This is a genomic window from Sphingomonas sp. PP-CE-1G-424 (assembly GCF_004341085.1).
Lineage (GTDB): Bacteria > Pseudomonadota > Alphaproteobacteria > Sphingomonadales > Sphingomonadaceae > Sphingomonas.
Genome location: NZ_SLXW01000004.1, coordinates 508,257 through 561,215 on the forward strand (window position 1 = coordinate 508,257; position 52,959 = coordinate 561,215).

The 52,959-nt window shown below is 61.9% G+C and carries 43 protein-coding genes and 1 pseudogene (1 of these 44 cut by a window edge); 27 read left to right on the forward strand and 17 right to left on the reverse strand.

Annotation, left to right across the window (positions count from 1 at the left end; all coding sequences use genetic code 11):
* Positions 1-1,373, reverse strand: partial view of a phospholipase C, phosphocholine-specific gene (locus C8J43_RS16455; RefSeq protein ID WP_133031791.1) — the 5' portion only. 691 nt of this gene lie to the left of the window's left edge; only the first 1,373 of its 2,064 coding nucleotides appear in the window; it begins with the start codon at positions 1,371-1,373; its stop codon lies beyond the left edge, outside the window.
* Between the two features lie 471 nt (positions 1,374-1,844).
* Between C8J43_RS16455 and C8J43_RS16460 the strand changes: the two genes are divergently transcribed.
* Genes C8J43_RS16460 through C8J43_RS16470 form a run of 3 tightly spaced genes read left to right on the forward strand, consistent with a single transcriptional unit; the run spans position 1,845 to position 5,948 of the window.
* A complete protein-coding gene (locus C8J43_RS16460; RefSeq protein ID WP_133031792.1) occupies positions 1,845-3,866 on the forward strand; it encodes an HAD-IIB family hydrolase in 2,022 nt (673 codons plus the stop codon).
* Positions 3,863-5,035: a glycosyltransferase gene (locus C8J43_RS16465; RefSeq protein ID WP_133031793.1), complete on the forward strand. Its 1,173-nt coding sequence runs from the start codon at positions 3,863-3,865 to the stop codon at positions 5,033-5,035. The genes C8J43_RS16460 and C8J43_RS16465 overlap by 4 nt, the downstream gene beginning before the upstream one ends.
* A 1-nt stretch (position 5,036) precedes the next feature.
* On the forward strand, positions 5,037-5,948 hold the full coding sequence (locus C8J43_RS16470) for a galactosyltransferase-related protein (RefSeq protein WP_133031794.1): 912 nt from the start codon (positions 5,037-5,039) through the stop codon (positions 5,946-5,948).
* Here the strand turns inward: C8J43_RS16470 and C8J43_RS16475 are convergent.
* Complete coding sequence (locus C8J43_RS16475) at positions 5,882-7,048, reverse strand: glycosyltransferase (RefSeq protein ID WP_207893421.1); 1,167 nt, start codon at positions 7,046-7,048, stop codon at positions 5,882-5,884. The genes C8J43_RS16470 and C8J43_RS16475 overlap by 67 nt on opposite strands.
* Positions 7,049-7,580: 532 nt before the next feature.
* On the opposite strand from C8J43_RS16475, the gene C8J43_RS16480 reads away from it, so the two are divergent.
* Together C8J43_RS16480 and creD are read left to right on the forward strand one after the other, a co-directional pair.
* Positions 7,581-8,552 carry a hypothetical protein gene (locus C8J43_RS16480; RefSeq protein WP_133031795.1) on the forward strand — a complete coding sequence of 324 codons (972 nt, stop codon included), beginning with the start codon at positions 7,581-7,583 and terminating at the stop codon, positions 8,550-8,552.
* 383 nt (positions 8,553-8,935) lie between these two features.
* Positions 8,936-10,303: a cell envelope integrity protein CreD gene (creD, locus tag C8J43_RS16485; protein WP_133031796.1), complete on the forward strand. Its 1,368-nt coding sequence runs from the start codon at positions 8,936-8,938 to the stop codon at positions 10,301-10,303.
* Between the two features lie 10 nt (positions 10,304-10,313).
* Here the strand turns inward: creD and C8J43_RS16490 are convergent, their stop codons facing one another.
* The 3 genes from C8J43_RS16490 to C8J43_RS21935 form a co-directional block, all read right to left on the reverse strand.
* Positions 10,314-11,042, reverse strand: a complete 729-nt coding sequence (locus C8J43_RS16490; protein WP_133031797.1) for a hypothetical protein — start codon at positions 11,040-11,042, stop codon at positions 10,314-10,316.
* 408 nt (positions 11,043-11,450) lie between these two features.
* Entirely contained in the window at positions 11,451-11,981 is a 531-nt protein-coding gene (locus C8J43_RS16495; RefSeq protein ID WP_133031798.1) for a hypothetical protein, read from the reverse strand.
* The gene (locus tag C8J43_RS21935; RefSeq protein ID WP_165899648.1) at positions 11,978-12,115 is read right to left on the reverse strand and encodes a hypothetical protein; all 138 of its coding nucleotides are present in this window, start codon (positions 12,113-12,115) and stop codon (positions 11,978-11,980) included. Before C8J43_RS21935 ends, C8J43_RS16495 begins: the two co-directional genes overlap by 4 nt.
* 35 nt (positions 12,116-12,150) lie before the next feature.
* Here C8J43_RS21935 and C8J43_RS16500 point away from each other — a divergent pair, with 35 nt between their 5' ends.
* The 5 genes from C8J43_RS16500 to C8J43_RS16515 all read left to right on the forward strand — a co-directional run bounded on the left by C8J43_RS16500 (position 12,151) and on the right by C8J43_RS16515 (position 15,909).
* Positions 12,151-13,290, forward strand: a complete 1,140-nt coding sequence (locus C8J43_RS16500; protein WP_133031799.1) for a 3-oxoacyl-[acyl-carrier-protein] synthase III C-terminal domain-containing protein — start codon at positions 12,151-12,153, stop codon at positions 13,288-13,290.
* A gap of 2 nt (positions 13,291-13,292) precedes the next feature.
* Complete coding sequence (locus C8J43_RS16505; protein WP_207893422.1) at positions 13,293-13,967, forward strand: iron-containing redox enzyme family protein; 675 nt, start codon at positions 13,293-13,295, stop codon at positions 13,965-13,967.
* Complete coding sequence (locus C8J43_RS16510; RefSeq protein WP_133031801.1) at positions 13,960-14,856, forward strand: hypothetical protein; 897 nt, start codon at positions 13,960-13,962, stop codon at positions 14,854-14,856. The genes C8J43_RS16505 and C8J43_RS16510 overlap by 8 nt, the downstream gene beginning before the upstream one ends.
* 62 nt (positions 14,857-14,918) lie before the next feature.
* Positions 14,919-15,074 (forward strand): hypothetical protein, encoded by a 156-nt coding sequence (locus tag C8J43_RS21940; RefSeq protein WP_165899649.1) that lies wholly within the window; start codon positions 14,919-14,921, stop codon positions 15,072-15,074.
* 145 nt (positions 15,075-15,219) lie between these two features.
* The gene (locus C8J43_RS16515; RefSeq protein ID WP_133031802.1) at positions 15,220-15,909 is read left to right on the forward strand and encodes a hypothetical protein; all 690 of its coding nucleotides are present in this window, start codon (positions 15,220-15,222) and stop codon (positions 15,907-15,909) included.
* 74 nt (positions 15,910-15,983) lie between these two features.
* On the opposite strand, the gene C8J43_RS16520 is transcribed toward C8J43_RS16515, so the two are convergent.
* From C8J43_RS16520 to C8J43_RS16530, 3 genes are read right to left on the reverse strand one after another with little or no spacing between them, the layout of a single operon-like run.
* Positions 15,984-16,877, reverse strand: a complete 894-nt coding sequence (locus C8J43_RS16520; protein WP_133031803.1) for an NAD(+)/NADH kinase — start codon at positions 16,875-16,877, stop codon at positions 15,984-15,986.
* Positions 16,877-17,875 carry an SPFH domain-containing protein gene (locus C8J43_RS16525; protein ID WP_133031804.1) on the reverse strand — a complete coding sequence of 333 codons (999 nt, stop codon included), beginning with the start codon at positions 17,873-17,875 and terminating at the stop codon, positions 16,877-16,879. The genes C8J43_RS16520 and C8J43_RS16525 overlap by 1 nt, the downstream gene beginning before the upstream one ends.
* A gap of 5 nt (positions 17,876-17,880) precedes the next feature.
* On the reverse strand, positions 17,881-18,609 hold the full coding sequence (locus tag C8J43_RS16530) for an NUDIX domain-containing protein (protein WP_133031805.1): 729 nt from the start codon (positions 18,607-18,609) through the stop codon (positions 17,881-17,883).
* Positions 18,610-18,920: 311 nt separating this feature from the next.
* Here C8J43_RS16530 and C8J43_RS16535 point away from each other — a divergent pair, with 311 nt between their 5' ends.
* Complete coding sequence (locus tag C8J43_RS16535) at positions 18,921-21,941, forward strand: TonB-dependent receptor (RefSeq protein ID WP_243645622.1); 3,021 nt, start codon at positions 18,921-18,923, stop codon at positions 21,939-21,941.
* Positions 21,941-23,005 carry a glycoside hydrolase family 43 protein gene (locus C8J43_RS16540; protein WP_133031806.1) on the forward strand — a complete coding sequence of 355 codons (1,065 nt, stop codon included), beginning with the start codon at positions 21,941-21,943 and terminating at the stop codon, positions 23,003-23,005. Before C8J43_RS16535 ends, C8J43_RS16540 begins: the two co-directional genes overlap by 1 nt.
* Positions 23,006-23,024: 19 nt before the next feature.
* On the opposite strand, the gene C8J43_RS16545 is transcribed toward C8J43_RS16540, so the two are convergent.
* Complete coding sequence (locus C8J43_RS16545; RefSeq protein WP_133031807.1) at positions 23,025-24,074, reverse strand: LacI family DNA-binding transcriptional regulator; 1,050 nt, start codon at positions 24,072-24,074, stop codon at positions 23,025-23,027.
* A 278-nt stretch (positions 24,075-24,352) separates the two neighbouring features.
* Between C8J43_RS16545 and C8J43_RS16550 the strand changes: the two genes are divergently transcribed.
* Both C8J43_RS16550 and C8J43_RS16555 read left to right on the forward strand, forming a co-directional pair.
* Complete coding sequence (locus C8J43_RS16550) at positions 24,353-25,594, forward strand: MFS transporter (RefSeq protein ID WP_133031808.1); 1,242 nt, start codon at positions 24,353-24,355, stop codon at positions 25,592-25,594.
* Positions 25,591-27,192 carry a glycoside hydrolase family 43 protein gene (locus tag C8J43_RS16555; protein WP_243645624.1) on the forward strand — a complete coding sequence of 534 codons (1,602 nt, stop codon included), beginning with the start codon at positions 25,591-25,593 and terminating at the stop codon, positions 27,190-27,192. Before C8J43_RS16550 ends, C8J43_RS16555 begins: the two co-directional genes overlap by 4 nt.
* Positions 27,193-27,367: 175 nt before the next feature.
* Here the strand turns inward: C8J43_RS16555 and C8J43_RS16560 are convergent, their stop codons facing one another.
* Both C8J43_RS16560 and C8J43_RS16565 read right to left on the reverse strand, forming a co-directional pair.
* Positions 27,368-28,276, reverse strand: a complete 909-nt coding sequence (locus tag C8J43_RS16560; protein ID WP_207893423.1) for an aldo/keto reductase — start codon at positions 28,274-28,276, stop codon at positions 27,368-27,370.
* A 390-nt stretch (positions 28,277-28,666) separates the two neighbouring features.
* On the reverse strand, positions 28,667-29,305 hold the full coding sequence (locus tag C8J43_RS16565) for an FkbM family methyltransferase (RefSeq protein WP_279388844.1): 639 nt from the start codon (positions 29,303-29,305) through the stop codon (positions 28,667-28,669).
* Positions 29,306-30,656: 1,351 nt separating this feature from the next.
* Between C8J43_RS16565 and C8J43_RS16570 the strand changes: the two genes are divergently transcribed.
* Entirely contained in the window at positions 30,657-30,869 is a 213-nt protein-coding gene (locus C8J43_RS16570; protein ID WP_133031811.1) for a hypothetical protein, read from the forward strand.
* Between the two features lie 2,069 nt (positions 30,870-32,938).
* On the forward strand, positions 32,939-33,541 hold the full coding sequence (locus C8J43_RS16580) for a recombinase family protein (RefSeq protein ID WP_133031812.1): 603 nt from the start codon (positions 32,939-32,941) through the stop codon (positions 33,539-33,541).
* Between the two features lie 383 nt (positions 33,542-33,924).
* On the opposite strand, the gene C8J43_RS16585 is transcribed toward C8J43_RS16580, so the two are convergent.
* Positions 33,925-34,425: a MucR family transcriptional regulator gene (locus C8J43_RS16585; RefSeq protein WP_133031813.1), complete on the reverse strand. Its 501-nt coding sequence runs from the start codon at positions 34,423-34,425 to the stop codon at positions 33,925-33,927.
* 443 nt (positions 34,426-34,868) lie between these two features.
* Here C8J43_RS16585 and C8J43_RS22385 point away from each other — a divergent pair, with 443 nt between their 5' ends.
* The 3 genes from C8J43_RS22385 (at position 34,869) to C8J43_RS16595 (ending at position 39,807) form a co-directional block, all read left to right on the forward strand.
* Positions 34,869-35,666: a PAS domain-containing protein gene (locus C8J43_RS22385; RefSeq protein ID WP_243645625.1), complete on the forward strand. Its 798-nt coding sequence runs from the start codon at positions 34,869-34,871 to the stop codon at positions 35,664-35,666.
* A 60-nt stretch (positions 35,667-35,726) separates the two neighbouring features.
* On the forward strand, positions 35,727-37,184 hold the full coding sequence (locus tag C8J43_RS22390) for an EAL domain-containing protein (RefSeq protein WP_243645626.1): 1,458 nt from the start codon (positions 35,727-35,729) through the stop codon (positions 37,182-37,184).
* A 271-nt stretch (positions 37,185-37,455) separates the two neighbouring features.
* On the forward strand, positions 37,456-39,807 hold the full coding sequence (locus C8J43_RS16595) for an EAL domain-containing protein (protein WP_133031814.1): 2,352 nt from the start codon (positions 37,456-37,458) through the stop codon (positions 39,805-39,807).
* A gap of 275 nt (positions 39,808-40,082) precedes the next feature.
* Here C8J43_RS16595 and C8J43_RS21945 read toward each other — a convergent pair whose 3' ends face one another.
* From C8J43_RS21945 to C8J43_RS16605, 4 genes are all read right to left on the reverse strand, one after another.
* On the reverse strand, positions 40,083-40,250 hold the full coding sequence (locus tag C8J43_RS21945) for a hypothetical protein (protein WP_165899650.1): 168 nt from the start codon (positions 40,248-40,250) through the stop codon (positions 40,083-40,085).
* Between the two features lie 247 nt (positions 40,251-40,497).
* Positions 40,498-40,704, reverse strand: a complete 207-nt coding sequence (locus tag C8J43_RS16600) for a hypothetical protein (RefSeq protein WP_133031815.1) — start codon at positions 40,702-40,704, stop codon at positions 40,498-40,500.
* Between the two features lie 611 nt (positions 40,705-41,315).
* Complete coding sequence (locus tag C8J43_RS21950) at positions 41,316-41,456, reverse strand: hypothetical protein (protein ID WP_165899651.1); 141 nt, start codon at positions 41,454-41,456, stop codon at positions 41,316-41,318.
* Positions 41,457-41,679: 223 nt separating this feature from the next.
* Complete coding sequence (locus C8J43_RS16605; RefSeq protein ID WP_243645628.1) at positions 41,680-42,096, reverse strand: antibiotic biosynthesis monooxygenase; 417 nt, start codon at positions 42,094-42,096, stop codon at positions 41,680-41,682.
* A gap of 547 nt (positions 42,097-42,643) precedes the next feature.
* Here C8J43_RS16605 and C8J43_RS16610 point away from each other — a divergent pair.
* The 5 genes and pseudogenes from C8J43_RS16610 to C8J43_RS16630 all read left to right on the forward strand — a co-directional run bounded on the left by C8J43_RS16610 (position 42,644) and on the right by C8J43_RS16630 (position 48,876).
* A pseudogene (locus tag C8J43_RS16610) lies at positions 42,644-44,529 on the forward strand (beta-N-acetylglucosaminidase domain-containing protein).
* Between the two features lie 272 nt (positions 44,530-44,801).
* Entirely contained in the window at positions 44,802-45,014 is a 213-nt protein-coding gene (locus tag C8J43_RS16615) for a hypothetical protein (protein WP_133031816.1), read from the forward strand.
* Positions 45,014-45,544, forward strand: a complete 531-nt coding sequence (locus C8J43_RS16620) for a vgr related protein (RefSeq protein ID WP_133031817.1) — start codon at positions 45,014-45,016, stop codon at positions 45,542-45,544. Before C8J43_RS16615 ends, C8J43_RS16620 begins: the two co-directional genes overlap by 1 nt.
* A 139-nt stretch (positions 45,545-45,683) precedes the next feature.
* Complete coding sequence (locus tag C8J43_RS16625; protein WP_133031818.1) at positions 45,684-46,271, forward strand: hypothetical protein; 588 nt, start codon at positions 45,684-45,686, stop codon at positions 46,269-46,271.
* A gap of 2,416 nt (positions 46,272-48,687) precedes the next feature.
* Complete coding sequence (locus C8J43_RS16630) at positions 48,688-48,876, forward strand: hypothetical protein (protein ID WP_133031819.1); 189 nt, start codon at positions 48,688-48,690, stop codon at positions 48,874-48,876.
* Here the strand turns inward: C8J43_RS16630 and C8J43_RS16635 are convergent.
* Positions 48,863-49,618 (reverse strand): DeoR/GlpR family DNA-binding transcription regulator, encoded by a 756-nt coding sequence (locus C8J43_RS16635; protein WP_133031820.1) that lies wholly within the window; start codon positions 49,616-49,618, stop codon positions 48,863-48,865. The two genes, C8J43_RS16630 and C8J43_RS16635, sit on opposite strands and share 14 nt — an antisense overlap.
* Before the next feature lie 113 nt (positions 49,619-49,731).
* Here C8J43_RS16635 and C8J43_RS16640 point away from each other — a divergent pair, with 113 nt between their 5' ends.
* The 3 genes from C8J43_RS16640 to C8J43_RS16650 all read left to right on the forward strand — a co-directional run bounded on the left by C8J43_RS16640 (position 49,732) and on the right by C8J43_RS16650 (position 52,760).
* Positions 49,732-50,310, forward strand: coding sequence for an NUDIX domain-containing protein (locus C8J43_RS16640; RefSeq protein ID WP_133031821.1), 579 nt, complete (start codon positions 49,732-49,734; stop codon positions 50,308-50,310).
* Positions 50,311-50,416: 106 nt separating this feature from the next.
* Positions 50,417-51,298, forward strand: coding sequence for a DUF3829 domain-containing protein (locus tag C8J43_RS16645; RefSeq protein WP_133031822.1), 882 nt, complete (start codon positions 50,417-50,419; stop codon positions 51,296-51,298).
* A 274-nt stretch (positions 51,299-51,572) separates the two neighbouring features.
* Entirely contained in the window at positions 51,573-52,760 is a 1,188-nt protein-coding gene (locus tag C8J43_RS16650) for a mannuronate-specific alginate lyase (protein WP_207893424.1), read from the forward strand.
* Positions 52,761-52,959: the final 199 nt, after the last annotated feature.

Genomic DNA, 52,959 nt, shown 5'->3' on the forward strand with positions numbered 1-52,959 from the left:
GTCAGGTCGCCGCACACCGCGCGGCGCCACGCCGAGATGTTGGGTTCGGCCACGCCGAAGCGCGTTTCGAGGAAGCGGATCACCGAGGTGTGATCGAAGACCTGCGAATTGACCCAGCCGCCGCGGCTCCACGGCGAGACGACATAGCACGGCACGCGCGGTCCCAGACCATAGGGACGCCCGCGACATTCGGGCGTATCGGCCTTCGCCTCGCCGGGGCTTGCGACATGGTGATAGTCGGCGGCGGCGGCGATGCTCGACGCGCCCGCGAAACCGCCCGGCGCGCTCGCGTCGGGCGACGGCGGGGCGGGCGGCGGTACGTGATCGAAGAAACCGTCATTCTCGTCGAACATCACGAACAGGGCGGTCCGTGCCCAGATTTTCGGATCGGCGGTCAGCGCATCGAGCACTGCGGCGGTATAGGCGGCGCCCTGCGCGGGGCTCGACGGGCCGGGATGCTCGGACCCGGCGGCATTCGCGATGATCCACGACACTTGCGGCAGCGTCCCGCCGACGACATCGGCGCGCAACCGGTCGAGTCCGTGCGTGGTCATCGCGCGATCGTGCAGCGCCGAGCCGGGCGCCGCACCGCGATAGGCGGCGAACCCGGCCAGCGGGTTGTCGGTGAAATTGTCCGCCATGTCCTCGTAGATCCGCCAGTCGATGCCGGCGGCCTGCAATCGCTCAGGATAGGTGGTCCAGCGATAGCCCTCGGGCCAGCCGCCATCGGCGGGCAGGCTGTCGTGCGAATTGCCGATCGCGGGGCCACCGTGCGTACCGGCGGGGTCGTTGGTACCGGTCCACAGCATGATGCGGTTGGTGTTGGTGCCAGTCTGGATCGCGGCGTGATAGGCGTCGCAGATCGTGAATGCCTCGGCGAGCGCGAACTGGAAGGGCAGGTCGGCGCGCGCGTAATGGCCGAGCGAGCGTTCGGTCTTGGCCGCGGGCCAGCGCGCCATCCGGCCGTGATCCCACGCCGCCTGCGCATCGGGCCAGGTATGCGGCGTGCCCGCCATGCGCATCAGCGCGAAATGCTGCTCGGTCGACAGATGGAACGGCGCGACGTGGCGGCCGTCCGCCGTTTCCTGCGACCAGATGTCGCGGTTTCCCGGCCCTGAAATGGGGAGCGGAATGGGTAGCGGATCGGCAAAGCCGCGGACGCCGCGCAAGGTGCCGAAATAATGATCGAAGCCGCGATTCTCCTGCATCAGGATCACGACATGATCGACATCGGCGATCGTGCCGGTGCGGACATCGGCGGGGATCGCGAGCGCCCGCCCGATCGCGCTCGAGACAGTACCGGGCAGCACGCCCGTCGTGGCGGCAGCGAGCCCGGCGCCGATCAGCGTCCGGCGGGTGGGATGGTCGATCATCGTGGCTCCATCATCAGGTCGAGCCCGGCGAGCGCCGAGTCTCCGCGGACCTGCGCCGCATAGCGCAGCGCGCCCCTCCACGCGATCATAACGGCGGCTGACACGCTCAAATACCCGACCGCGAGCCTGCGAGAGGCGTCGGTAATACGGCGAGCCGCTTTGCCGCACGTTAAGCAGGTGTCGCGGGGAGCGATTGGAAAGCCGAAGTCGCAGGCAAAGATCATCGGCGCAGTCACTTATGACCTGACCAGCAAGCCGAGCGTTCCCGCCGATACCCGGACATTGCTGCTGTCACGATTGCAAAAAGCGATACGGCGCTCCGGCCGGAAAACGACCTAATTTCGGTTAAGATGATTTACTCGGCAAATGGCGTCGGCGTGCGCAACCTTCAAACTGAACGATGCGTTAACGGCGGACGATATCGGGCTATCTTGAAGACATTTGCATTGGGGTTGGTTTCTATTGTTTATTATGGCGATCGCCCTCGGTGGATGTTTGAAGGGTCCGCCGATCGAGTTCGGCCTTACCGAGGACACCGGCGGACATATCACCTACGCGCTGGGGGCGGCGCTGGCGCTGGCGGCGCGCGATGATGTCGATGCGGTGGAGATCGTCACGCGGCTGATCGAAGACCATGACCTTGGCGGCGCCTACGCCGTGCCGTACGAGCCGGTATCGGCGAAGCTCGGGATCCGGCGGATCGCGACCGCGAACCGTCGCTATCTCGGCAAGGGGACCGGCGCTGCCGACCGCCCGGCCTTCGCGCAGGCGCTGATCGACCATATCGAGACGCTCGAGCGGCGGCCCGATGTGATCCACGCGCACTTCGCCGACGCTGCCGACGTCGCCATGCTGGTCCGCGATCGGTTCGGCATCCCTTTCATCTATACCGCGCATTCGCTCGGCATCGAGAAGGCAGGGTGTTCGTCCGGCTCGAACGGGACGCTGGCGCCGCGGATCGCCGAAGAGGATCGCGCGATCGCCGCCGCCGACGCGATCATCGCGTCCTCGCGCGACGAGGCCGAGCGGCAGTTGATGCTGTATCCATCGGCCTGTCCTGCGAAGATCCACTGCGTGCCGCCCGGCGCGGGGCTTGCGGATAGCGCACCGGCAGACCCGACCAGAGCGAGGGCCTTGATCGCGCCGTTCCTGAGGGCAGTCGACAAGCCGATCATCCTCGCTATCGCGCGTCCCGTCGCCAAGAAGAACCTGGTCGGACTGATCGATCTGTTCGCCTCGAACACGCGGCTCCGCGATCGTGCCAATCTCGTCATCGTCGCCGGGCTGCGCGACGGGCCCGATACGGGTGAGGACGAACAGCGGGCGGTCATCGGGGGGCTGCTGGCTGGGCTCGACAGGCACGACCTCTACGGGACGCTCGCCTTGCCCAAGCGCCATACCGCGGGCGATGTCGCCTCGCTCTACGCGCTCGCGCAGCAAACCGGCGGCGTCTTCGTCAATCCCGCCTTGACCGAACCCTATGGTCTGACGCTGACCGAAGCAGCCTTGCACGGTCTGCCGGTCGTCGCGACCTGTCATGGCGGCCCCGCGGATATCGTCGCACGACTGGGGCACGGGTCGGTCGCGGACCCGCGCGATCACGCCGGGTTTGCCGCCGCGATCAACGCGCTGCTCGACGATCGGATCGCCTGGAAGCGTGCCTCCCGAGCCGGGCGCGTCAACGCCCGGATGCTCGACTGGAACGGCTATGCCGCGCGCTTCGTCGCTATCGTCGGTGGTCTTCGCGCGATCCGAACGGTGAAGCCGCGCCCATCGCGGCTGCTGCTGTGCGATATCGACAACACGCTGACCGGATGTACGGTCGGCGCGCTCAGCATGGCGGCGTATCTGAAGACGCAGCCGAACCTCGCCTTCGGGGTCGCGACCGGGCGGTCGTTGCAGGAGGCCGAGCGGCTCCTCGGCGAATGGGGGCAGCCTGCGCCCGAGGTTCTCGTCACGTCGGTCGGTGCCGAGATCTATTGGCGCGATGGTGCGCGGCTGATCGCCGATGCCGAATATGGCGCGCACATCGATTCAGGCTGGGATGCCGATGCGGTCGACCGGCGGGTCTGCGGGTTGGCGGGTGTCGAGCGCCAGCCGGCGGTCGAGCAGCGGCGTCACAAGCGCAGCTATTTCGCCGAAGAGCCCGCGGTGGTCGCCGCCATCCGTGCGGCGGTGGCCGACCTTCCGGTACGCGTCATCCACAGTCACGGCCGCCTGCTCGACATCGTTCCCGAGCGCGCGGGCAAGGGCGCGGCGATGACGTGGGTCGCAGGCAAGCTGGGGATCGCGCGCGATCATGTCTATGCCGCGGGTGACAGCGGCAACGATCTCGACATGCTCTCGATCTGCCGCAACGGCATTATCGTCGCCAATCACAGCAGCGAGCTTGCCGGGCTGGTCGGACGCCCCACCATCTATCTCGCGCGCGGTGCGCATGCCGCGGGTATCGTCGAGGGCATGCGTGCCTTCGCGATGGAACGCGCGGCATGACGCGGCCGATCGGGTATTTCGTCCATCATCAGGGGCGCGGCCATGCCGAGCGCGCGGCGGCGATCGTCAACGCGTTGCCTGCGGACCGGCCGGTGGTGCTGTTCTCGGCAAGGGCCGACATCTTCCCGCCGCTCGCGTCGAACGTGACGATCCGCACGATCCCGTCGCTGTTCGAAGTGACGGGCGACGAGCCGACCGGGCTGGCGAATGTCCGCACGCCGTCCAGCCTTCACTGCGCGCCGCTCGGGTGGAAGAGCATCACGCATGCGGTCGCGACGATCGCGTCGTGGTTCGATGCGGCCCGTCCTGCGTTGTTCGTCACCGACGTCTCGGCGGAACTCGCGCTGCTGGCACGGATCGCATCGGTCCCGTGCGTCAGCGTCCTCCAGCACGGCGACCGCAGCGATGCCGGGCATATGGCGGCGTATGAATCCGCGCTGGGCATATTGGCACCCTATTCGGCATCGCTCGAGCAGCCGGGGCGGCCGGACTGGATGCTTGCCAAGACGCATTACGCCCCCGGCGTCGGGGTGAAGATCGACCCGATCGACCGGAGCGCGGCACGGACGGCACTGGGCCTGCCGCTCGACGCCGAGATCGTCGTCGTCGTCGCCGGCGGTGGGGGTAATGGTACGCCGGCGACTCCGCTCACGCTGGGTGCGCGCGCCGAACCGGACACGCTCTGGCTGACGATCGGTGCGGTCGAGCAGGAGTGGCACGCGACCGCGCCCGGCAACCTGCGGCATCTCGGCTGGGTCGACACGCCGGCGCTGTATATCGCGGCTGCGGACCGGGTCGTATCGTCGGCGGGCAATACGACGGTGCACATGATCGCGGCGATCGGCCGGCCATGGATCGTCGTTCCCGAGTGGCGCTATTTCGACGAACAGCTGTGGAAGGCGCGAACGCTCGACCAGGCCGGGGCGGCCATCATGCTAGAGCATTGGCCGTCGCATGCCGGCGCATGGATGGACGCCTGGACCCGCGCGGCGACGCTCGAGCTGTCCCGTCAACACGCGCTCTATGCCGCCGATGCCGCTCAGAACGCGGCATCGTGGCTTGCCAAGGTCGCGGACGATGCCTGGGCGCAGCCGGTCGTCGCGCTGCCGCCCGACCCTGCACCTGCCTCGACTGAACTTGCACCCTCTACCCACCATGCGAAAGCCTGACATGACCGTTTCGATCTGCACCCTCGCGCATGGCCGTGCGGCCCACCTCGCCAATGTCGTCCGTGCGCTCGACATGCAGACGACGGTGCCCGACGAGCTCGTGATCGCGGTGATGCAGGCCGATGCGTACGACCTGCCCGAGACGCGGTTTCCGATCCGGCAGATCATGATCGGCGCCGACGGTATTCCCCTGGCCGCGGCACGCAATGCGGCAGCGCGGGCGGCGCAGGGCGAACAACTGATCTTCCTCGACGTCGACTGCATCCCCGCACCATCGCTCGTCGCGGACTATCTGGCGCAGTTGGGGGTAGTCGATGCGGTGCTGATGGGCGAGGTGCTGTACCTGCCATCGGGCGCGACCGCGGAGGGGCTCGATTTCGCGCGGTTCGCGGCGCTCGGCGTCAAGCATTCCGAGCGGGCAGGGCCCCCCGTCGAGGCCTTGGGCGACTGCACCGACTATCGCTGTTTCTGGTCGCTCAACTTCGCGATGCGGCGCGCGACGTTTCTCGCACTCGGCGGGTTCGACGAGCGATATGTCGGCTATGGCGGCGAAGACACCGATTTCGGGCGGGTCGCGATGACCGCCGGCATTCCCATCCATTGGGTGCGGGGCGCGCGCGTCTATCACCAATATCATCCGCATCACATGCCCCCGGTCCATCATGTCGACAGCGTGATCGCCAACGCCGCGCGCTTCCGCGATAAATGGGGGCATTTCACGATGGAGCATTGGCTGAAGGCCTTCACGCTCATGGGGTTGATAACGCTGCGCGAAGGCGAGCATGTGCGGCTGCGCACCGTGTCCGAGGAGGATTTAGCCCTGACCCGGCAACAGGTCGATCAGCCCTATGCGAGTACCTCCGTGGTGCTGGCGCAACTCGAGGCGCGGGCGCCAGCGATCGCGGCCGCATAGGCGCGTTCATACCCCTCGACCATCGCGGTTAGCGAGAACAGCCGCGTCACCCGGTCGCGGCATGCGGTGCGCGGGATCGCGGTAGCACGGTCGATCGCCTGCGCGAGCGAGGCGGCGTCGGTCGCGAGCGCGCCGCAATCGCCCACCACCTCGCGCATCGCACCGCGGTCCAGCGCAGCAACGGGAACGCCGCACGCCAGCGCCTCGGCGGCGATCAGCCCGAACGGCTCGTCCCACATCGGTGTCGATAGCAATACCGATGCCGTACCGATCGCCTCGACCAGCGCGTCGCCGCCCAGATGACCACGATAGACGCGGGCGTGATCGAGCAGCGGCGCCACCTGGTCGCTGAAATAATCCATGCAGTCGATCGGCCCGACCACGTCCAGTTCGACCCCGGCCAAGGTCGCCGCCTCGAGCGCGACCGCGGTGCCCTTGTTCGGGGTGATGCGGCCCGCCCAGATCGCCCGGCCATCGCCGACGGATCGAAACCGCCACCGGGCCGTATCGATGCCGTTGTGGACCACCGACACCGTGGCCGGCGGCGTCGTCCACCATGTGGCGAGATGCGCGTGCGATGTCACGGTCTGCCGCAGCCAGTCCGCGCTGGTATCCGCGATCGCGTTCGCCAGACCGGCAAACGGGGGCACGTGGAGCGACGTCACCATTGCCGTGCGGTCGCGCTTCGCCAGGACATGCAGCGTCGGGTGCATCGTGTTGTTGTGGACGATGTCGTACGCGCCCGCGCCGATCGCCTCCCATGCCCGCCCGAACGCCGCATCCTGGAACGCGGTCAGTTGCGGCGTGCCGTGCCACTGCGCCCAGGGCAGGACCGCTTCATAGTGGCGCTCGGCGATCGGGTGCAGGGGCAGCGCCGGGTCGCTGTCGCCGCTGGCGAACAGCGTGACGTCGTGCCCGCGCGCCACCAGCGCGGTGACGAGCTGATGGCAATGCGCTTCCATGCCACCCATGAACGGCATCGCGATCGGGTGCCGCAGATGGGCGATGACGGCGATCCGCAAGGGGGCGTGGCGATGGGCCGGCTCAACCGAACCGTCATCGGTGGTCGTCGTGCTGCTGTCGAAATCGTTGAGTGTCATAGCGGAGGAACCCACGACCGAAAGGATTGTGCCCGGACGTCGAGTGTGTGCTCGTACCGACTTGCCCGAAATCGTCGAACGATACGCCGGGCCGACGTCAAGCAGCCAGTGCCACGCGGGACCTATTTGCGGCCAGTTAGGAAGGCGTTGGGCTTGTGCGGTCGCCGCACTGCTCATCACCGTCGACCGCACTGCGCGTTGGACCCAAGCTTGCTGCCCGTAGCCATATTCCCGCTCGTGTGTTGTTCCGAATTCGAAGCCGATGACGGTTGGTTCTACAAGGGACCTATGAAAGGATGTTCGAAAACGTCCGCTAAGCTCACGGCGGCCTGTTTGGTAGCCTACTACAGCGTGATCATGCTGACGAGTCAGTGGCTGCCGGGAGGACCTGTCCTACCATTACCGCTGGTCTTGCTCGGGGATGGAACGGCGATAGACTTGAACGATGCGACCCCCGAACTCGAACCCGCGTCGAAACCAGCCGGCGACCAAGGCCGCATGGTCGGCCATTGCTGCGGGCGATTCCGCGTCTATGCCAAGCGACGCGCTAGACCCTGCACGGGCAAGGCTGGGTGCTTGGGCGCTCTATCTTGGTCTGCTGGCAAGCGTGGCCATGCTGATCATCGGTGCGATCTTCGAGATCGGTCCGTTCGCCTGGAGCGAGGGGCTCGTGGATCGTCTGTTCGGGTACGATAGCGTCACGGTGGCCGGGCTCCCCGTGGTCGCGCTCCCCGTGGTCGCGCTCACCTTTTGGTTGCCGCATGCGGTCCTGCGGTGGCTTCCCCGCCGTCCGGAACGCTCGTTTCTGTGCGGCATGCAGGACGCGCTCGATCCGAAACGCAATCCAAACTGGCGGTCGCGCTTGCCCAACAGCACGCAGAAAGCGCGGTCCTTACGCCGCAACCGCGCAGGTGCGCTTATCGCGGCGGGGGTTTTCGCCGTGGCCGCGGCGGCCGGCTATGTCCTCTTCGGCCGGACGCCACCAGATGCGGGCAGATCGTTGCCGAGGCTGACGATAGCGGCACTCGCCAGCAAAGGTGGGGGCGAGATGCCACGCTATGCACGGCTAGCCGACGCGCTGCCGGGTTACGATCAGGCATGGCTACGGCGCTGGAATACGCGAACGAGCAGCTACGAGGACGATTACCTGCCGCTCCGCGCGCCAGGCCAATCCCCGACCGATCCGGTCACCGTCGTGATGCTGGCAAGCTATCCTGCCAGCGGAGCCGGGCCCGAAGCCAATCCGCCGGTTCCTCCGATCGAGGGGGCACTTTTGATGGCGCGCCTGCCGACGTGGATGCGCGCCAGGATGAGGGAGCACGGCTTCGAACTGGCCGAGAATGCGGTGTTGCTGCGGCGTATGGCGCTGGAGGGGCGCATGCCCGCCGCGGACGACGTCGGGCAGGTATTGTCGATTATTTTTGGCGGTACGCTGACCCTCTTCTGCCTGATGATGGCTTGGCTGTGGACGCGTGCGCTGCGCGCGATGCTGCGTGAGCGGTGAACGCCGCTACGCCGGCGCGACAATCGGCACCTCTGTCAGAGCCGCGCGCAGCGGGGCCGTGTCGACTTCGCGGCTCACCTTGATCACGCCGAGCTACGCGGAGATGCGCAAGGTTGCAGTACGACAGCGCCGTCGACCTCGACGTTGCTTTCCTCCACGAGCCGCAAGCACGCCGTACCCTTGTCGTTGGGCGTTCGCGGCGAGCGCGGGCGGCGGAAACGATGTCAGTTCGGCAACCAAGGTACCGATCAGGATGAACTGATGGTGGTACCCAAGGATATTTCTCTCGAGGTAGCGATGGTGTCGACAGGACCACTTCCGATTGACGAACAGCGACGTTCAATTCAGGATCTTCGACAGCGGTCGAGACCGCCGGGGGTATCATGATCAAGTTTTCGTCTTCGTCGAAGCGCACGACGCCGGGGCGCAAGCTCGCCATGACCATCCTGCTGGGGCTGTTGCTGTCCATACCGCTCTTCGCCACCTACCTGCTGGTCTATGACCGCGAGAGCCAGTCGCAGGTCGCGCGCACGTCGATCGTCGAGGGTTGGGGTGGCCCGCAGCGCATCGCCGGGCCGTTCCTGGTCATTCCGTTCAGCCGCGTGGTGACGCGCGATGCGGTCGAAAGTGGGCGCACCGTCCGACGGACCGATCGTGAGGACAAACTGTTGTTCGTCGCGCCGACGCGCTCGGCGATCCGCACGAGGATCGATGCGGAACGGCGGCATCGCTCGATCTACGAAGCGGTGGTCTATCGCTCGCGCGTCCAGATCGCCGGCCAGTTTCGCCTGCCCGACTTCGCGACACTGAACATCCCGCCGGACAGCCTGCGCCTGGCGGATGCGGAGATCCGCGTCGGGATCGGCAACGCCAAGGGACTGGCGGGGTCGCGGCCGGCGATCCGCGTCGACGGCCGGACGCTACCGTTGATCCCGGGGGCCAGCCTGGCGACGACGAGCGGCAGCGGCTTCACCGGGCGGGGGCCGATCGCGGCAGGCGTCGGGGTAGCAAACGCGGCGTTGATGTTCGATGTCGCGTTCGATCTGCGTGGCAGCGACGAACTCTCGTTCCTGCCCTCTGCCGAACAGACCAGCATCGACGCGATCTCCGCCTGGCCGCACCCGTCGTTCACCGGGGCCTTCCTGCCGAACCGGACACCAGGAGCATCGGCGTTTCCGGCGAACTGGCAGATCGGCAATCTTGCGCTGAACCGGCCGGTCGTGACGATCGGCGAGCAGGAGATGGGGGCGGACGAAGCGGTGACGATCGGGCTGCTCGATCCGATCAATCTCTATTCTCAGGTCAATCGCGCGACCAAATACGGCTTCATGTTCATCGGCTTTACATTCCTCGCACTGCTGATGTTCGACATCATCGGCGGCGCGCCGGTGCCGGGCGTCGCCTATCTGTTGATCGGCGCCGGACTGGTGCTGTTCTTCATTCTGCTGCTGGCGCTCGCCGAAGTGATCGGGTTCCTCGGCGCCTATCTGGTCGCCAGCCTCGCGGTCGTCGCGCTGATCAGCAGCTATTCTGCGGCGATCCTGCACAGCTGGCGGCGCGCGGGCGTGGTCGCGGCGCTGCTCGCCGGGCTCTACGCGGTCCTTTACGTTCTGCTCAGCCTCGAAGCCTATTCGCTGCTGATCGGCTCGGGCATGCTGTTCGCTGCGCTGGCGGGCGTGATGTACGCCACCCGTCGGATCGACTGGGGCGGCGTCGCGGCATCCGACGAAGAGGATGCCGCGCTCGGCTAGGCGATAGGTCTCAACGCTGCGATTCCGCAAATTCCAGGGCATCGCCGATCGTGTCCAGCGTCGGCACCGCACGCGCGGGCAAGGTCTTCCAGCGGACCTTGCCGAGGGTTTCGTCCTCGATCGTGCCGGTCGTGACCTTGGCCCGGTGGGTCAGATAATTCGCGCTGAACAGTTCGGTCTCGCCACTGCCGCGGTGGGTGTAGTCGCGGTCGAAGCCAATGAGCCGGAAGTGCGCGCCGTCCCATCGGAACGACAGGGTGTTGGTGCTGGTCCCCCAGCCGCCCATGCTGCGCCAGACACCCAGCCGAAGACGGATGATGCCGGCGCTGACCGTCAGGCCGTCCTCGCCAAGTGGATCGTCCATATACGGATCTTCGAGCCGCGGGATGACGGCGGCGTTGACGACCCGCAGCGTGTATCCAGCCGGAGCACCAACCGCAGCGATTAGCACGCGCGGGTTGGTATCGAGCGGCCCTCCTCCGCCATCATTACCGATCACGCAACGTTTGTCCGTACCCCTCAGCACCGCGACGATATCGGGACGGCCGTCCTTGTCGACGTCGGCTCGCACGGATCGTTCCACCTTCCACCCGGGCGGGGCGAAGCCTGCGGCGGAGGCGGCGACACGTCCGGGTTTCGGTAACGCGGGCAGCGTCATCTGCGGAATTTCCAGCGCCTCGCCGGGCGAGGACGGTTGGGTTACAGCGATGCAGATCGCAGCGGCAGCAAGAGCAGGCATTGTCGCGTATCCTGTCGACGGGGGGCATACGGGCGGCGGTTTGAGCACGAGCAGACGTTCGACCCGACGTACCAACTTCCGCAGTCTACAGCCGCACCGACCGGATCAGAAGCACGCGCTGGGGAATTCGACAAAGACTTTGCAGCGGCAGCTTGGACGATACGGTGATTGCCGGCATCGTCACGCTGCATGGCATCAGCAGAGCGATGTATGCAGGGCCGGCTGCTTGAACATAAGGCTTCCAGCTGGTTTGAGACAGGCAGGACCGGGCCGCCGCGCTACGCTTTTTTCGCGGTCGAGGGCGATGGGATCACTGCAAGCGGCGGCTTTACGGTTTCGATGAAGGCGTGGTCCTATCCCTGCGCGGATAGGACTGCTCATACGGTCATGTAGAACGCCGCACCGTCATCATGGTCGGCGCGCTGTAGCGCGCACACGCCCCTTGCGGTCGATCACGGCCCAACGTCCGCCGCCCATAGTGGAATGTTCGTCGTCGAGCCTGTGCTCCTTGCATCCGGTGCAGACCTCGGCCCGACCATGATCGAACGGATAGCCCCAGTCATATCCGGTCACGATAACGGGACGCAGGGCGTGATCATAATAGACGAGCTTGCCGTGGCGAAGTCCGCGTACCAGCCCCTCCTTGAAATAGTCCGCGCCGTTGTCGAGGATGAAGACGCTCACGGCTCGCCCGTCGCGCCTGACATAGGCGATCCCGCCGCCGGTTCCGGCACCGCCTATCCGGACCTCCGCCAGACCGCCTTCGAAGGTCATCCGGGCGAGATGTGCGGGGTCGATATGCGGGACGTCATCCGCGATCCGTGCGCAGGGCCCGTGTGGTTCCAATTCGCCGCCCTGCGCCGCATAGGCGCAATCTAGCGGAAAGGCCGCGGCTGGCGGGGAGGCCGCAAGCAGCGTCACGGTGAGCACGGCGATCACGATACCCGGTCTTCCGGCGCGGCCTGCGGATCGCTCTTGAACCCGGCGATAGTCATGCGGAAACTTCCCTGCCGTTTGAAACGTGTCCGAACATCGATACCGCCGTAACAGTCGTCCGTGCCGATATGCCGCATTGACCCAAGATAAGCGACCGCGCCATGATGACGTCATGCGCGACGCCTTCATCACTCGCACGGCCCAGTTCTTGCCTGGGCCCCCGATCAGCAACGCGATGATGGGCGATCATATCGGCCACCTGTCCCCACAATCGGATCGCCTGGGACGGCTGGTGCTGCGGCAGAACCGCATTCGCACCCGCCATTATGCGATCCGGGCCGATGGCACCACCGACTGGACGCTGGCGACTCTTGCTGCGGAGGCGGTTCGCGCGCTGCTAGCGGACGCGGAGATCGACCGGCGGGAGATCGGCTATCTCGCCACCGCGACGACGCAGAACGATCTGCTGGTGCCCGGGCTGGCAAGCGGTGTCCACGCCGCGTCGGGTCTGCCGCCGCTGGAAATCGCGAGCCTGCAGAGCGTTTGCGCAAGCGCGATGATGGCACTGAAATCGACCGCGCTGCAGATCCGTGCGGGCGAGCACCGCGCCGGTATTGCCGTCGGTGCCGAGTTTGCCAGCCGCTATTTTCGCCCCGGCCAATATCGCGGCACGGCCACGCTAGGCGAAGACGGCACGCTGCCTGCCGACGCCGAATTCCTGCGCTGGACCTTGAGCGACGGCGCGGCTGCGTTGGTCGTCGAGGATCGGCCGGCACAGAGCGGCCTGTCGCTGCGCATCGACTGGATATCGGTGCGCTCCTTCGCCGATCGTTTCGGCCCGTGCATGACCGGCGGCAGCGCGCCCGGCCCAAGCGGCGCGGTCCTGCCGTGGAGCCTGCACGATGGCGCCGAGGCTGCCGCGCGCGCCGGCGCGTTTCAGTTGCGACAGGACGTCGACACACTGCACCGGATGCTGCCGGTATGGCTGGGCGAATTGATGCGGCTGGTCGACGAAGGCAAGGTCGACACGGGTAAGGTCGACTGGTTCCTGTGCCATTTCTCCGCGCATTCGTTGCGCGAGGAGATGGTCCGGCTGGCCGAGCGGGCAGGGTGCATGATTCCCGAGGACCGGTGGTTCACCAACCTCTACGACAAGGGCAATGTCGGTGCGGCGGCGCTGTTCCTGCTGCTCGACGACCTGATGCGCTCGGGGCGGCTCGTACCCGGTCAACGAATCCTGTGCGCCGTGCCGGAAAGCGGCCAGTGCGTGATGGCGTATGCGGCGTTGACCGTGGTGGAGGGGGATAGATGAGCATGACCGACCAGATCGAAGCGACCAACCGCGGCCTCGCCCGCGTTTGGATAGAATTCGAAAGCGCGCTGATCCAGGTGCCGGTGATCGCGCGTCTGACCGGTGGGCGCCTGCGCCTCGAGGAGTATCGCAGCCTGCTGCGCAACCTGCGTCAACAGGTGGTCGAGGGTGGTCGCTGGATCAGTCGCGCCGCGTCCAGCTTCGGTCCGGCGCACGAGGACCTGCGGGCGATGTTCATCACCCATGCCGCCGCCGAGCACCGCGATTATCGCCTGCTCGAACAGAATTACGTCGCCGCCGGTGGCACGCTCGAGGAGATCCGGGCGGCGCCCAAGAATATCGGGACCGAGGCACTGAGCGCGTTCATGTATCAGGCGGCATCGCAACCCGACCCGGTCGGTCTGCTCGGCGCGATGTTCATCATCGAAAGCCTGGGCAATCGCCTGGCCGGACCGTGGGCGGACAAGCTTGCCGCACAGCTCGACCTCGCGCCCGATGCGCTCACGTTCCTGCGGTATCATGGCGAGAACGACGTCGTGCACATGGCCGAGTTCGAGCACGCGCTGACGCTGGCGGTGGAGTCGGGCGGCGTGGCGGCATCCGCGGCGATCGTCCGCCATGCGCAAATCGTGGCGCGGCTGTACCGACTGCAGCTCGAGGAGCTGGACAATGGCTGAGTATGCCGTCCCCGGCCATGATCCGAACGATCCCGATCCCTGGCTGGCGCTCGCGCTGGACCGCTCGCTACCGTTCGAGCCCATAGCCAAGGCGGCGTTGATCCGGGACCAATCCTCGCGCTGTCGCCAGTTCCTGCTTCCGCTGGTGCGGCCGTTCGCGCGGCTGACGATCATCCTCGCCCAGCTGGTCCACACGATCAGCCCGCGCTGGCCCCATGCGCCCAAGTTCCTGCACCGGTCGATCGCACTGGGCATGAAGCATTTCCTGTCGCGCGACGCCAATCTGCTGATCCTGCGTCACTTCCACCTGGGTGCGCAGGTCCTGCGGTTTATCTCGGACAATGCCACGCCGGGTTTCCATCCGCCGCTGAAACCCATGACGCCGCGTCGGATCGACGATGTGCGCGAGGACCTGTTCCTCAATCACGATCTCAACATCTACAATTATCTCATCGGCCTCAATCGCGAGCTGGAACGACGCGGCACCAGCGTCGCGCGCGTCGACAGGATTGATTTCTCCGCGATCACCGACGAGATCGTGCTCGATCCGTTGCCCAACGGCCGCCTCAACATCGTCGATCTGCAGACCGCGATTGAGCTTTACACGCCGGCCTATGCGATGCTGCTGACCGATCGCGATTTCTGGCGCGCCGCCAATTCGTTACAGCTCGACGAGACGATCGGGCTCTACGTGGCGCGGCTGACGGGCGAGGAAAAGCATCTGGCGATGATCAACAATCGCCACCCGCTCGTGCCCTTCTCGACGTTGGGTGCCGGTTTCCGGCTCGTGCTGCACGGACTGTCGACCGAGGTGCTTCACGGCTTTCTGCGCGAACTCAAAGCGCGGCAGCGCGATCAGCCGATGCCGGCTGCGACCACCGCTCCATAAGGCTCCGAGCTTCCGCGTGCCGGGGAACGGTAAAATACCCACGGCGTCAGGTCCGTTCGGCAATGCTCGCGCCTGCACCCGAACAGACGATCCGTATCGTCTCGCTGTACCCTTCACGAGCGGCGCTCAACCTCGGTGACAGGGTGTACCGACGGCACCCGCCGATCCAGATGAACGGCTGGTTGGCGGTGGTCTTCGTCATTCCGGCTGCTGCCTGAGCAGGGCAGTCCGCCCTGCTCGTATAGACGCTTTAGCAATGCCGCAAATGGCCTGCGATGCGCCGGCACCGTTCGCAACGTGGCATCAGATCGCCGACTGGCGCCGCTGCAGAATATCGGCTTGGGTTCGATCGATATCCCCGGCATGATCGATCCCATGGCCCAAATCCCATCTCTCACCGTCCTGCCCGATCCGGACTGCGCTTCGACGACCAGCCTGTCGCGCGTGAGCGTTCCCGTGCGCCTTGCCGCTGCGCTCCTGCTTGCCACGGGTGCCGCGCCGGCCGCTGCGTGGGAACCGGTTGCGCTTCCCAATGCGGTCAAGGCCAAGCTGCCTGCCGGATATATCGTACGCGTGGCGTCCTGCAGTCGTACTTTGGACCCACCGCAGCCGATCTGCATCGTTGTCGTCGCGCGGCCCGACGAAGGCGGACAGCCGGGGGCGGCGGTACGAAAAGCGCCCGCTCGTCCATTGCTGGTCTATCGCCTTGCGGGCGGCGTCGCCAAGCTGATCGACCGTAACGACCGCATCGTGCTGCGTCGCGACGAAGGCGGACAATGCGACCCGATCGAAGACGCCGGGCATATCGCGATCAAGGGCCGTTACTTCACGCTCGAGAGCGGGGTCGCGTGCGGCCAACACTGGACCGACTTCACCACGTTCCGTTTCGATACGGCGCTGCGGTCGTTCGTGTGGCAGAACCGCATCTTCGAATCCTTACGCCTGAACAGCGACGCTGGACCGAATGCTCAGGCATTGGTCTCCGACGGGCGAAAGGTCACGCGTGCAGACCCGCGGCACCCGATACGACTTGACGCCTATCGTCCGCGGTGATCGCGCGATGTTGCGTACCACCCGATAGGGACCGCGCCCCCGCGGCGCGCGGCTGCTATCACCGCGGCGCGCCGTCAACCGGTGATCAGATGGAGGGTGCGGGTGGCGGGGGCGATGGTGACGCCGCGGCCCCAGTCGAAGGCGAAGAAATCCTGTTCGACGCCGTCCGCGAAGATCACACCGCCGTCGTTCATCCGCGACGTGACCGCGAGCGGCATGCCCGCGAGCTTGCCGGCCCGAAGCGAGGTCGCGGTCGCCACGCTGGGGAAGGGTTCGCGCACGAAGAAGCCGACCGCGCGCTCCTGGGGATCGAGGGGGAGCGCGGCATGCGTTGCCTCCATGATCGAGCGGGCCCAGCCCGTCGCCCCGGTTCCCGACGCGACGATCAGCCCACTCGACGAGTGATCCTCGGCCTGGTCGCCGCACGTGATCCGGTAGCGCGCGGACTGGTGGCTGCGATGACCGACGAACACCTCGTTCAGCGCCAGCAGCCGCTCACCGGTATCCAATCGCGCCTCGACCATCGTCCGCTGCTCGGCCGGCGCCGCACCCGCGACGCTCGCCGGCAGCAACGCGGACAGGCGTGCGAGCGGCACGCGTACCAGGACGCCGTCGTACAAATCGGGAGCGGGGTTGAGCCCCAGCACGGGCTGCCCGTTTAGGTACTTCGCGACGTTGGCGACTAGCCCGTCCTGCCCGACCGCGACGATCACGTCCTCCGGGCCGAACAGGAATCGATCGAGGTCGGCACGAGCGACGCTTGCCTGGCGCCAGTCGTCGGGGACGAACGAGCGGGCCTCCTGCAGCGTGGCGTGGAAGCGGTGGTGCCGATCCTCGATCGCGTCGATGTCCTGGCCCCGCGTCTCCAGAAAGAACTTCGCCTGCCCACGCGTCGCGTGCCGCGCGAGCAGGAGGTCATAGTCGGTCTCGCGGGTGACGAAGACCGCGCGCGGGGCGTTGGTTGCCATCAGCGGGGCAGCGCCGTCTGCGCCGCCGGGGCAGCCGCGGCATTGCGGAATTCGCCGAGCACGGTCGCGAGCAGGTCGGGCGTGATGTTGAGATGCTCGATCGTATCGAGCTTGCCCGCCAGCTCGCGCGCGGCGAGTCCGAGCATTACGCCGGGCGGCAGGTCGCGGTAGATCGTCATCCTGGCTTGCTCCGCTTCCGCCTTGGCGCTCTCGACCGTGCGGATGCGCTCGGCTTCCGCCCCCGCCTCGACCTGCTGCGCCTCGGCCAGACCGGTTGCGCGGTTGCGTGCGTTCTCTGCCTCCTGCGTGATGAGCAGCATCTCGCGGCGTGCAAGCTCAGTGCGGTTGGCGAGTTCGTTCTCGGCGATCGCACGCTCCTTCTCGACCGCGAGCGCACGGCGTTCGAACGTCGCCTGATCAGCCTTCTGCTGGAGTGCCTCGAACGTCGGGGTCTGGAGCGCGCGTTCGAGTTCGCTCGATGGCGCGAGGTTCGTCAGGCGAACCGCAGTGACCGCGATGCCGATTTCGTTCAGCGCCGGATCGTTGGCGAGCGCAGCTTCGAGCTGGTGACGCAGCGGCTCGGGACCGGCGTCGAGCAGCGCCCGCACCGAGCCTTGCGCGAGATATTGCAGCGCCGCCTGGTTGACGAGCCCCGCCAGCCGGGTCTCGATCCGCTGGATCGGCTCGCTCTTGTAGGCGCCAGTAAGCAGGCCGAGGCTGAAGTCAACGCGCGACGCGAGCAGTTCGGGATCGGCGACGTGCCAGGTCAGAGTTCCCTGGATCGCCACGCTCTGGAAATCCTGGCTGCGACCCTTCACGAAGATCGCCATCTCGCGGTCGTCCATCGGCAGTTCGGCAATGCTCGCGGTCTCCGGGCGGAACCAGAAGACCAGCCCGCGGCCGCTCTGCTTCACCTTGCCGCTGCAGTAGCGGATGACGTGGTTGCTCGCATCGCTGCGCAATTGGGCGAGGAAACCGAGGTTCTTGATCGAGGCCATGACGGTTACTCCTGTATCGAATGATGACGGAAAAGTTCGGCTGGACGGAACGAGGCACCGGTCTCGCGTTCGCCGGTCGCCACCAGCGTGTTCGTGGCGAGCATCCGGCGGCGAAAGGCGGGCTTGTTGAGCGATCGCCCGAGGATCGTTTCGTGGACGTCCTGCAGCGCCCGCAGCGTGAAGCGCTCGGGCAGCAGCGCGTAGGCGACATCCGAATAATCGAGCTTGCCGCGCAGCCGCAGCATCGCGAGCCCGAGCATGTCGGCATGGTCGAACGCCAATGGCAGCGCGTCGCCATCCTGCGACCGTGCCGCGACCGGGCCACCGGTCTCGCCGGACCAAGGGACGACGAGTTCGGCCAGCGTCAGGTCGGGCGCGGCCTTTAGTGCGGCGGCAAAGCGATCGGGCGGAAGCAGCGCGAAATACGCCACGCTGATCACCCGGGTGCGGGGGTCGCGGTCGACCGTGCCGAACGTGTAGAGCTGCTCGACATACGCGTCCGCCATCCGCACTTTGGTTGCGAGCACGCGGTGTGCCGCGGCATCGAGACTCTCGTCGATGCGGACGAACCCACCGGGCAGCGACCACGCGCCCAAGCAAGGATGCTCCTGGCGCTGCATGAGCAACGCGGCGGGCCTGCCGTTGACGACGCTGGCCAGTATCAGATCGACGGCGACCGACGGGCGCTCGTACCGATTTGTATCATATCCATCGAGGAACTCGGTCTCGTTCATGTGACCCCATATATCCTTCCGGCGCATTAGTAATATGCGATGTGGATATATGGCAATCGTTATTGCATCTGCAGCGCGATGGTTCGTGGGAGACCCATTTCCTGCACGATCGCAGCGATCGAGATAGCCGAGTGATCATATCCGTTTCGGGTTCGGCACTTGACGAGTCGTGCGGACTTCGAGGGGGTGCGCCCACAAGCTAAAATAGAGCACAGCGCTGGTCCTGTTTTGTTGGACTATTGACAGGGCTGCGCAAAGGAGGAAAAAGGCGTGGTAACGTTACCAGACTAAAGCTGGACGATAATGGGAGGATGACGATGGCAATCGGGTCGAGGACGTTGCGCGCACGCGGACGGCAGATTGGCGCCACCAGCCTTATGGCGATGGCCGCATGCATGCTGTCTATGCCAGCATGGGCACAAGCGCAGGGCGGGTCTGCCGCGCCGTCCCCCGTGGCGCCCGACGGCACTGTCACGACGGCGGTTCCTCAGCAAATCGCTCCTGCAGCGTCGGATCCTGCCACGGCCGAACCGGCGTCTTCGGCAGACATCGTCGTCACCGGATCGCGGATCACGACCGGCGGTTTCACCGCGCCAACGCCGACGACAGTGATCGACGCCAACGCCATTGCCGCCAACGCGCAACCAAACGTCTTCACCACGATCGCCCAATTGCCGTCGTTGCAGGGATCGACGGGCACGAGCACCGGTACGTTCAGCACGTCGAGCGGCACGCAGGGGCTCAGTTCCTTCTCGCTGCGCGGCGTCGGCGCGATACGCACGCTGACGCTGATCGATGGTCAGCGCGTCGTTGGTGCCAACGTCACCGGCGTGCCCGATGTAAGCCTGTTCCCGCAGCTTCTCATTAAGCGCGTCGACGTCGTCAATGGCGGGGCCTCGGCCTCCTACGGATCGGATGCGGTTGGCGGGGTCGTAAATTTCATCACCGATACCCGGTTCAAGGGCGTCAAGGGCAACGTCCAGGGGGGCATCACGACCTACGGCGACAACGAACAGGTCCTTCTCCAGCTCGCCGCTGGAACGAGCTTGCTCGATGATCGCCTGCACATCGTCGCCAGTACCGAATACGCGCATGAGAATGGCATCGGCGGCGGAGACTTCGGCACCGAACTGTCCGGCGGACGCGACTGGTTCCGGCAATCGACCTTGATCAACCGCAACGTCCTGAACGACGGATCGCCGCAATATCAGTTCCGGGATTTCGCTCAGTCCTACAACTATACCAAGTTCGGACTGATCACGGCGGGGCCACTGCAGGGAACCGCGTTCGATCAGGCCGGAAACCCGTTTCAGTTCCAATATGGCTCGAACGGCACCCCGGCGCGCGACGCGGCAGGGAACGTCAATGGTTGCCTGCCCGGCTTCTGTATCGGCGGCGACCTGTCCGGCAACGTCGATGCCGGGCGCTCGCTCCAGTCGCGGCTTCAGCGGGTGAACAATTACGGTCGGATCGGCTTCGACTGGGCGCCCGACAACGAGATCTATTTCACTGCCAATATCGGTCAGGTGAAGACCAACAACCAGCCGGTCGGCGGCCAGAACCGTCCGAACCTGACGATCCAGTGCGCCAATCCGTTCGTACCCGCCTCGGTCCAGGCCGCCTGCACCACGGCGGGGATCACGAACTTCCAATACGGCACGAGCAACGCCGCCTTGGGCAACACGCAGGTCTATACCGATCGTCGCCAGTATCGGTTCGTCGCCGGCGCCAAGGGGCGTCAGTCCGTCGCCGGGTCCGACTGGACCTACGACATGTATTACGAGCACGGCACGAACTATTCCAATATCGACGTCAACAATGTGCTGCTGTCGAACCGCTTCAACCAGGCGATCAATGCGACGACCATCAACGGGGCGATCGTGTGTGCCGATCCTATCGCGCGCGCGAACGGGTGTCAGCCGCTCAACATATTCGGCGGCAATCCGTCGCAGGGGGCGCTCGGCTACATCATGCCCGACAAAGGCCCGTACCAGCGGACCCGCCAGACGCAGGACGTGGTCAGCGTCAACTTCTCCGGCTCTCCATTCAGTCTTTGGGCGGGGCCCGTCTCGTTCGCTTTCGGCAGCGAGTTCCGGCATGAATTCTATACCGTGCGGGCCGATCCTTACGGCGCGGGCACCGGCGCTACGCCGAACACGCCCGACTATCCCGCCGATCCCACGCTGCTCGCCGGGGGCAACAACTGGTATGCGGGCAATTACAAGAATGGCAGCGGTGCCTACAGCGTCAAAGAAGCGTTCGTCGAAACCGACGTGCCGATCCTCAATTCAAAGGGGACCGGACGCGCGACGATAAACGGCGCGATCCGCGCGACCGACTACAGCACGTCTGGCACCGTCTGGGCGTGGAAGCTCGGTGGAACCTGGGACCTGCCGGTCGATGGCCTGCGCTTACGCGGCGTGACCTCTCGCGATGTCCGTGCGCCGAACTTGTCGGAGTTGTTCGCGGCTCCCGTGACGACCACGCTGCCGGGATTTTTCGATCCGTTCCGCAACGTCAACGTGCTCGCGATCCAGAATACGATCGGCAACACCGCGCTCACGCCGGAGATCGCGCGTAACACCACCGCGGGCATCGCATTTTCCGGATCGTCGTGGCTGCCGGGTCTCAGCCTGTCGGTCGATTACTACCATATCAAGATCAAGGACGTAATCTCCAGCCTCGGCGCGGCGGATATCGTCAACCTATGTTTCCAGAACATCCTTCCGGAAAGCTGCGGTGCATTCAATCTCAACAACCCGGCAGGGCCCAATTTCATCAACGTCCAGGCGTTCAACCTCGCATCGATCGACACCGAGGGCCTGGATATCGAGGCGAGCTATCGCTGGCGGCGTCCGCTTGGCTTGCCGGGCAGCTTCACGCTGCGCGCGCTGGCGACCAATATCCGCAAGTTCGTGACCGATACGGGGCTGCCTGGAACGATCCCCAACGATACGGCCGGCGTCAACATCGGCAGCACGCCCGAATGGAAATGGCTGGCGACGCAGACCTATGCCAATGACGACTTCTCGCTGTTGCTGCAGGAGCGCTGGTTCAGCGACGGGGTGCTTGGCCATCAATATGTTCAATGTTCGCCCGGCAATTGCCCGGCGTCGACGAACAATCACCCTACGATCGATCGGAATTTTATACCGGGCGCCTTCTACATGGACGTCGGCGGCACGTATAACCTTACCAAGCAGGTGACCGGCTATTTCAAGGTCGACAACGTGTTCGACAAGGATCCGGCCAGATCCCCGTATTTCGTCAATCCTCAACTGTACGACGTCTATGGCCGTACGTTCCGCGTCGGCGTCCGGTTCAGCATGTGATGCAGCATCGATCAGGAACATCGATCACGGGCCGAGTTCGCGTCTGTCTCGCCGTCACGCTCGCGGCCCTGACGATCGGCGGCTCGTCGATCGGGGCGGCCCCTGGCCGGGAGCCCGCCGCCGCCGTCCGCGGCGGCAACCCGATCATCCGGGATAAGTTCACGGCCGATCCGGCGCCGCTGGTCGTCGGTAATACGCTGTATCTCTATGTCGGGCATGACGAAGCGCAACGCGACGAGATGTTCAACATGCGGGAATGGCTGGTCTATTCGACCACCGACATGAAGACGTGGACGGATCACGGCGCGATCATGAACGTCGCCGACCTCAAATGGGCCAAGAAGGACGCATGGGCGTCACAGGCGATCGCCAAGAACGGCAAATACTGGTTCTACGCGGCCGTCGAACACGACAAGACGCATCCGGGCAAGGCGATCGCGGTCGCGGTATCGGACACGCCGACCGGTCCCTTCGTCGATGCCAAGGGATCGGCGCTGATCACCAATGCCATGACGCCGAAGGGGACGCATAGTTGGGAGGATATCGATCCCACCGTGCTGACCGACGACGACGGGACGACCTGGATCGCGTGGGGCAACCGGCAATGCTACATCGCCAAGCTGAAGCCTAACATGATCGAGATCGACGGTCCGATCCATGAGATCACGCCGCCGCATTTCGAAGAGGGTCCGTGGCTGCACAAACGGGGAAAGCTGTATTACCTGACCTACGCGTCGCTGGATCGTGCGACGCAGCGCGACGAGCACGTCTCCTATGCGACCGCGCCGTCGCCGGCCGGACCTTGGACCTATCGTGGGCTGCTGACGGGGTCGGGCAAGTACAGTTTCACGATCCATCCGGGCATCGCGCAGTTCAGGGGTAACTGGTATCTGTTCCTGCACAACGCGTCGCTTGCGATCGGCGAACTGAATGGCGCGATCGGGCGCCGCGCGGTTACCGTGGAGCATCTTCGCTACAATCCCGACGGCACGATGGTTCCCGTGGTCCAGACCGACGCTGGTGTTTATGGTTCGGTATCGAGATCGGCAGGCGGTGCGGGCTGACCCGCCGTACCGTGGACGCTCAAATCGTCTGGGTGATCGCGCGTGGAGGGGCGGTCGATTCCCGTTCGACGAGCACATGGTCGAGAACGTGAGACTTGGCCATAGCCCTCCCGGTGCCCCCGTCCTGGCGCATCGCCTGGATGAGCCGTTGCAGCGCCTCCGCAGCCAGCGCGCGGACCGGTTGGCGTATCGTCGTCAGCGGCGGCCAGAGCGTGATCGCGGCCGTGCTGTCGTCGAACCCGACGACGGTCAGGTCGCTCGGCACATCGAGGTGGCGGCGGTGCGCGACGGAGACTACCGCAGCGGCCATGTCGTCGTTGCTCGCGAAGACGGCCGTCGGCGGTCGCGACCCGGCCAGCAACGTCTCGCCGGCGATCAGACCGGAGGCGTAGCTGAAATCGCCTTGGACGATCTGCGTTTCGAGTGCGCCGTCCTCCTGTATCGCGGTCTGGAATCCGGCCAGACGTTCGGTCGCGGCGGACTGGTCGAGATTCCCCAGCACGAAGCCCAGATGGCGATGGCCGAGCCCGATCAGATGGCGGGTCATGTCGTAGGCCGCCCGGTGGTTGTCGATGCCGACGCAGATCGCGCCGGGTGCAACGCCGCCGACGATGGCGAGCGGCAGGTTCGCGTCCGCGACGATCGCGCGGATGATCTCGGATTCCCCGAGCGGCGGCGCCAGGATCATGCCACCGATCCGCGATGCGATGAGCCCCTCGACCGCGGATCGGGTCGGTGGCTTGCCGTTCTCGCCCTTCAACAGGATCAACTGCGCGGCGTGGATCGAGGCTTCCTCGAACACACCGGCGAGCAGGTCGCTCATGAACGCGGCGCTGGGGTTGGAATAGATCACGCCGATCCGGACCTCGCGCGAGGTGACCAGATTGCGCGCCGTCAAATTGGGCGTGTAGTGGAGTTCGGCGATCGCATCGGTAACCAGCGCGCGGGTCTCGGCACGCACGCCTGCGTCGCCGTTGATGACCCGCGACACGGTCATCGGCGATACATTGGCCCGTTTGGCGACATCGATGACGGTCGCCCCGCGAGGCCGAGAGGGAGAGCGCTGCATGCGTATCTCTACCCAGCCGCCGACTTAGGGGTGCCAATCGTCTTGGCTGTATACGGGGTTTCGGCTTCGGAACTCGTCGTCATGCCCCGACGTGCATCGTCGGCAGGTTGGGGGTCAATGCATATCCGCGCCACCCGCCGGATTGTCGTCCGGATCACCATGCGAGCGACGCACGGCAGCGTATCGGACCGCCACGAACTTTATCGTTGCGACGGGTTGCCGACCCTCATAGCAAGGCTCGATCGTATGATGCTAGCGCTACTAGGCAGGGCAGGCGGATGAAGCGATTTCCCTATATTCGCTGGACGATCGTCGCGGTGTTCGTCGGCGCGATGGTCATCAACTATCTGACCCGCAGCATCCTGGGGGTCGCAGCGCCAGCGATCATGACCGAGCAGCACATCTCGTCCGAGCAATATTCCTGGATCACCGGCGCATTCCAGTTCGGCATCATGTTCCAGCCGGTGGCAGGCTATTTCCTCGATCTGATCGGGCTGAAGATCGGCTTCACGCTGTTCGTCTCGATCTGGTCGCTCATCACGCTGGGACATGGCTTCGCGACCGGGTGGATGGGGTTCGCCGGTCTGCGCGGTGCATTGGGACTGGTCGAGGGATCCGCGCAGCCGGCCGGCATGAAGCTCGTGGCGGAGTGGTTTCCGGCACGCGAACGGGGGATCGCCGGCGGCCTATACCAGATCGGCGCCTCGTTCGGTGCGGTCTTCGCGCCACCTCTGGTGGCTTGGGCGGTCTTCAATCACAGCTGGCGGGCGGCGTTCTTCGTCGCTGGCGGACTGGGGCTGGCATGGGTCGTCCTCTGGCTATTCTGGTATGCGCCACCCGGGCGGCACCGCGCGCTGTCGGATGGCGAACGGACGCTGATCGTCGAGGGGCAGGAAGCCGAACTGGTGAAGCGTCGGCGCCGACCGCCGCTCGGAGAACTGCTTCGGCGTCGGAACCTGTGGGCGATCGCCGCCGCGCGGTTCCTGGCGGACCCGGTCTGGGGCATGCTGTCGCTGTGGATGCCGCTTTACCTGGTGCAGGCGCGCCATTTCGATCTGGGGCAGATCGCGCTGTTCGCTTGGCTGCCGTTTCTCGCTGCGGATCTAGGGTGCCTGTTCGGCCCCGCCGTGGTCGCGTTCCTGCAACGCCGCGGGGTCCAGTTGATCGATGCGCGGCGCAGCGCCTTCACGCTCGGCGCGGTGATGATGACCGGCATGATGTTCGTCGGCAGCGTCACGAGCCCGATCGCCGCGATCGCGCTGTTGTGTTTGGGCGGGTTTGCGCATCAGACGCTGTCGGTCACCGTCATCACCTTGTGTTCCGACCTGTTCCCACAGGATCAGGTGGCGACGGCGACCGGTATATCGGGAACCGCGGCCAATCTTGGTGTTCTGATCTTCACGCTGACGCTCGGCGCGCTCGTCGATCAGGTCGGGTATCATCCTTTCTTCATATTGCTGGGGCTGCTCGATATCGTCGGCGCGGCGCTGCTCTGGACCATGGTGCGAAAGACCGCATGACTTCACATCGTATGACACCGGCCAACCCCATCCTGCGCGGGTTCAACCCCGATCCCTCGATCGTGCGCGTCGGCGAGGATTATTATATCGCTACGTCCACGTTCGAATGGTTTCCGGGCGTACAGATCCATCACAGCCGCAACCTGACGGACTGGCAGTTGGTCGGTCGGCCGCTGTCGAGACCAACGCAACTCGACATGCGCGGCGATCCCGATTCCTGCGGCGTCTGGGCACCCGACATCAGCTACAAGGATGGCCGCTTCCATCTGATCTACACCGATGTGAAGCGCTATGGCCGCACTACCGTCGACGGCGCGAAGGGAGCCTCGCTCCGTGATTTTCATAATTACTGGGTCTGGAGTGATCGGATCGACGGCGACTGGTCCGATCCGGTACATTTGAACAGCAGCGGATTCGATCCCGCGCTGTTCCATGACGACGACGGCCGTAGCTGGTTGCTCAACATGCTGTGGGATCACCGCCCCGATCGCCAGCGGTTCGCGGGTATCGTCGCGCAGGAGATGGACTTCGCAGCGGGCCGCCTGATCGGCGATCGCCGCATGATCTTCGAAGGAACTGCGCTCGGCTTTACCGAAGGTCCGCATCTCTACAAGCGCGACGGTTGGTATCACCTGCTGGTCGCAGAAGGCGGCACGGGGCGCGGGCACGCCGTCGTGATGGCACGCGCGCGTAACCTTTTCGGGCCCTATGCGGTACATCCTGATGGCCCCGTCCTGACCGCCCGCGACAGCCCGGACGCGCCGTTGCAGCGGCTTGGTCACGGCGATCTCGTTGAAACCGCCGACGGCCAGACGTGGATGGCGTATCTTTGCGGCCGGCCGCTGCCCGACAGCGACCGGTGCGTGCTGGGGCGCGAGACTGCGATCCGGCCGATGCGCTGGGACGACGATGGCTGGCTGCGCAGTGCCGAGCCGCTCGCCGATACCGTCGTCGAAACTCCCGTTCGCGCACTGGACGTTTTCGATTTGCCGGTGCTGCCGCAGGCGTTTCAATGGCTTCGCACGCCGTACCCCGACTATCTCTTCAGCCTTACCGAGCGACCCGGCCATCTGCGCCTGTTCGGTCGCGAGACGATCGGCAGTCACTTCCATAAGGCATTGGTCGCGCGCCGACCGCAGGCGTTCCGTTACGACGTCCGCACGCTGATGGACTTCGATCCCGAGCATTTCCAGCAGGCGGCGGGGCTGATCTGTTATTACAACAGCAGCAAATACGTCTTCCTGCACGTCACCGCAGGAGACGCGGGCGAGCGTCAGCTTCAGGTCCTGTCCGTCCTGCCGATCGGCGAGGGACGAAGTACATTGACGTCGCCCGTGGCGCTTCCGCCCGGACCGATCGAACTCCGTGCGAGCGTCGATCACGAACGGCTGAACTTCGGCTTTCGGGTGACGCCTGCCGCCTATTGGCAGTGGCTGCCAGAGACATTCGATGCCAGCCTCCTGTCGGACGAGGCGACGCTGCCCGGTCTGCCGAACTTCACCGGAACTTTTGTCGGCATGGCCTGCCAGGATCTTGCCGGGACCGCACGCCCCGCCGATTTCCGGTTTTTCCAGTATGTCGAGGACGGGGCGGCCTGACGGAGATCGGCCGTGTCCAAGCTTGTTTTGCAATATCTGGGCCTGTCCCGCTCCGCGAAATCCTTACCGTAGTGCCATCGTAGCACCGTGAAGTAACGCGCTAGAGGACACGGTTGCCGATTGGAGCCGACCGGGCGCAGATCTCTTCTCGGACTGCCGGCTCCAGAATGACGTTTCAGCTTCGAACGTCTCCGCCGCCGAAGACGACCTGGTTGCGCACGGCAGGGGCGAACAGGCCGTATAGAAACGGCAGGTTGCCACCGCTCACCGCATCGAGCGCAGCACGGTGCTCGGGTGGCAGGTCGAGGCCGAGTGCGGCGACATTGTCGGTTACCTGCTCCGCCCGGCTCACGCCCATCAGCGTCGATGCGACGCCGGGCTGCCCGACCACCCAGGACAGCGCGACGCGCGCCGGCGTCTCGTTCATCTCCGCTGCGACGCGCTTCAGTTCGTCGAGGATCTGCCAGTTGCGCTCGGTGAACAGCGTGTCGCCGAACGGATTGTCGCCATCGAGCCGCTTGTCGTCGACGGGCCGCGCAGTGTCGTCCTGCCCGGCCTGGTTGGGGACGCCACCCGCGCGCTTCGGACCCGCCTCGATGGTCGCGCGGTCGTATTTCCCGGTGAGCAGACCATAGGCGAGGGGGCTCCACGGCACGAGCCCCATGCCCGCCGATCGCGCGAGCGGCAGATGCTCGGCTTCGACCCCGCGTTCGACCAGCGAATAGAAATATTGCAGGCCGATCGGCGCCGGATCGCCCTGGACCCGCGCCAGCGTCGCGAGTTCGGCGACGTACCAGGCCGGGGTATTGGATATGCCCCAATAGCGGATCTTGCCCGCTGCGACGAGCGCGGTCATCGTCCGCAGCAGTTCCTCGGGCGGCGTGACGCCGTCCCAGACGTGCACCCAGTACAGGTCGATGAAGTCCGTCCGGAGTCGGCGGAGCGATCCCTCGACGGACGCCAGGATGTGGCGCGCGCCATTGCCGCCCGCGTGATAGCCGCGGCCGGTTGCAAACCCCGATTTCGTCGCAATGACGATCCGATCGCGCGACGATGTGCGGCGACGAAGCGGCGTTTTGCACACCAGCAATATCAAGGCAGAACACCGCTACTCCTCGTTGCTGCCGGAGCATTCACATGGTTCGTGTTATCTACGCTGATCTATGCAGGGCCTCTGCTGGCTGGCTGCCGGATTTCTTAGAGGTGCTGGTCGGGCTACTTCTATTAGGTGGTCCATTGAGGGTAGGGTGCTAAATCGTCGTATCAGGATCGAAGCAGCCAAGGCTCGGAAGCGTTGTATAGGAAACGGCTGATCACAAGTCGGTAATCCACGGCGCCCGCTTACCAGCGCATTGTCCCGCCAGCTGCCCGTCCGCTTTCTTTCCCAGCTCGGCCATTACGCTATCACCGAGATTACGTCGTTGGCGGCTATTTCTTTCGCCCACGAGAGCGAACATGGCCGACGTTGCCAAATCTAACGTCGAAGCAGGAGCATTCGTAAGGGTTCTTCACCGTTCATAAGAGCGTCTCGCCCAATGGGCTGGCGGCCGATTCCGTGTTCGATGTCATGGATTGCAAAGCCGGCTTTGGTAATCTCATCGATAAATTGCCCGGCGTCGGCGTACACAGAAGGAGAGAACTCAACAACCATGGTACGAAGATGTTGGCCGTCAACCATCTGGCGCATGCCTTGCCAAATTGCCTCCTCAAAACCTTCCGCGTCGATTTTGACAAAATTTGCTTCCAGAGCGCCAGGAACGCCGTCCAATCGACGTGTGCTGCACTCGATGCTCATCGAATTCGCGACGATTGCGCCGGTAAGTTGGACTCCTCCCGGATGGTTTAATGGGATCATTAGCGTAACATCCCTACCGTCGCGCTCCGCGAGAGGGAAAGTGTGCACCGTTACTCTATCCGTAACGCCGTTTAAAATGCATGTGGCTTCAATGCGCTGGGCCATTGCCGGGTTAGGTTCGATTGCAAGAACTCTTCCGGCAGCGCCACATCTATCAGCCATGATCATCGAGAAGTAGCCAAGATTTGCACCTACATCATCGCGGCCATACCTTTTTTCAAAGTGTCTATAACAATTTCTGTGACGTGAGGCTCCCAAATACCATCGGCGATAATATGTGGTGATACACTCCAGTCGTTCGGATCTACAAACATCTTATACTGCCCAAGCATCCGGCAAAGTACCATCTCGTTGCCGAGAGATTGCGCAAAAGCACGTTTATGAAGTTATCTTCTCCGCAAAGCTCGCTGCATCTGCGGAAAATGTCTCAAATACGAAACTTTTCGTCCAAAAATGGTCGGGCCGATTGGTCTTGGCATGCAAGCTTATTAGGTGACCGGCTCTGACATTCAAGCCATGCCAATTATTTTATGGCGCAAATTAAAGTTTTTTGAATTTGGGAGTAACAATCGGGCGATCATGGTATAAGGCCTATCCACGCCGTACACCCGATCTATAGCGCGAGAGGTGCCAATTGCTGGCTGCCGAACAGGGCTTCACACTCGGTGCACTTTCCGGGCAGGCATAGGCCGTTCGACTCCTGACCCGATCAAGCATTGAGCCGCGGATCGCGGGGTGCAGGAGTTAAGTCTCACTATCCTTGAAGCAAACGACAGGGCAAGCGGTTCTGCCGGTCTCGGGGCTACAGTGGGTTTGGCAGGTCGGCCCCGACAAGTTCAAGTCGCGAAAGCACCATCGTACGGGCTAGCCCTGCGCTTAGACGGCAGTCCAGTAGCTTAACCTGCCCGATACAACACGATTTTCATTGCCATTTGCCGATCCTTTTCGGGGAAGGTCCGAGCGTGGAGCGAGCATCTGCCTTTTCAACAGCGGAAGGTGCGCTTTCCTTCGGTTCCGGAGATTGGCGATCCCGGCCGCGGCGTATAACCCCTCCGCCTCTGCCCCGCGGAAACGCGAGGTTTCTCGACGTCCTATGTCGCGATGTACCCCCGTGACACCCCAGGCAGACTAAGAGATCTGGTCAACTAAATCAGAATTGAACCATATGGCAGTCCGTCGCCTACGCCCAATTGACGACATAGCCGGTATCTCGCTCACTCGGTATTAACCGCTAGCACTCATGACGAGACTCATGTCGAACAGGCCGGATGCGAGTGTTGTGGAAGCAGGTCGGCGCAAATTCCGTGTCGAGTGGAAGGAAGGCGTTGAGCATCTTCGGCTCCCCGCACGGAAGGCGTGGGTCGGATCGGCATTCCTGAGTATCTGGCTGCTCCTTTGGGCCTAGGGTGGCAGCAAGGCGGTAATTAGCCACTATCAGGATGCGATGACACCAGTTTGGATTGTCGTATTGGTGCTAGTGTTGGCCGGAACAACGATTTTACTTATAGGTCAAATCGTCGGCGTCGACATCATTCGGGTCCATCAAGGCGAGTTGACGATCACAAGACGTGCTGGCCCGTTTGTACGCACGTGGCGGTATAGCACCCACATGATCGACAATCTGCGCATAGACATGTCCCAGTGGGCCGGAGAGGACAATGACGGAGCCCAGTATGTTCCTTTCACGAAGCAACAATGGGGTACCGTTCGTTTCGACTACGGCGCCGAGACGATCCATCTGGCTCCTGATGTCGACGCAACTGAAGCACTACAAATTGCTGACTGGCTTCGGCGACGCTTGCCCGTTTCGGCATCCTGCTGATCAAAATATTGGTCAGGCTGCCACCTCGATCGAAGCGCTGTCGAACGTCCGCTTTCCTACCATCTCGGCTATTCCACTAACGCCCAATAGTCGACACCGGGCTTTGTCTAGCCGCTTGCTGATAGCGGTCGTTGAGCGGGTCATGGAAACGTGCACGATCACGCGATGTCGATCGGACCGAAACCACGCATTTTGGACGAAGATGCCGCCTTCCGGGCGATGTGCACGTACGTCGAGGCTTATTGGGGACGGAGCCTTCGCTCGTCCAACGACATCGCGGAGCTTCGGACTATAATGCATGACGACCCAGCTACTGCTGACGACTGGGCCGGGGCCGTTGATAAGGTTGTCCGTTAATAGCGCTTCTCGCTAACGCCCTTAGTCGTGATCAAGCCGTGCGATCGGCGTCGAATCTCGAACGGTGTCCGCAAGTATCGTCCGGCAGTGCCGCCTGCAGCAAGGTCGGCGCGAACAATGCGTTTCGGAACGCCTTCGACGGACTATCCTTGGCGACGGTGGCCAACGACTGGCTGACGGGTTGTCGATCTACGTCTTCAGGCGAGCCTGTCCTAAATCCTTCTCTCGCGTTCTCGTGCCGTGCCGACCCGTCTTAGATGGGCGATGTCGGGTTGCTCCGCAGCTTGATGATACGACGGGGCTACGTCGCGGCACGGCAGCGGCACGGCGCGTTCCTCGCGGATGCCGTTTCAGGCGATCCTTCGATCTAGCTCGGTGCCGCCTGTGATCGTACGCGCTCGCAGGGTGCTGCTTTCGTCAAGGCGGCTCTGGCCGACGCCAGCGCCTGCTCATCCGCGTCCGCGCCGCCTAACCGGCCGATTCTCGGAGCCGAGCGGACGGCGAAATTCGTTGCCATCGCGAGACGTCGATTACACGTCGCGTAGGAACGGCGGGAGGGAGACGACTCGGACGGAATGCGCATTGACCGGTAGATGCTCTGCCCGATCGACCGCATGCAGAGCATCGTCGGTGACCGACGGTCCGTTCTGGTCCTGCGGGAATTGTTCATGGCAACCACGGGTTCGACGAGATCCAGGCACAGACCGGTGCTACGCCGCAGATGCTGACGTCACGCCTGAAGAAGCTTGCTGAGGCCGACGTGATCGAACGTCGCCCTTACAGCGAGCGTCCTTCACGCTACGAATACCCTCGAGCTCATCCTGCACACCCAGGCGTGGCGCGAAGCCCCATCGCGGCGTGCTTCATCCGGTCGGTTCAGCATGCGAGTCGCGCGACATCTGACCTGAACAAACGGCAGCTAAGCAGTTGCGGCTCTCCATAGCCGCCGTTCCGCTTTCCACCAAAAGCGCTGCTTCGGTCTGGGCTTGGAGCAGAGACGGCGGGGCGGGCCAGACCACACAGCGGCTACTGTCTGTGGGCGGCATTGCCTTCAGCGCCGAAGCGCACAAAAAGGGGAAACTCAGGAGAAGCCCAAAGCAAAACGGCCCCGCATCGCTGCGAAGCCGTTGGAAACTCTGGTGGACGCACTTGGGCTCGAACCAAGGACCCGCTGATTAAGAGGCGGGGTTTCTATTAATTAAAACAATCACTTAGCTGCATTCGTGTTGAACTGAACGCATATTGAAATACTAACTGGCAACTAAGTTCGCCAACGTGCAAATGCACAACTCCGGTCACATTCGCGATCGGAGCATGCTGAATTTTCCTGCAGTTGGGTTCATTCGGATTTCCATGGCATAGGGCTCACGCAGGACCTATTACGGCCAACGGGTAGGGCGTTGAGTTTGTGTGGCTGCCGCGCTGCTCATTGCCGTCGACCGCACTGCGGTTTGGACGCAAGCTTGCTGCATCACCGCTCGTGTTTTGTGCGGAATTCGAAGACAGTGATGGTTGGTTCGATCGGCCGCGAAATACCTGAGTCAGACGTAGCGACTTTGACAACTTTTGCGTCTGCAATAGATTCTCAAAAACGATCAATTTCGATGTGCGGGCATGTGATAGACTCTAGCAGGCTGGGCGTGCGTATCAAAATACATTCTCGATAGACGATACCCATGCTAGCTATGACAGATGAGTTTTGAGAACGCACCATGCTAATTGGCTATGCCAGGGTCTCCACACCCGAACAGGATCTTACTCCTCAACTCGACGCTTTACGCGAGGCCGGGTGCGAACGGATTTTCAGTGATAAGGCCAGCGGCGCCAAGGCCAGTCGAATTGGCTTAGCAGACGCACTGTCGCACGTGCGTACAGGTGACGTGCTGGTGGTCTGGAAGCTCGACCGTTTAGGCCGGACGATGAAAGGGCTGGTCGACCTTGCGGCGGACCTGGAGGCGCGCAGCATCGGGCTTCGATCGCTGACCGACGGTATCGATACGGCTGGCACCGCCGGCAAGCTGGTATTCCATATCATGGCGGCAATGGCTGAGATGGAACGCGATCTTAATCGAGAGCGCACGACAGCCGCACTGATCGTGGCCCGGCGACAGGGAAGGGTGGGCGGCCGAAAAACGGTGATGACGCCGAAACGGCTCGAAGCGGCCCGTGCATTACTAGTGTCTGGAATGTCTATGCGGGAAATTGCACCTGCGATCGGCGTCTCGGTCCCGACTCTCTACCGCCACCTTCCAGCGCCGGAGCAGCAAGTGATCGACGCAGAAGAGCAGGCAGGCACATTGGCAAGCGTATCTTGAGCCCCGCGTTGGATACGTCCGGAACCGGACAGGGGTATGTGGTCCAAACGGTATCCAGTTCAGTCCTGCGAACGGTCAATGGTCGAGGCATCCGTCAGAATGTCGGGACGTAATCTGATGATCTGGCGGTAACCGCGAAATCATGGGTGGTTGCAGCGAAATAGGGGGTAACGCTGAAGGCCATCATATCGGAATATCAATGCGTTTTGTGCCACTTTCCCTGCTGCTGATCCTTTGGGCGTGTAACGATCACAAGAGACCCAATAGCTTCGACGGCAAACCGAGTGAGAAGAAAGCAGCGCCCTACAACGGCGTGCCGGAGGACGAGCAGAAGAGATAGCAGGCCAGAGAACTGGCCTTCATCGCTGAAGGCCAGCTCGAGGCTACTCTACCGCGTCTTCAGCCTTGCGCTTGCGCGGTGCGGGCTGGGCTGCCCCTGCCTTGGCTGCGCTTGTCTGACCAGGTTTGCGACCCAGGCCGTTTCTTTTCGCCATGGCGCGACGGCTTTCCGAGTATGCCGCAGCGACCATTGGGTAATCGGCTTTAAGATTGTAGCGCTCGCGATATTCGGCTGGCGTCATGCCATTGGTCGAAAGATGACGCCGTAAGGTCTTGTACGGCTTGCCGTCGATCATGCTGATAATGTGATTTGGGTTGGCAAGCGATTTGCGAGCCGTGACGGCGCCGACATACTCCTGGACCTCTTCGGCTGTAGTGTCTGGAGTTTGCGAACCATCCACAAGCGACTGAACGCTGCTATGCATTTGCATCAGGAACGCTGGAACGTCATCGGCGGATGTCCGGGTATTAGGATTGCTGAGCCAGGCAATCGTCAATTCGGTTGCGAGTTCGACAGGATTGGGCTGGTATGTTTCGTCGGACATAAAGAACTCCATTTCACTGATGCGCCAGTATCGGATTTTTTGTTTTTTTACAACATGCCGATATCAAAACTCAGGCAGCTTCATGGGTCGGGACATCTTGCTATCGACGAACTCACACATTTTTGAAATCAACGTGCGCGATAACCTCTACCAAGCCAAACAAGGCTTAAATCTGAAACGTAACGAGACGATCCAACTCAGTGTCCCCGGATTACATAATTATACATTTGCAGAGCCGTTTAAAAACGATGGTCGATCCGACTGCAAAGAAACTGCAGCTACCTTGAAAGGACGCCCGGAGGTATGTCACATCGTTCGCTTACTTCGGGTGTCATTAGCAAATTAGATAGATCTGAAACCTTATCTCGTACGTCAGCGTTTACAGGAGCGTAGAAGCCTCATTCCCGTGCCAAGGGCATGTCGACGCCCGCGAGGAGTGACGGATGAACGAAGATATCGGCGCCGATTTGGCGCATGATGATACGGCAGCTGCACAAGGCCTGAGCGCGGCGGATCATAAGACCCTGAGGCAGATTACTGACGATGCCGTGCATGCGACGGACGCGTACGGTGCGTTCATCTGCGAGATCATCGATGACACGATGTCGGTGATCGCGACGAGTTCAAGCCAGTCCGTCGATCTCGTAACGCCGGTGCTTGGATCGATGGGTTCGCGCGACGTCACCATCCAGACGATCGGCTTGCCGCCAACCTGGGTCGTTGGGTTCTCTGGGCCCGAGGGCAGCAATATTCGTTTCGCCGCACTCGTCTCGCTCGTCAGGGACGTGCCGACCTATCTGATCCTGATCGACAAACGGCAGCGCAAGGGTCTCAGCCTCGCCCAGATCTATACGGTCCGGGCTCACGCCGCGCATCTATCGACCGTTCTTAATTTACAGCTTCTACGTAAAGGGGCCTTCTCGAGCGACCCGAACGGGCGCGACTTCGATATCGAGCGGCTTCGTTTGCTCGAATCTGTTGCCGTACACGCGCGCGATTCCATCATCATAACCGAGGCAGAACCCGTCAGCCTGCCCGGCCCACGCATTCTCTACTGCAACGCGGCGTTCACGCGCGAGACCGGATATCTGCCCGAGGAGGTTATTGGTCAGACCCCTCGTATCTTGCAAGGGCCTGACACCGATCCCGTTACCCGCGCGGAGCTACGATACGCTCTCGAAAACTGGCAGCCGATCGAGGTCGAACTGGTCAACTACCGTAAAGACGGTAGCACGTTCTAGGTCGAGCTCAGCATCGTCCCCGTTGCCAATGAGAAGGGCTGGTATACCCACTGGGTTTCGGTGCAGCGCGACATTTCCGAGCGGAAAAATGCAGAGGAGCTAGCGATCCGCGTGCGCGTCGCCGAAGGGCAGAATGCCGCCCTGGCAAGTGAGATCGTCGAGCGGAAGCGTGTCGAGGCCGAGTTGCTCTACACGGCGTTTCACGACGGGCTGACGCGGTTGCGCAACCGTGCGTACTTCATGAGCCAGCTTCAGGCGGCTCTGAACCGTGAGACCGAGCAGAGCGGACAAAACTGCGCTATCCTTTTCCTGGATCTGGACCGTTTCAAGATCGTCAACGACAGCCTTGGCCATGTTCACGGCGACGCACTTCTGCGCGAGGTTGCCCAGCGCCTGAAACGCAGCGTCAGGCCGCAAGATACCCTGGCCAGAATCGGCGGTGACGAGTTTGCCATCCTGATCGAGGATTCAGCCGGACTGGCGACGGCTGTCGAAGTAGCCGAACGCGTTATCGAGGCTATGCGAACCCCGCTTCAACTTTCCCATCAGAGCGTCTTCCCCTCGGTCAGTATCGGGATATCGCGGTCTCTAGGCCGCGATACGTCGCCGGACGACCTGATCCGCGATGCCGATATCGCGATGTATGAGGCCAAGCGTGCGGGGCATGGTGACTATGCCATCTTCGATCCCTCCATGCATGAGGTGGCGGTTGCTCGCCTTGCCCTGCAGACAGATTTGCGCCTGGCGGTTCAGCAAGGGGATTTTCATCTCGCGTATCAGCCCATTGTCGATCCAACGACGGGCGAGATTTCCAGCTTCGAAGCGCTGCTTCGCTGGGACCACCCCCGGCTCGGGTCGATCGCACCGGCGGAATTCATACCCGTGGCAGAAGAGATCGGGGTTATTCGCGAGATCGACCGCCGGGTCATGATCGAGGCGTGTACGCAGTTGAAAAAGTGGCACGTCATGCAAGGCCGATCCACGCTCAGGATGAGCGTGAACACATCTGCCGCGGAGTTCGTCGACCCCGCCTTTCTAGACGATCTAGCGGCGGTTCTGGCGTCATGCGATCTGCCACCAAAATGTCTGGAGCTGGAGATAACCGAAGGCATCTTCCTGCACTCCTCGCCGCAGATTGCCGGGATCATCGCCGCAATTCGGCAGTCTGGCGTTCGTATAGCCCTTGATGATTTCGGAACGGGCTTTTCCTCGCTCAGCTATATCAGCCGCTACCCCATCGACACGATCAAGATCGACAAGTCGTTCATCGACGAAATCTGTACGCGCAAAAGCACCTATGCGATCGTCGACCTGATTATGGGCTTGGGTAAAGCACTGGGACTCAATATCATCGCCGAGGGTGTCGAAACCAACGATCAGGCGAACAAGCTCATCGCCATTGGTTGCACAGCCACGCAAGGGTATCTGTACTCCAAACCGCTATTGGCGGGCGCTGCTAGCGATGCGCTATCACGTTCTATGCGTCAAATGACGTCGCGTGAACTGAAGCTTGGATAGGCGACGTAAAACACAAGATAATCGTCAACAGGGGTGGGCGACGGCATTTGGCGACGATCGAGAGGCTAGCGTCCGGAATCACCTGTTTTTCGCAAAATCGTGATTGAGACCGGATTTGGGTGCGGGGCACAGCGCGTCGGGAACCAAAATGCGTAGCTTTTCGCTAATTTAGAGCCGATTCGGTTCTGTAGTCGAGAGCTCGTTAAGAGTTATTAGTTATTTCGTTCAAATGGATAGCTCTTTATCATCCGTCATCGACTGTATGCGAGACATGCATGATGGTCGGCTCGTCCTTTTGGCAGCGGTCGTCTGCGCTATTGGGACCTACGCATCATTCGCTCTTGCGCATCACGCCGGTCGGGCAAGCGGCGCTCCGCGGCTCAGGTGGGGCGCCGTCAGTATCTTGGCCAGCGCATGCACCGCCTGGGCGACGCACTTTATCGTCTTGTTGGCGTTCAAACCGGGGATGCCGGCGGCCTTCGATCCTATGCTGACCGGCATATCGCTGGCGTGCGCAATCCTGGGTATTGGCGCCGGCGTGTCGATTTCGCTGCGGGTACGCAGTCGCTCCTCACAATTCGTCGCGGGGCTGGTGGTTGGATCGGGCGTCACCGCCCTTCATTATGTGGGGCAGGCCGCCTACCTGGTGCAGGGACAGGTCGCATGGAATATGTGGCTGGTGGTCCTGTCGATCATGGTCAGCCTGCCTACGTCCGGGTTTGCCATGATCGCAGCCAGCAGTCGGTCACCGCGCCTGCGTCTAGCGGCACCGCCGCTTTTGCTGCTATCGATCGCGCTGCTGCATTTCTGCGGCATGGCAGCGATGACGCTTCGCTTCGATTCGGCCAAACATCTTCCCACCGACGCGATCACCCCCGATGCGATCACCCCCGTCGTCGCAGGCGTGTCGTTACTGCTGATCGCGCTGGCAGTGCTGGGCCTGCGCTTCGAGACCGCGGCGAAAGCCAGGCTGAAGCAGGATCGACGGCGCCTGCGTGAGCTCGCCGATGTCGCGCTTGAGGGGCTGCTGATCTGCCAGGGCGATCTCGTTGTCACGGCGAACGACAGCGTCGAATTCATGGCCGGGCATGTGTCCGGCGCGCTGACCGGCAGTCATGTCAGCTCCCTGCTACCCGGGCTCGACGTCGCGAGTATGCCCGAACGTGAAGAACGCGAGATCGACCTCGTTCGCGCTGACGGCGGCAATGTTCCTGTCCGGGTTCTGCGACGCGAGGTCGCTTTGGGCCACAAGGTCCAGACAGTGATAGCGATCCGCGACCAGCGCGAACGCCTCAAGACCGAAGCTCGGATACACGAACTGGCCTATACCGACGCCCTGACGGGCATCGCGAACCGTCCCAGGTTCTTCGACCAGCTTGCCATGCACACGGCATCGCGTCGTGCAGTCGACCGGCCGTGCGCCGTGATGATGATCGACCTGGATCGCTTCAAATACGTGAACGATACTCTCGGGCATGCTGCGGGTGATATGATTCTCAGGATGGTCGCCGAACGCCTCCGATCGACGTTGCGCGAGAGCGACATCGTTGCCCGCCTTGGCGGCGACGAGTTCGCCGTCATGCAGGTAGCGACGAACGAGCCCGGCGCGGCATTTGCGCTTGCGGCGCGGATTGTGGAGGTGGTCGAAAGCCGACCGTTCATGGTGAACGGCCAGCCGATCCATCTTGGAGCGAGTGTCGGCGTCGCGCTGTGCCCGAGCGACGGTGAGGATCCCGCTGACTTGATGCAGAACGCGGATCTCGCGCTCTATGCCGCGAAGGCTGAAGGGCGAAGCACCTTCCGTCGATACGACGTCTCGCTCGATGAAAAGATGCGGGAGCGGCGTGCTATCGAGGCCGGGCTGCGAACTGCCATCGCGGAGGGGCAGCTTGAACTGCACTACCAGCCACTAGTCGACGCCGCGACGGGCTGCATTACCTCGGCTGAAGCCTTGGTCCGCTGGAACCATCCTGAGCGCGGGCTTATACCGCCCGCCGAATTCATCGGCATCGCCGAGGAAACCGGTCTTATTCTCCCACTGGGCGAATGGGTCCTTCGCACCGCATGCGCTGAGGCCGCAAGCTGGCCCGCAAACATGGGCGTGGCTATCAATTTGTCGCCAGCACAATTCCGAGAGAAGTCGCTCGTCGATATCATCGCGGCCGCCCTGGAGTCTGCCGGTTTGGCAGCAGACCGTCTCGACCTGGAGATCACAGAGGGTGTACTCTTGTCTGACGAGCACGGGACAATGCAGACCCTGAACGAGCTGGTGGCGTTAGGCGTCCGGGTTTCTATGGACGACTTCGGAACGGGATACTCATCACTGAGCTACCTTCGTAAATTCCCGTTCGACAAGATTAAGATCGATCAGTCATTCGTCAACCAATTGCCCGAGGACGAAGAGAGCGCTGCGATTGTGCGCGCAATCATCACGATGGCGAAGTGTCTTGGCATGGCAACGACGGTCGAGGGCGTGGAGACACAAGCGCAGTTTGCGTTTTCGGTAGATGCTGGTTGCGACACGCTTCAAGGATATCTGATTAGTAGGCCGCTTCCTGGCGCGGCGCTCGCGAAGTTTGTCGCGTCCGGTGCCGATCCTTCACTTGGGCGAGTGGCTGCGTGACCGTGCATCGGATTACAACCGACGTGACCCATATTTCTCTCTCCTGTTGGAGCCAGAGTCTGTCCCGTTAAAGGGTCGGGCAGACGAAACGGAAGCGGTTTTGAGAAGAGTAGATCGTCGGCATCCTGAAGGAAGTTGAGCCGGGCTCGGTGGTCAAGGATCTGTGGCGACGGCATCCGCGCTCCTAGGGTACGTTGCAACGTACGCAGTAACAAAGGCGCGTAATTGTGGGTCGCTAACGGTTGCGGCGCAGTGTCTCTCCGCCGCATGAACACCTATGCGGCAAGAACCAGAAACGCACGTTCGTGGCGGTACTTCTCTCCGAGCGTCGCATAGACTGCCGCTTGATCTAAATGGCTTCGCCGCTCGCCGGCGGTTTTGGCGCGCGATGCGACAGCTAGCTCAATCTCTGTCAGCAACTCGTAATTGATATTGTGGGGCACAGCAGGTTCCATCGTTCGCGCCGAATTCGTAGTGCTCTAGGCACGATCAAATCTCCAAAAAGACGCGGGTTCGAGACCGTTTTTTGCATCCATCATGAATGGATCGCATCCGCGCCTCACTACGGGGGTATCGCTGGGGTACATCGCCCCTCTAGCACGTCGAGAACAACGCATTTCCATGGGTTGGGGAAGCCTGCGGCGGAGAGTGTCTCCGAGGAACGACTGAAATGAGAAGGAGAGCAGACGTTCAGCGCCAGATTGCGCGGCCCTTGCCGTAGCCGGGAAACTTACGCTCGAACTCGTCCACGAAGCACAACCTCACCGCATTCAGATCGCCAACCAGATCGTGCGGAAACTTCGCTTGTCCGGCTTCATATAAAAGGCTGAGCATGACTTGCTGCATCCTCTCGGCGGCCTCGACCGACACACCGTAGTCATCGCGTTCTACTTCCATAATCTCCGGATGCTGCAATCGCGAGCGTTGGCAAGTGGGCGAAGTCGGCCTTAAGGTTCCTACTCACGACCGAGCGGTTTCGTGCCGATAATCTGTTGCCCGCGCGCCGTTAGAGCGCAGTGCAAAAGTCGCTCACTCGTCTCCTCTGCCGCCTCAACCGATAACGTGACCACTACACCGCCTGGTCCAGACACGTGCACGCAACCATCTGCTGCGACGACATCCGAAGGTATCTCGTGGATTGGGCAACTCACATGACGCTCCTGATTAATGCAGGAGAAGAACGACTGCGCGACAAAGGGTGTCCCACTAACGCCATTGAATTCTTAACCGCGATAAAATCGCGCTCTCCAACATCCCAAACCAGCCTTACATGAATTAAGCGCCTACTCGAACTCGTGACCGCTAAGCAGCTGTTATTGAGCGTAGATTGCCGCCGGCATGCAGTCGCGGTAACGCTTATCCCGCTGAGTCGAACGCGCCTCCCAGTCGCTGGGCATGATGCCACCTCAACTCCTAGGTGACCCTGTCGGAACATCAGCATCGAGCGAGGGGCAACCCACGCATCGCCCAGCTGGGAATATGACGGATCACGCGCGGAAACGGACCGCTTATCGCCGGACGTTGGATATCAAAATATCTAACGTATGAACGATGTAAAGGGCGAGAACCTCGGCCCCTTCCGCGTCTTCTGCTATTGCTAGCGCCTCCAGAAGAAGTGCTTTCATTTGATCATGTTGGTCGAGCGTCATCTCGGCCTCCCGTCCGGTGTTCCCAAACGTGCGGTGACGCTCAGATTTAATAACCTAGATCAGGCAGTGTTACTGGCGCTATTGATTTGGATTAATCAGAGTTAATTATGCAATCACCGACCTCCGGTGTCACGGGCGCGATCTAAACCATATCTCGAACGCGCCGACAGGAGGCGGTCAGGGTTACGCGCTAAGGCAGCGGGTGACACTGCCCTCGCAGCATCTAGGTGCAAGCCGTAGGTTCGCGGTGCTGGCCGGTAGCCTTAGCGCAGAGTCGGATAGGTTGGGCTTCGAGAAGCCTTAGCGACTTTACCATATTTTCGGTTGAGGTTTTGTACTTGATAAAATGTGGTGCTTTGAGGTGAGCCTCGTAAGCTGCCTTGTTGGCATAAACCTCTAGCAATCGAACTTGGTTAGGATGGTCTTTAAGGGCAACTGAGTGCAGCATCAGCACGCCCGGCTCCAGGCGCACCGACGCCTCCTGCTCCTCGGCCAAGATTGCCTTGTAGGCCTCTAATTGCGCGGGATCGATTTCTAGCTCGGCAACGCGCACCATTCGCGGTGCAGCTTCGGAGGGCTCCGAATTGACGCCGGCCACCGACAGAGCGGCAGCGCCGATTGCAAACGAGAGTAGGCTCACCACGATTCTCCTTTTGTCTTTCGATATAACGGCCACTTAGCCACTTCGCCGCCAACTCGATCAGCGGACGTGTCCTGGAGTCTTAATCGAACGGGATCGAGTTGCGGTAACGCCCATCCCGCTGAGTCGAACGCGTCCCCACTCGCTGGGCGCGATGCCACCCCAACTCCCCGGCGCTCCCAACGTCCGATTTGGGAAGGAGAGCGGACAGGCTGCTTTCGGCAATGCGGGTGGCGATAGCAGACTTTGGGCCGCTGCCGGCTTTCCCAAAAAGGATGCTATTTGGGAATGCTCGAGCGGAGCGAATGCGATCAGAGATGAACGCCTTTTAGCCGTCCAAGCCGCGAGCGGGTGCTTACCACGGAAATAGGCTTGTTCACGAAGAGCCGTGCCTTACAGTATCCAAGATAATACCATTCTAGAACCGGAGAACTACCATGCTACGGCTTATCGACGGGCTTTTTCCGGCCCCCAAGCTGGCGCTAGCAGTTGCCGGTGTCTCGGCAATGTTGTAATGCCAGTTTCAGCTGGCCCCGTGACCTCGCCCATGTTGTTTCCGACGCCGGTCTCGCTGACCCTGCAACAAGGGGCGATCACACTCGGCAAGTCAATCGGATTGATCGAAGGACCTGGTAGTGATCGGGAGACCGTCGCTCTCGTCCGCCAGATACTGACGGCGGCGGGTGTCGAAACCATCACAACCGAGCGGCGCCTGCCAACCGTCATCGAGCGACCGTACATCGTTCTGGGAACGGGCAATGTCGGCGTCATCCAAAGCGCTTTGTCGCTAGCCGGGGCCTCGATCGATGATCGGCCCGAAGGCTATACCATAGCCAGCACAGCAACAGGCCGCGGCGGGGGTGTCATCACGCTCGCAGGCCATGACGCCGACGGACTCTTCCACGCTGTTCAGACGTTTCGCCAGTTAGCGACACGCCCCGCCATTCCCGCACTACTCATCCAAGATCATCCCGCAATGCCGATCCGCGGTACGATCGAAGGGTTTTATGGCGCTCCATGGTCAATGGCGGACCGTACGAAGCATCTCGACTTCCTCGCTACCGTTAAAGCGAACACCTATGTTTACTCGCCCAAAGACGACCCATATGCGCGAGATCGATGGCGTGATGCCTATCCGGCGGCGACCTTGGCCGCGCTCGGCCAGCTGGCGGCCACCGCGCGGCGAAACCACGTCGATTTTGTCTACGCAATCTCGCCGGGACCGACAGTCTGTTTCGCCGACCCTGTCGATGCTAGCGCGCTGGAGCGCAAATTCGATGCGCTACGTGGCATCGGTGTCACAAGCTTTTACGTAGCGCTCGACGATATCGAATATACCAAATGGAATTGCGATAAGGATAAGAGTGTCTTCGGTCCGTCGGGCGCGAAAGCCGCCGGTGTGGCGCAGGCGCGGCTGTTGAACGGCGTGCAGACGTATCTGACGCGGAAGGACCCGGCTGCGCGCCCGCTGATCATGGTGCCGACCGAATATTACGACGCGAAGGAAAGCCCATACAAGGCTGCTCTACGCGAGTATCTCGATCCACGTATCGTCGTGCAATGGACCGGCACCGATGTTGTCCCGCCCGCAATCTCGATACCGGATGCCAAGGCCGCGACAAAGGCATTCGGACGCAAGACGCTGCTGTGGGACAACTATCCGGTCAACGATTATGCGCAGACGACGGGTCGACTGTTACTAGCGCCCTATGCCGCAGAGAGGCCGGGCTATCGAGCGAATTGACCGGCATCTTGTCGAACCCGATGAATCAGGAGGCGCCGAGCCGCGTCGCCGTCACCGGGGTGGCCGCGTTTGCATGGAATGACAAAGGATATGATGCCGATCGAACATGGCGCGCCGCGGCGCGAGACATTGCGGGCGGTGACGCACTCGCGACAGCCGCTCTGCTAACCTTTTTCGATACGCAGCACATTGCTCCTACCTTTGGGACGCAGCCTTGGCAGGAGCAGGCACCCCGCCTGAAGGCGACGCTCGACCGCGTCCGGACCGCAATCGCTGATGGCGACGCGGCGGCGCGGTCCGGCGCGATTGCGGACCTTAACCAGTGCGCGGATGAGATCGCGAACGCCCCCGACATCATTCGCTCCGGCACCGTAGATCCTGGTTTCGCTACGCAGTCGCGTCCTTGGCTGGATGCGATGCAGCAATGGGGGCGAGCGCTGAAACTAACGGCGGCGGGCCTCGATGCGGCGTCCCAGGGCAGCAGCGCCGCTTTACGCTATTTTAGAGATGCCGAGCGACTTGCAGCCGTCGCTGCAGCCGTCCAGTCGATACCGGGAGCAACACGATTCGACGGTCCGATCAAGATCGCCGATGGTGTGCTGGATCGTTTCATTGCCGACGCGCCGATGATGATCTCGGTTGATCAGCCGCAAAGTGCAGGGCCGATTTTGAAAAACCGGGGCGGCTGATCCAACACAATTCCTCTTTCCCGAAACGGCCTCTCTGAGATGGAGAAAGGGGAAAGCCCGCGCTTAACGAATGTCCGTTACCAGAAGCCCCGATCGCCAGCCTGAACGTCCAGGTATGGGCGTAAGCGGTATGGCCGGTATGGAGAGGACAGCGAATAATCAAGGCTGTCGACAAATGAGAAGTAATCGTGCCTCGTACGTGTGTTTATCCAACGAACTCACCGCACGGCACCGGATGCCTCACGGATCGTTTGGGCTATAGGAGGTCAGCTATGTCATGGATTGGATCGTTCGGTCGCGCCGTTGCTAGTGCGCTCTACTGGTGGGGTGTCGGGTGGGTCCTCTACATCGTAACCGGCGGCGATCCGCTCCCCTTGGGCCAAGAGCGCAGTGTCTGGCAGGATTACGGCCCAGTCACGCTTATTGTCGTCGGCGCGATCATCATCAACGCGCTCCTCGTACGCCTTGATAGGGGGCGACACTGATGGCTGACCCCACCGATCCCGCTCCGGTAAAGGAAGACAAAGGCCGCCCTCTGACGCCGAGAGAGATTACATTTGCGCGAAAGATATTTGACAACGATCTAGATTACTCAAGGCCGCGTGTCTTCAATTCCGAATGGGCGTTCTTTCAACCTGACAATCGTGCGATGGCGCCAAACGGCAATATCTATCTACCCGGTGATCGATATCGCGACGACTTTTCCAGTTATACCGGTGACTTAGTTCTGTTGCTCCACGAGCTAACACATGTCTGGCAATTTCAACACGGGATGTGGGTTAAACTTCGTCGCTTACTGTACAGTAGATACAGCTACGGCCCGATCACCGGAAGTGAGAATTTTTACGATTATGGTATCGAACAACAGGCGGCGATCGTCGAGGACTATGGTCGCCTCCTACTCCACATGCCGCAGATCGAGGGAACGGGCACGTTCATGGCCTATCGGAGGGTGATCCCGTTCTTGCCCAAGCCCAAAAAGACGCCTCGTCCAAAACGCGCTCAACATTCGTAAATGGCGCTCGACAGCGTGCGTCATTCAACCTCGATCGATCAAGGATGTTCGTAAGCAACAATAGAACTTCGGGTAATCCCGAGTTGAGTAAGGCAAAGACATACCGGAAACTTACGATGACCGAGAGATGGAGAACCCCATGAAGGCGACGTTAGCATTCCTTCCACTTGTTCTGGCCGGCTCCCCCATCATGGCCCAGCAGCTTTCTTTCAAGGCCGCTGAGCCCGACCCAGCGGCTATCCGTATCATGGACCTTTATGCCCGCTGCGCTGTGGGTCGTGATCCGAAAGAAGCTGCTAGAATTGTAGCGTCGGACTACGATACCCATAGCTACCGCGCTGAAATTCGTCGTTTTGCCATGCAGCAAAAGGGCTGTGTGCCGCGAGCTGGAAGTCTGACGTTCCAGCCGGTGATTTTCGCTGGTATGATGGCAGAAGATCTCATGCGCCGACGCCATGTGGACATATCCGCGCTTGACCATATGCCGGCACCTCCAACCCCCAACGGGGTAATTGCATGCGTCGTGCGGACGCAGTCAGCTAAGGTGTCTGATCTATTCCGCACGTTGCCAGCATCGAGCGGGGAAGCGATTGCGATTACCCGCCTGCAAGGGGTGGTGGCCGACTGTCTGCCGCGCGAGCAAGCCCCAATTACAAACAAGGTCATCCTTCGCGCCCAATTAGCGTTGGTGAGCTACCGCTTCGTCGCGTTCAACAACGAGCTGTAAAAAGGACCATGGCTAGAAGATGGTCAAAAAACGTTTGCTAATACGCCAGCAAGCGTCTCGACCGCGATCGAGTTTCGGGAATGTCCGGGATGGGAGGAAAACGGCCCGTCCGCTATTGGGAAGGCAGATCGAGTTAGCGGACGTCGCCTGACGCTGGGAATGCTCCCCAAAGGGATCGGAATTTGGGAAAATGGACCTACTGCGACTTAATGTCTGTACGCGCGCTTGTTGAGAAGCGTCGGCGATCGCTACACTTTATCGTGCCGGCTGAAAAATCTGAAACATTTTACTCACTGGATAGACGCGAGGCGTGATCTGTCGAAGTGTCAGCCTCTGGTGGCGAGTAAGGCTGCTGTAGCCAAGGCCAAGGCTTAAGACGGAATCGCTTAATAGTCCGTCCATTGAATAGGCAACGGCTTTCCCACCGATCGCTCGCGTTACTCGAAGTAAAAAGCACTCCGGTGTAACAGACGGTGTCGAGGCACTCATCAGCCGATACTGCCGGATAACTTCGGATGTTACGGCCATCGCTCGCTATGAACCGACACGACATTGAGAGATAGCCGGGCTTTGCCGGGTAGGCCCATGCTCGACGTCCATTCACAACGCAAGTGACGCGTCCCTGGTCAGCATTCAGGGGGCCAAATTTGTCGCAGAACGTACGGCACTCGTTAGCACTGGAATTGGAGTTACCGGTTATGTTTTCGCCGCCGTAGTCAAAATCTACCCGGCACGTGCCGTAATGATCATCCTGTAGGTTCGGATAAGATCGGCTGGTGATGTCGTATCCTTCATCGACACTACCCCGTTGTACAGCCTCCACCGGCAGCACGAGGGAGTCGGCGACTTGATCGATAAGTAGGCCCGAGGAAATTAAGTCCTTCGGTGGATCACAGCGTGAAATCGGCACCTGGGCATCAACCCCTTCGAGCAGGGCGATGCGGCCGACGAGCATGATTCCGCGGATGTCGGCGCTCGTGCCTGCGTCAACACGCCAGATTGCGGGCTTCTCGGAGGCTAACAGTAGCACGACTGGTGACCGATCCGACCGTACTCTTACGTCAATTGTGCTTCCGCGCGTCGGCCGCCGCACTTGGATAACCTGCAACGTTGTTCCCACTGGTCTTGCTGCGCTCAAACGGCATCGAGTTAGCCATTCTGGTCCATCCGTTGCGACTACGTGCCCAAACGTCCGCGCAGCGTCGGGTTGGACTATTGAACTAGCCGGTGCCCACGTTGCTGCAATTACGAAGGGGATGAGGGTGAGCAGCAACCATCTCTTGAACATTCCGCTATACCCCATCCTGCGCATACATTCGGAACACCGGAAATGGCCTAGGCGGTGAACTCGTTCACTACGCGTCTCGATTGGGTAGGAAGCTATCGCCGCGTATATTCTTAGGCAAGTAGTTCGATACGTTCTGTCAGAGACGGAGAAACGGGAAAGCCGCCCTTAATAAGTGGCCGATTTTGGGATCGCAGATCGCCGGCCTGAACGTCCGACTATGGGCGTAAACGGAATGGCTGGAATGGAAAGGAAAGCGGACCGGTCGCTTTCGAGGCTGCATCCTAGGAAACCAACCACCGAACGGGCGTCCCTGCTCTTACCGAATGAATTTATTTCTAACGCGCAAAACGGAAACACATTTGTCATTTCCGCAATACATTTGGAATGCGTTATCACCAACTCTGTACCATTTATTGGGAGCTGACTGTGTAGATAGTCCGATATCGCGCCAATTTCTAATAAGATATTCTTCCCGGCCACATTCCTTAGGTATGAAGATTGATTGCTCGTAATTATCGCGGGGGCAAGATGCCGTCCAAGAATATTGCGGAGAAGCGACTTTAAAGCTTGGTCGATAGTCAGCCTTTTCGCCGAATAATGCTATTTTGAGGAGCATTATAGCAGATACCAAAAGTACGCCAAATGCAATGAAAAATCTAATCTTCTTACCTTGCGGTGACATTTTATTGCGCGTCCATCGTTGTTGCGCTGACCGAAGCGTGCTTCCTATCTAGCGATTTTAAGATCCCTGCTGATCGCTCGCCGATCGATCTAATTTGTAAGCTTACTTCCTTTCAAAACTCTTCATTTTGGCATCAGGCATGGCCGAGTTGGCATCGTCTCGATGAACGCATGTCCGCTTTCGGGACTGCGAGATTCCCACCAGAACGTCCGACTCTTGGGCGTGAGCGGCCGGGCAGCATTTACCCCGCACCCTGTCGGAAAACACATGATTTTCGGCAGTCGTTGCCGTGGCTATCGCTACGACGCGATATCTGCGCGAGGTGTGTACGACAAACCCTGTCGTATTGGTCGACTGTGCAGAAACCGAAATCCAGAGGTTTTCCGACAGGGCTCCGGCTGGAGGAGCAACTGCAGACGCGCCTGTGCCACCGGAATACTCGCAAGATGGCGCTGATCGAGGAAGGGGTGCATGTTCCTCGAGCGATGCAGGCGCATCCTTGCCAAGATGGAAGCGGCATGCGTAGCGCGCTATCCATGCCGAGCGACGCGGAGCCACGGCAGCTCAACGCGCTTCCCATCAAGCTCATCGCGGGTGTCAGCAAGGCCGATCACCGCCGGGTCACGTTTCGATGATTTGGGTCGCAGCGGACCGGAAGGGCTGCAGCAGTGCGTCAGGCAGCCCGGACTCCGTCACTATTGTCGCTATCTCCACCAGCGGCAGGATGCCGTACGGTGAAGCCGCGCCGAGCTTCTCACGCGTCGCCAGCACGATGGTCTCGGCGGACTGACGCGCGATCAGCCGCTTGATCGACGCCTCCTCGGCGTCTCCAGTGGTGGCACCGGCTTCAGGATGAAGGCCCGTCACCCCCATGAAGAAGGTCTCGATGCGGATACGCGAGATCGCGTCTGCGGTGGCCGACCCCACCGCAACGACCGAATGCTTGAAAAGATGTCCCCCTATCAGGTCCACCTCCACGAGGGGATGTCGCACCAGTTCGACCGCAATGCTCGGACTATGGGTAATGACGGTCGCTCTGAGATCGTGCGACAGGTGACGTGCCAGCTGAACGTTCGTGGTTCCGCCATCGAGAAAGACGATCTGCCCTTGACGTATCAGGGCAGCAGCGATGCGCGCTAGCGTCAGCTTTGCCGACGAGGCGGCCCCCTCGCGTACGGCGAAGTCCGCAGTGGCGGGGGACGACGGCAAGGCACCGCCATGAACCCTTTGCAATGCGCCTTCGGCGGCAAGTTCGCGCAGGTCACGACGGACCGTGTCCTCGGAGACGCCGACCTCCTGGCTGAAGGCTTTGGCGACCAATCGGCCATCCCGCTGGAGGACCCGCCGGATGAGTGCCTTACGCTCTGTCGTCAACACGGATGGCCGCCCCTCTGCACGATATTACTTGACTCTGCACGATAACGCACGAGATAAAGTGGTAAGATCGAGAGCGTCGAAATGCCTCGCCTGCAGTCGTACGAGGTTTCGCTATGAGTATCGCCCAACGCGTTCGCGTCGAAGACGTCACGGTCCTCTCGAACGACTGGTACGTCTTGAAGAAAACCATATTCTCGTTCCTACGCAGCGACGGGACCTGGCAGCAGCAATCGCGCGAAACCTATGACCGCGGCAACGGTGCGACGATCCTGTTGTATGACACCCATCGACGCACGGTGATACTTACCCGGCAGTTTCGCTATCCGGCGTTCGTCAACGGGCACGACGACCTGTTGATCGAAGCGCCTGCGGGGCTCCTCGATCGGGCGGAACCCGAGACACGCATCCGCGCGGAAACGGAGGAGGAGACCGGCTTCCGATTGCGCGAGGTCCGGCAGATCTTCGACGCCTTCATGAGCCCTGGTTCGGTCACCGAACGGTTGCATTTCTTCGTTGCCGAGTATCGTCCCGACGATCGCATCGCGGCGGGAGGAGGAAACGTAGCCGAAGGCGAGGACATCACCGTGCTCGAATTGGGCATCGAGGAGGCGTTGGCGATGATCGCGTCGGGCGCGATCAGGGACGGCAAGACGATCATGCTGCTGCAATATGCCGCGCTGAACCTGTTCTAGACCCGACACGTCGGACCCTCGTTCGCGAACCGAACAGCTTGGCCAGACCGCGGTCCGACCGAGCGACATTCCAAGACGACACTTCAGCAGATAAACAGGACCATCCATGTCTCTTTCCAAGATCCCCGTCATTCTGGTTGGCGCCGCAAGCCTGTGCGTGAGCGGATGTGACAAGATCGCCTCGACCGGCAGTAACGACCAAGGCGTCGCGTCCGGTGTCGCCGGCACCGCAAACCAGCTGGATGCCTATATCGACGCGCACAACGAGCTGGTCGGCCCGTTCGGATTCTATGAAAGGGCCACCTACTACCGCGAAGCCGATGTCGCCCACGCCTCCATCGACGGCCAGTTTCTGGTTGGTGACGGCTCGATCGAGACGGGGATCAAGAAGTTGAAGGAGGCTCGGGCCATGTCCGGCGCCACCGCCGATATCAACGCCGCCGCCGATGCGCTGATCGGATCCATGTCCAAGGTACAGGCGCATCTGGCGGAGCTCGAACCCTATTACGACAGCAAGGCCTATATGGACGACAAGCTGGCGCGTGGGCGCAAGGAGGATCCACGCATGCTGGCCGAGATCGACGCGGCAGACGCTGATCTGACGCGGTTCAGCGATTTGATCGATCGCGACATGGTAAAGCGCGAGGCGGCAACGCTCGAGACGCTGAAGGCAAAGGGTGAACTGCTCGAATACAACAGCCGGTTGGCGATGTTTCATGCCAAGGCGCTGATGACGTTGTTCCGAGGATTCGAAGGCCGTGACACATCGGTGTTTCCACGTGCCGATGCGGAAGTCGCTGCCATCGAAAAGGCGATCGCGGGCGCACACGCAGCGGCGGCCAAGGCCGGACAAAAGGATCCGTCCGAACTGGGCTTACTGTCGTCGATGCTGGGCAGCTATCGGTCGTTCAAGAAGGACGGCCGGCCTGTCGACGCGAAACAGATGCTATCGAGCTATAACAGTGCGGTGCAGATCGCCAACCGATAAGGAGCACCGATCGGGGTCGCGCCACCAGGCCGGTGCGACCCCGTCGACGATCACGTTTCGCCCCCGGCCGCTAGGGTCAGGCCTCATCGATTTCGGTTCAACGGTTTCCCGGAGACAGCAATGCCGTTCACGCATCTTTCCTTTGCGTCCCCAGCATTTCGATCGATCCGCGTTTCGAAAGCGGCAATTCTGTAAAGGGTACCGTTCACACGATACTCAGTCTGCGGAAACTAGCAGACCTTCCTTGGCAGGCACACATCGATCGAGGTGCAAGATGCGAACTTCTGACATGCGGCTCGCGGCCGCGTCGATTATGGCGATCGCCCTCGGTGGGGCGGCACAGCCCCTCCTCGCCGCTGATCTGGTTCCTCCGCCCGGCTACTATGCTGAGGTGGGTCATGGCAGCGCGACGTCGAAGTCGTGCGATCCCGCGCCGCGGCCGTTCACCGGCCAACTCGACTTTCCGAGCAAATATGAGGGATCGGGCGCATCCCGTGACACGCTGAACGACGCATCAGACCAGCGCTACAAGACCATGACGCTGCCGATCAGCGATATGGAGAAGGGCACAACCAAGCTTGTGGACCGCTACATGCAGGACGGCTCACCGCAGACGCTACGCTGCGTCATGGGCTGGTATGCCGCCTGGGCGGACGCGGGCGCGTTGCTCGGCCCGGCGATGGAACATACCGGGCGCTCGGAGCGCAAATGGGCGCTTGCTAGCTTAAGTGGAGCGTGGTTGCGCCTGCACTTCTCCCGCTCCCGCCCGCTCGCGGACAGCTACTCGCAGGAAGCCGCGAGGATCGAGCGCTGGCTAGGCCAGATCGCCGAGCAGGTCATCCGCGAGTGGAGCAGCGGCGATCCGCGCGAGAAGATCAACAACCATTATTACTGGGCTGCCTGGAGCGTGATGGCGACCGGCGTCATTACGGACCGGCAAGATCTGTTCGATTGGGCGACCGGCATGTACGCCGCCTTCACGCGCCAGGTGGATGCCGACGGCTTCCTGCCCAATGAGCTGAAACGCAACACGCGCGCGGCCGGCTACCAAGTCTATGCGGTCACGCCGGTGGCGATGATGGCGGCGTTTGGCAAAGCCAACCATGTCGATCTCGCCGGCGAAGGCGGCAATACCCTGCGGCGGGCGGCCGAACGTGCCGTCACCGCTTATGACGACCCGGTACCATTCGAGGCAAGGACCGGCGCGAAGCAGGTCATGGACGGCGCGGGCGAGCAACAAACCAAGCTCGCCTGGCTCGAACCCTATTGCTGGACGGTCCCCTGCACCGGCGTAGCGTCCGCGAAGCTGGCGCAACTGCGGCCTCTCCGGAACACAAGGCTCGGCGGCAACGTGACGGCTATATTCTCCGGACGGTCCAATGCCCGAAGAGCAGATGGTAGACGGCGATCTCGATCGCCGACAGGATCAGCTGGGCCAATATTGGCCTCCCCGAGCGACTAGGGATTTCCATTTTCCAAAAAACCGTTCCCGAAATCATTTTCTCAAAATCATGATCGGCAGACGGATTACGGGAAAGCTGCGGCTGTTGACCTGCTCCCCAGACTTCATGCCATTGGTAAGTTAGCTCGTCAGATGGAGACGAGTGATGCGGCGAGGCCGATTTACCGAGGATCAGATCATTGGCGTGCTGCGCGAGCAT

Bases quoted from the DNA above. Each gene is read 5' to 3' on its own strand.
- C8J43_RS16460 (WP_133031792.1), top strand. From the start codon at position 1,845: ATGGCGATCGCCCTCGGTGGATGTTTGAAGGGTCCGCCGATCGAGTTC.
- C8J43_RS16465 (WP_133031793.1), top strand. From the start codon at position 3,863: ATGACGCGGCCGATCGGGTATTTCGTCCATCATCAGGGGCGCGGCCAT.
- C8J43_RS16470 (WP_133031794.1), top strand. From the start codon at position 5,037: ATGACCGTTTCGATCTGCACCCTCGCGCATGGCCGTGCGGCCCACCTC.
- C8J43_RS16475 (WP_207893421.1), bottom strand. From the start codon at position 7,048: ATGACACTCAACGATTTCGACAGCAGCACGACGACCACCGATGACGGT.
- C8J43_RS16480 (WP_133031795.1), top strand. From the start codon at position 7,581: ATGCCAAGCGACGCGCTAGACCCTGCACGGGCAAGGCTGGGTGCTTGG.
- creD (WP_133031796.1), top strand. From the start codon at position 8,936: ATGATCAAGTTTTCGTCTTCGTCGAAGCGCACGACGCCGGGGCGCAAG.
- C8J43_RS16490 (WP_133031797.1), bottom strand. From the start codon at position 11,042: ATGCCTGCTCTTGCTGCCGCTGCGATCTGCATCGCTGTAACCCAACCG.
- C8J43_RS21935 (WP_165899648.1), bottom strand. From the start codon at position 12,115: ATGCGGCATATCGGCACGGACGACTGTTACGGCGGTATCGATGTTCGG.
- C8J43_RS16500 (WP_133031799.1), top strand. From the start codon at position 12,151: ATGCGCGACGCCTTCATCACTCGCACGGCCCAGTTCTTGCCTGGGCCC.
- C8J43_RS16505 (WP_207893422.1), top strand. From the start codon at position 13,293: ATGACCGACCAGATCGAAGCGACCAACCGCGGCCTCGCCCGCGTTTGG.
- C8J43_RS16510 (WP_133031801.1), top strand. From the start codon at position 13,960: ATGGCTGAGTATGCCGTCCCCGGCCATGATCCGAACGATCCCGATCCC.
- C8J43_RS21940 (WP_165899649.1), top strand. From the start codon at position 14,919: ATGCTCGCGCCTGCACCCGAACAGACGATCCGTATCGTCTCGCTGTAC.
- C8J43_RS16515 (WP_133031802.1), top strand. From the start codon at position 15,220: ATGATCGATCCCATGGCCCAAATCCCATCTCTCACCGTCCTGCCCGAT.
- C8J43_RS16520 (WP_133031803.1), bottom strand. From the start codon at position 16,877: ATGGCAACCAACGCCCCGCGCGCGGTCTTCGTCACCCGCGAGACCGAC.
- C8J43_RS16525 (WP_133031804.1), bottom strand. From the start codon at position 17,875: ATGGCCTCGATCAAGAACCTCGGTTTCCTCGCCCAATTGCGCAGCGAT.
- C8J43_RS16530 (WP_133031805.1), bottom strand. From the start codon at position 18,609: ATGAACGAGACCGAGTTCCTCGATGGATATGATACAAATCGGTACGAG.
- C8J43_RS16535 (WP_243645622.1), top strand. From the start codon at position 18,921: ATGACGATGGCAATCGGGTCGAGGACGTTGCGCGCACGCGGACGGCAG.
- C8J43_RS16540 (WP_133031806.1), top strand. From the start codon at position 21,941: ATGCAGCATCGATCAGGAACATCGATCACGGGCCGAGTTCGCGTCTGT.
- C8J43_RS16545 (WP_133031807.1), bottom strand. From the start codon at position 24,074: ATGCAGCGCTCTCCCTCTCGGCCTCGCGGGGCGACCGTCATCGATGTC.
- C8J43_RS16550 (WP_133031808.1), top strand. From the start codon at position 24,353: ATGAAGCGATTTCCCTATATTCGCTGGACGATCGTCGCGGTGTTCGTC.
- C8J43_RS16555 (WP_243645624.1), top strand. From the start codon at position 25,591: ATGACTTCACATCGTATGACACCGGCCAACCCCATCCTGCGCGGGTTC.
- C8J43_RS16570 (WP_133031811.1), top strand. From the start codon at position 30,657: ATGATCGACAATCTGCGCATAGACATGTCCCAGTGGGCCGGAGAGGAC.
- C8J43_RS16580 (WP_133031812.1), top strand. From the start codon at position 32,939: ATGCTAATTGGCTATGCCAGGGTCTCCACACCCGAACAGGATCTTACT.
- C8J43_RS16585 (WP_133031813.1), bottom strand. From the start codon at position 34,425: ATGTCCGACGAAACATACCAGCCCAATCCTGTCGAACTCGCAACCGAA.
- C8J43_RS22385 (WP_243645625.1), top strand. From the start codon at position 34,869: ATGAACGAAGATATCGGCGCCGATTTGGCGCATGATGATACGGCAGCT.
- C8J43_RS16595 (WP_133031814.1), top strand. From the start codon at position 37,456: ATGCATGATGGTCGGCTCGTCCTTTTGGCAGCGGTCGTCTGCGCTATT.
- C8J43_RS16600 (WP_133031815.1), bottom strand. From the start codon at position 40,704: ATGGAAGTAGAACGCGATGACTACGGTGTGTCGGTCGAGGCCGCCGAG.
- C8J43_RS21950 (WP_165899651.1), bottom strand. From the start codon at position 41,456: ATGACGCTCGACCAACATGATCAAATGAAAGCACTTCTTCTGGAGGCG.
- C8J43_RS16615 (WP_133031816.1), top strand. From the start codon at position 44,802: ATGTCATGGATTGGATCGTTCGGTCGCGCCGTTGCTAGTGCGCTCTAC.
- C8J43_RS16620 (WP_133031817.1), top strand. From the start codon at position 45,014: ATGGCTGACCCCACCGATCCCGCTCCGGTAAAGGAAGACAAAGGCCGC.
- C8J43_RS16625 (WP_133031818.1), top strand. From the start codon at position 45,684: ATGAAGGCGACGTTAGCATTCCTTCCACTTGTTCTGGCCGGCTCCCCC.
- C8J43_RS16630 (WP_133031819.1), top strand. From the start codon at position 48,688: ATGGCGCTGATCGAGGAAGGGGTGCATGTTCCTCGAGCGATGCAGGCG.
- C8J43_RS16640 (WP_133031821.1), top strand. From the start codon at position 49,732: ATGAGTATCGCCCAACGCGTTCGCGTCGAAGACGTCACGGTCCTCTCG.
- C8J43_RS16645 (WP_133031822.1), top strand. From the start codon at position 50,417: ATGTCTCTTTCCAAGATCCCCGTCATTCTGGTTGGCGCCGCAAGCCTG.
- C8J43_RS16650 (WP_207893424.1), top strand. From the start codon at position 51,573: ATGCGAACTTCTGACATGCGGCTCGCGGCCGCGTCGATTATGGCGATC.